We start from the raw sequence: 56337 nt of genomic DNA, 5'->3' as shown, positions 1-56337 counted from the left end.
CGTTATTGGTGGCGGTGTGTCAGCAGCAGGTGATTTCTTACTTACTCGAGTAAAGAAGAATTTCAATGATTTTGCTTTCAAGATGACACGTCATGTGACGGAATTGAAACTAGCTGAATTAGGTAATGATGCTGGTGCTTATGGTGCTGCTTCTTTGGCATTGCAAGCACAAGCTGAAAATTAAAAAAAACTTTGGATAATTTGTAACATTTTGTTACAAATTATTTTTTTGTAAAGAAGACATATTATTCTTAATGAAGTCTTTAAAATTTGTTTGGAAACGTTGGTGTATCAACATTTTTGTGAATAAGTAAATTTGTGAATAACAGGAAAACCCTAAATTTTTATTAAAATACTGTTATATCAATGTAACTCGGATGTTAAATCAGTTTGCTATTATAAAAACATCGCTGAGAGAGCAATCACAAATCAAGGGGAATAAACAAATGACTTCAAATGTACAACGTTCAAACAAGGGTTGGCTTATTGCCGCTGCTACTGCTGCTGCCGCTGCAATTTTGCCTATGACACAAACTACGACTGTTTCTGCTGATGAAACAAATGACAGTAATGATACACATGCTTCATGGCGTGCAAAGACTGTTGATGATGTTAAATCAGTTTTGCTAACAGCTGGTAAGGAATACACTGTTCAATCAGGTGATACACTTTCAACAATTGCTTCTGCAACAGATTTATCAGTTGACGAAATTGCATCTGCCAATGGTGTGTCAGACGTTAATTCAATCCATGTTGGCGAAACTTTGAAGTTAGACGCTTCAGCAGCCACAGCAACTAACACAAATGTTGCACCTAAGGCTGATGACACTAAGGTCAATGCTGAAGCCACTGCTAAGAGTGCCGACACTCAAGCTCAAAAAGCAGATACACAAACTCAAAAAGTAGAAAAGACTGCTGCGACATCAACAGTACAACCAACTACTGTGTTAACGGCAACACACGCTGCACCAACTTACAGTACAGCTGGTAATTCATACCCAGCCGGACAATGCACATGGTTTGTTAAAAATGCGCTATCATGGGTTGGTAACAACTGGGGAAATGCTTCTGGATGGGGCGCATCTGCCGCTGCTGCCGGACGTACAGTTGATGGTCAACCATCAACTGGTTCAGTAGTTGTCTTTGGTGCAGGTTCTCAAGGTGCTGGTGCTTTGGGACACGTTGCTGTCGTTGACTCAGTTAATGGTGATTCAATCACAATTTCTGAAGGTAATTATGCAGGTATGGCTTATCATACACGTACAATTTCTGCTTCAGGTTTGACATTCATCCATTAATTATTACCCTTAAATAATAAATGAGCAGTAATTTAAAGCAGAAAGGCCTGGGACAAAAGTAAATGTCTCAGGCTTTTTGTGTAAAAATGTATTAATTATATTTTTAGAAAAGATTTCTGATGGAATTTTTGATATGATGTGATAAGTATGAGTTAAGAAATGGGGAATTATAGCATGTGGATAACGCTATTTACGATTATTTTACTTTGGTTTTTGTGGTATGTTGGTAACAAGTTGTGGACAAACAGTTTGTTAAAGAAATCTGCTACTGTACTTTTATCTGAGGACTTTGAGTCACAAAGTCACGGCTATGACATCGTTGATATCCGTGAACCAGCCAAGTTTAGATCAAAACATGTTTTTGGCGCACGTAATATTCAATATGTGATGTTGAAAGAAAATCATGCGGCTCTTCGTAAAGACAAGCCAGTCTTTTTGTATGATGAAAATATGCAAGTTGCTGCTCGTATGGCAAATATCTTGAAAAAAGATGGCTACGATCAAGTGTATGTCTTGAAAAATGGCTTTGCTGATTACAAGGGTAAAGTAAAGTCTAATCAATAAAAATAAAACCAGCTCGATGATGCATTAATCTTATCAATCAAAGGTTAATACACCATTTAGCTGGTTTTTTGTTATCATGTAGTTATTAGAAACGGCTACCGTGTGATTGGGCAGCTTTGCGAGCAGACTTACGCTCAGTTTCTTCGAATTTTTCTTCTTCATCGATAACCGGTTTAACGGCAACCTTGTGGAAAGTGACAGCAGCTGTTGCTGCGGCTGCAACGGTACTTGCAACGCCGGTAAGGACGCCGACCCCAAATTTTTTCATACGATGATCCTCCAAACTTTTACTATAACTATTTTAACATATTTAACAGCATTTAATAAATAGAGGTGTTAAAATGCATTTACCAAAAAAAACTATTATTGCCCACCGTGGTGTCCATGATCGTGGCACAAAAGAAAACTCTTTGGCCGCCTTTCAACGGGCAATCGATATGGACGCCGAGGGCTTAGAACTTGATGTCCAACTGGCTAACCAGCGGTTGGTTTTAAAGCACGATATAAACGCAGAAGAAACCAAGAATTTACCAACTTTTAAGGATTTTCTGGCCTTAATCAAAGCATCGCACTACGATGGCTTTTTGTTGATTGAATTAAAGGGTCGTGACGGCGCAAAAGAGCTATACAAGCAGTTGCAAGCTGCTGGGGTATCGAATCAACTGATGTTGCAATCATTTTGGGAGCAACCATTGCGTGAATGGCGGGCATTAGATAAGCGCATACCAATTGGCTATTTGCGACATTATCCCAACCGACTTTGCTGGCGATTAGCAAAAGATAAAATTATTCAACAAGTCAACTTAGATTATCGTTATGCTCCCTTACGACTATTATCACCATGGTGGTTGCCAACCTATTGGTGGACGATCAACCGTCCAAGTGTGACGGGACTATTGATGCATCTCAATGTTTCGGCCATTATTACTGATGATATCAAACAAGCACTGAAGTATCGAAAAAGGAAATAGAATTAATTATGCAAAAAATTGTTGTTATTGTCGGTCCGACCGCTGTTGGGAAGACAGCATTGTCCATCAAATTAGCCCAAAAGTTTGATGGTGAAATCGTATCCGGTGATTCAATGCAAATTTATCGTGGCTTAAATATTGGGACAGCTAAGGCAACGTCGGTGGAACAAGCAGCAGTCCCACATCACTTAATTGACATTGCCGATGCCGATGAAAATTATTCAGCAGCAAAGTTTGTGACGGCGGCACAAGAAGCAATTGCTGATATTAGCAGTCGTGGAAAACTGCCAATATTAGTTGGGGGAACTGGGTTTTACGTACAAGCTTTATTGGGAGACCGGCCTTTAGCACAGACACCGGATATTGATGATCCTGATTTTGTGCAACATTGGACAACAGTTGCTCATACGGAGGGAGAACAGGTTCTCCGAGATGCTCTAAAAAAAGTTGATTCAGTAAGTGAAACGCGCATTTTACCAGGACAAATTCGGCGTTTAGTACGAGCGTTATTAGTTAGTACTCATACTGGACAGCCTTTTTCATCGTTACAACCTGAACCTAACCGTCAATATGATGCCCTGATTATCGGTTTAACAACAGATCGTCCATTGTTGTATGAACGCATCAATCAACGGGTCGATAACATGATGGCGTCAGGTATTTTGGATGAAGCGAAACTAGTTTACCACCTACCTGATGAGAGCACGGCTAAACGTGCCATTGGTTATAAAGAATTATTTGGATATCTTAATGGCACTGCCACTTATGACGAGGCAGTGGTAAAATTAAAACGGGCCTCACGTCGTTATGCGAAACGCCAAATGACTTGGTTTAACAACCAGTTCCATGATATTCACTGGTATGACTTAGTACAACAACCAGCGCAGTTAGACCAAATCATAGACCAATTAACTGACTTCATGTTAGAATAGGTGACATTGATGATCACCAACGCGCACGAGCGTGGTAATATGCTAGTCATAGGGAGGTCAGTGATATGAGTGAACGAGAATTACGACGTGATTTAGCTGTCTTACCAATGAGCGTTGTGCGGGAATTAACAGGTTTGTCAGATCGTCAAGTACGTTATTATGACCAGCAAGGGTTGATTGAGCCTCAAAGAGGGGCAGGTAAACAGCGTCGTTTTTCATTGGACGATGTCGATCGTTTGCTCCAAATTGCTGAATATTTGGATGCTGGGTATACCGTTGCTGAGATTCATGAAGTTGACCAAAAGCAACAAAGAAAGCATACGAAAGAACCTTCGGAGGAAAGTTTACGTCATATGTTAGCTGATGAGTTGTTAAATATCGGACGGCTTAACGGAAAACAAAAATTTTAAGAGTGTTTTTATAGTATAAAGGAGAATTGAACGATGGCACGTAGAGCATACACAAAAGATGATATTCGACAGAAAATTGCTGATGAAAAAGTTGAGTTTTTACGTTTACAATTTTCAGACGTATTTGGCAACATTAAGAACGTTGAGGTGCCAGTATCTCAATTAGAGAAGGTTTTAGCTAACAAACTAATGTTTGATGGCTCATCCATCGAAGGGTTTGTGCGTATTGAAGAATCAGATATGTACCTTTATCCGGATTTAGACACATTTATGATTTTCCCATGGGCAACTGACGAACATGGTGGTAAAGTTGCTCGTCTAATTGCCGATATTTATACAGCGGATCGTGAGCCATTTGAAGGAGATCCACGTAATAACTTAAAGCGTGTTTTGAAGCAAATGGAAGCTGATGGTTATACAAAGTTTAACCTGGGTACTGAGCCTGAGTTTTTCTTGTTGAAGATGGATCAAAATGGTAAGCCAACGATGAACCTAAATGATAAGGGTGGCTATTTTGATTTAGCACCATTAGACATGGGAGAAAACACTCGTCGTGAAATCGTGCTTGAAATGGAAAAGATGGGCTTTGAAGTAGAAGCTGCGCACCACGAAGTTGCACCAGGTCAGCATGAGGTTGACTTTAAATATGCTGATGCATTAGATGCTGCTGATAATATTCAAACATTTAAGATGATTGTTAAGACCATTGCACGTAAGCATGGTTTGTATGCAACCTTCTTACCAAAGCCAATTTCAGGTATCAATGGTAATGGTATGCACGTTAACATGTCTTTGTTCACTGATGATGGTAATGTTTTCTATGATGAAAACGGTGAGTTGCAATTATCTGATACGGCATACCACTTCTTGGGTGGTATCTTAGCACATGCGGCTAACTATACGGCTATTACTAATCCAACAGTTAATTCATATAAGCGTCTAACACCTGGTTATGAAGCACCTGTTTATATTGCTTGGTCAGGTTCAAATCGTTCACCTATGGTTCGTGTGCCATCATCACGTGGTAACTCTACCCGTCTCGAATTACGTTCTGTTGATCCTACAGCAAATCCATATTTGGCATTCGCTGCTATCTTGGGAGCAGGGTTAGATGGTATTGAGCATAAGTTAGAACCAAAACATGCAGTGGATCGTAACATCTATTTGATGGATGAAGCGGAGCGCCGTCGTGCTGGTATTACCGACCTACCTGATACGCTATTCGAAGCAGTTAATAAGCTAGAAGAAGACGAAATTGTTATGGCAGCCCTTGGTAAGCATATGGGACGTACATTTATCGATGCTAAACGTCTTGAGTATCAAGCCTACCGTCGTGAAGTTTCGCAGTGGGAAATTGATACTTATCTAGAACAGTACTAAAATTGTTAAAAACTTATAAAAACAGCGCTAACTTGTACACAAGTTACGCTGTTTTTTAAGTTTAGGTTGTATGATAGTAGTAGGCTATTATTTTAATAGCTAAATTTAATCAATTTATCAATTATTATAAAAATAGGAGGGGTTGAGATGGAAAGTACGCCATACATTCAGACAGATTTACCGTCGAATCAATCCGTGTTACAACAAAAGTTGCAGACGAAACTAGATTATTTAACTAGTATTCAATCAGCGGTTGTTGCGGGGGACGACCGACAGATATATGAGTTATTAGATAGCCAAAAGTATGATTTAAAAGTACGTCAAAAGTCTGAAACAGAAACAAATCGCCCATTGGCAGTTTTGGTAGACGATATGAAAGATGAATTAAGTCATCATCTAGGACAAAAGTTAATCAACTATTTGTCTGAAAAATTTCCTTTCTTTTATTATGAAGAAACCCAACTAGGTGTTTTCCAGCTGTACTTTGGAAACTGGTGGGATCGTCGCCATTTTGGTATTCTAGATCCCTTGGCGGTTAAATTTATTTTTAATGATGATGAGTATGAAAAATTAGAGAAAGCAGTTGAACTATCAGCACATGGTCAACGTTATAATTCACAAGTAATTGAAGATACGACGCGTGCGAATGAAACCTTGCAAAAAGTCGTGGATGAACAAAACCAACGTGATGCTGAACGTACGCAACTTTTGGCGCAATTGTCATCATCTGAAGAACGTGGTGGCTTATTTGGTAATCGTGGTCAGTCTGAGCAACGTGAAGTTTTGAAGGAACGTTTAAAGCAGCTCGATTCAGCTGATGCGAAGGCGCAAACAGTGCCAGCCTTGATTGCTGAAAATAATACGCAGATTTTGAATTATTCTAAAGAAGATACGATTTTAATTTATGAGCAACGGGCAATTACCGATACATTTGGTACATTTGATGAATTCCAACAAGCAGTTGGTAGTTTATACGAAAATTATGTTGGTAGTTTAGCTGCAGCAGCTGAAGAAGGAGGTGTTTAAGATGACTGAGCACCTACAAAAGCGTGTTGATTCATATGTCAAAATTTTGGCAGATGATATTGGCCGAATTCAACAATTGCTGGCACAAGTCAATGAATTAGCAAATGCGACTGATCCAAACAAAGTTCATTTATTAGCACAACAATTAACCACAGCAACTTTAGATACAGAATGGGTCGTTGTGCCACGTCAATACTCACAGGCAGATTGGTATATGTTAGCTCTTGATCGTTTCTTGAGTTTTGCTACCGTTACTGATTATGATATCTTGACGCCAGCCGAACGTGAAGAATTAACATTGGTATTTCCAGAGTTAGATATACCAGCAACTTTCCAATTTGAAGTAAACCATGATCAAAATGGTGGAGCCTACTTTAAAGAATTAGGAACTAATAAGCGGTTATTCTATTGGTCACTAACTCGTAAGCAAATCTTTTTCAATGCTGAATCAATTACAGATTTGTTAGTTGAGAATTTTCGAAAGAAAACGACCGTTGCCCGTATTCGACCATTGGTTACGTTGTTAACTAATTTTGGTCGTTATATGGCAGCTACGTTTGGTTATCAAGTTGATTACAATATTTTGGAAACGACAGATGACTTTCTATATCCGCTACGCCAAAAGGAGATGCCTGCAGGCATATTGGATCGTTTATTCGTCTTATCCGCCGATTCAGATTACTTCTTACAAGCAATTCCTAATGGTGCTGGATTAGTTTTGGAAAATAATGTTGAAGTTCGTGTCTTTTATGTTAATGATGCAACGGCAAATGATGCGCAACGGTGGCATTTCCAAGTCATTGATGGTAAAGACAGCGTGTCGTGGTTAGATGTATTGTTGGATTATGATTTTATTGGTGCTTGGTATCTTGTTGAGCGACAATTCATTGAAGTTGAAAGTGAACCATTGGTTTTCGATCAGAACTTACAAGAGGTTGAAGCCCGTGAGGCTGAAGCTAAAGCAGCGGCTGTGCAACCAGAAGTTTTGTCGCCACAATCAGTAGCGCCTGCAGAGGAGCCTTAGTCGTATGACGGAGTTAGATATTGCAAAATATTTGCGACAAACTAGGGACATGATGCACGGAGTTAGTGCACAATGGGAAACACCAATTGGTCCGAAACAAATTTTATTGAATGACTATCTTAACTTAGATGTCAGTTTAAGTGAGTTGACATTCAAAACGCAATCGGTATTATTAAATGTCCCTGGTAAGCAACCACGGCAAGATGAACAAGAAGTGTTAGCTTTGTATAGTCAAGCATTTGTTCAGTTTTTGACGATTAGTTTGCGACAACAGTGGACGCATTTAATGGTTATGACTGATGAAGATATTGCACAATTTGGTCGTTTTCCACAACGGCATTTAGCTCATCAATTTATGGGCATTAAGACGATGTTGTTAAACAGTTATCATCAAAAACGTCAAGCAGACTTTTCGCATGCTTGGCGGTCATTCTTGAAATTAGGTTTAGTGGAGTTAGGTATTTCGCAAGCTGATCTCCATAAAGCAATCCAGAATAATTTTAATGACAACTATGCTTGATTCATTATGCAAATAAACGTACAATAGATGAGGCGGATGCATATTCGTTCCATCTATTTGATATGCAACTGTAGCACAACTGGATAGTGCACTCGGTTTCTACCCGAGCGGTTGTGGGTTCGAGTCCCACCAGTTGCATTTAGGTACATTTTAATAAATCATTGATAACCCTTGATATACCAGCTTAAACGTTGATGTATCAAGGGTTTTCTTTAGCTTTAAGGATCCTTTTGAGTGTCATCAAATATCATTAAATATCAACGGAAATCATGAAATTTACTGCCGATTTACTGCGCATTTACTGCAAGTTTTCTAGCAGAGAAACCGAGTGTTCATCCTCGATTGAGCGTGTTCTATCAAGCATGTGAGTGTAAACTTTTAGCGTCATTGAAACAGATTGATGTCCTAAACGAGCAGAAACATATTGAATGTCAACTCCATGAGATAACAACCAGCTGGCGTGGGTATGTCGCAATCCGTGGAATGAAATAATTTTAGGTGAGTGAGTAAGCTCTAATAACCGTTTTAAGCGTTTGTTTGCGCTGGCACTTGTAATCGGTCGTTTATCGCCAAAAACGAAGTCAGCGGAGCTATGAGACGGTTTCCAACTAAATAAATCATTTAGTAAATTTTGCGGTACACTAACAGTTCGCCGTGAAGCTCTGGTTTTAGGTTCCTTGATGTTCCTTTCAAACTGATCCCATGCTTTGTTAATGTCAATTGCGCCAGCTTTAATATCCGACCAAGTAAGACCTGCTAACTCTTCATAGCGTGCACCAGTATTTAGTGCTAGTAAAATCATCTCGTCAGAGTCAACACGTTCAGATAGGGGAATTTCTTGAATGTAGTTTACTAAGGCTTTCATTTGTGGCTCCTCAAGAAATTTTAATTCTGCTGATTTTCCATCTTTACCAATCGCATTCAAACCATTCATTGGATCCTTGAAAATCAACTCATCATAGATAGCTGATTTAATCGCCTCATGGAGTAGTGAACGTGTTTTTCTGACTGTAGCCGTGGCATACTTTTCGCCTAATGTATTAAGAAACTTTTGTGCAATAGGACGTGTGAGACCCTGCAATGTGACTGCTGGCAGATATTGTCGCAGGTATGTCTCAATGTGTGCATACCACTTGTAGGTGGCAGGGGCTTTATCTTTCTTATACACCGTGTACCAGCTATGAAAATAATCAGCTAACGGTTGATCTTTTGCCATGCTAACACCATGGGTTTGTTTTTCAGCTTCCATTTTGGTTGCCCACGCTTTGGCATTTGACTTCGTTTTAAAACCAGATTTGGTTTTTGTCTTGAACCCTGTATCAGTTTTTACAGATATACTGGCAGCCCAACCTTTGTTGCGTCTATAAATACTTGCCATATTAGTTTAAACCTAACCTTTCATGTAAAAAATATAGATAGTTTACCGACATATCCAGGTCTGGTATACTAGATACGTTAAATAAAAGCGCAGGAAACTGAGTTTTGTTAATATTGGAATGCACGTACACTACTGTTTGTCGATGGGAGTGTACGTGTTTTTTTATTTTATTGGACCTTATACGTTTTTGTTCCAATTACCTTAAAGTTAGGATTTGAAAATTCAACTTCAACATCATTAGTGTTTTTTAAATCAAATGACACAGCGACTTGAGCAGTTTTGCTAGGCAATAAATCGTTGTTCAAAGCGTCTTCTTCAGATTGAATAGGACTATTACCGTTTTCATCAAGAGCGACTATACCAGGATCTAATTCAACTCGTGATGTGTCGTTCTTTTGGAATGCGCGTAATACCATGTAGACATTTGATGGATCCATGTTCTTTTTTGCGTTGTTTGTTACGTCCATGTGAAGAACCAATGTTTTTGAACCGTCTTCTGCAACGCTATCCATTAATTCGGATTTGGTAATTTTGTAAGTCATATTGCCAGCGTCAAAAACGTTGTTTTTAAAAGTCCACTTTCTATCTGAAGGGTCATCAGACTTCTTAGTAGAAACTTTTTCAGTATTTTCTGATTTTTTAGATGAATTTTCGCTTGAACTTGTAGTATCAAAGGTATCATCAAATGATTTTTCGAATGCCGATTGTGTCATTAACACAATACCAAAGGCAACAGCAGAAAAAATGACACCTAACCAAGCCATAAGCTTTTTATGTTTTCGATTTATAATTAGGGCAATAACCCCCAATATTAGACCAATGATAGCTATTACTGCTGCCATATTGTTAATAAATGGCATCCAAGAAAACACCAATGCTACCACACCCAAAACGATAGAAATAATACCTAAAACCCGATTTTCTTGTGGCTTATCCATAAGAAACATACTCCTTAAACAGCTTTTAACGTGGATCAGGTTTGCACGTATGTTTATATTTCCTTAATTATATCCTCAACCATCGGTTCAAATGAAGACGGTAGCCCAAACTCATTCATGAAATTTACATAATTGCGATATTCAACTGGCGTATCTGCATATACAAATTTGCCCAAAATTTTTACAGCGTTCTCATTTGCTTCATGTTCACTCCGCTTACGAGTACCAATAGAGAACTGATACACACAATTCTCTTCATAATTGCCAAGCATAACATGAGAAATCTCATGTGCTAATCTAAACGCTACTTCAACATTCGTATCATAGTTAGCGTTGATGATTATTTTTCTTTGAGAAGGTACGCTGATGTCGGGAATGGAGCTATCTAATTCATCTGATATTTTATAATTAATACCCAGACTTCTACATAGGTAGAGCAGGTAATCTAAAATATCAATCATCCATATCCTCCAATATACGCTTAATAATTTTCATCTCTGCGTCTGGTATTTCCTTACCATCAAATTTTAAAACAGGGTGCTCATCAAAATATTCTTTCAAGTCATCGCTAGAAGTGGCGGCTTTTTTATTAGCGTTCATATCATCAGTGTTACCTAATAGGTAGTCAACTGATACGCCTAGGACGTCAGCAACGGCTTGCACATTGTTGTGGCTAGGTTCTTTATTTTTCCATGAATATATTGTATTTTTGCCAAGATTAGCTAAATCATTAACCTTAGTAAGATTATATCCACGCATTTTAGAAACTTTTTTAATTCTATCTAATACAGTCATATCAAGGGTTTCTCCATAATATGATGAATTAAAATTAGACTTAGACTAAAAAACACTTGTTTTATTTTAGGCTTAGACTTATACTTAATTCATCGAGTTAAGTAGCAAGCAAAAAGAACTTAAATATCAAATGCTTTTGGACGAGCGAACGTTGATATATAGGTTTTTACAATGCTTATTTTTCTATGTACTTATTTTAGACCTAGTCTAATTTTAAGTCAAGATAACTTGATATTAACTTTATAAAAAAGGAGGAAATGCACATGAGTGTTAAAGAAGCACGGCGAACTTTGAAGCGAGCATACGGTGACTTTCAAATTCATTTAGATGAGAACGAAATTTCACGAAAAGAACTTGCAGATGTTATTGGTACGTCAGAACAATATGTATCACGACTTCTAAACGGGCGTGAGGATAGCAAGTCAGCTAAAGAAAAGTTACGAACATTATTTCAATACACTGGTTACCACGGCGATAACTGGTTGGCATAAGGAGGCTTAGATGTGGAAAAAATAGAAGAAATTTCAATTGATTTAGCAAAGCACGATGTAGAAATTATTTCTAAGGCTGGAAGTTATGTGAAATTAAAAATTGATGGAATTAATTTTCCAACACCAAATGTTTCAGTCGATGGCATAAAAATTAAATCTCTTAAGAGAATTGATTTTACAGCTCCATACTTCAATGGTCTTGAAGACGAACACAAAAAAATGCTTCAAGTAATTGTTGGTTACTAAAAGCATGAGGAGGCTTAAACATGGAAAAAATAGAAGAAATTTCAATTGATTTAACAAAACATGATATTGAAATAAAGTCATATGCTGGCAGCTATGCGACTTTAAAAATAGATGATATTGATTTTAATGATCTTGTTGGAAAAGAAATTGATGGTCATAATATGGCTCATTTAAAAAGAATTGCGTTTGTAGCACCTTATATCAACAACGATGATGATGCCTTCAAAAACAAAACGCTTAAACTGATTATCCATCAATAAAAGCGTTTTTAAAAATTATAAAATTTTAACGGTATAGCTGGTCCAATTTTGATAAACATCAACTGAAATATTGTATTTTCTGAAAGTTTTTCTTATTTCAGTTTCTGATTGACAGATATCCATCGGAATATCAAACGAAGTGGCACCTTCATTTATGGCATTCCGATATAACGATAATATTTGAGATTCCATAGTCAAGTTCCTTTCAGTGAACTAGGCAAATAAGCCAGTAAAACAATTATAACAACAAAGAAAGTAGGTATAACCATGAGTAATGATATTCAAGTTTTTAACAACTTAAAAGTCAAGGAAGTAAACGGACAAGTAATGTTCGATGCAGAAAGTGCAGCAATTGGAATTGGAATTTCTGAAACAAAGAAAAATGGTGCAGTGTATCCAATTTGGAACAGAGTTAATAAGTATTTGGGACTTTCGACAGAAGTGTCGAAAATTAGCAAGGGTGATTTTATTACCGAGCCACAATTTTACAAGTTAGTAATTAAAGCAAATAGTCCAGTTGCTGATAAATTCCAAGAATGGGTGACAGAAGAAGTCTTGCCAAGCATTCGCAAGCATGGCGCATATCTAACAAATGACAAGATTGAAGAAATCTTATTAAGTCCCGATACCTTAATCAAGGTAGCAACGGAATTGAAGAATGAGCGTGAGAAGAATGTACTGCTCACACAACAGGTTTCGGAATCACGTCCTAAGGCTGATTACTATGACAAAATCATGCAATCAAAATCACTAGTAACAATCACACAAATTGCAAAAGATTATGGTTGGTCAGCAAAGCAGACGAACGACAAGCTGCATAGCTTAGGTGTGCAATACAAAATCGGTGGTCAATGGGTTCTTTATTCAAAGTATCAAGACAAAGGATACACATTTAGTACAACAGTTGACATCACCAAAAAAGATGGAAGTAGTGACGTAAGGATGAATACTAAATGGACACAAAAGGGTCGCGTATTTATCTACAGCTTGCTGAAAGAAAATGACATCTTACCAACAATTGAAAGAGAGAATTAATTATGACTCAATACAAAACACACCCAGAACTACAAACTGACAACTATGTGCGAGCAACAACACTTGTACCTGATAAATACAGCATTATCCAATTATCTAATGATTTGCTAGTCGCTATGCATGAAGCAGATATGAGTAGTTTGAGACATGACACAACGGAAGATGTAAGTCTAAACGTAAGTGTCATAGATAACTTCACTCAACTAACTGACGCAATGGAAGATTTAGCTAAGGATATGGGTATTGAAGCTAAATTTAAATTTTAGAAAGCAGGCAGTTTTATGGAACCAGATAGAAATCGCAAGGTCACGCAAAAAGAGGCATGCAAGATTTTAGGGGTATGCGTGAACACTTTCAGATTTAAGATTAAACCCACTGAATTGTTCCAACGCAATGTCCCTGACAAAACACCTGATATTCGTACTATCACGTACTCATATCATGATGTGGTGCGTTTCAGTAAATTCAGCAATTGGTATTAGGGAGGAGGTAAGACATGTTAGCAGAAATGGTAATGTTCATTCAGTTACTAGGTATGGCAACGTTAGCAGCGATTTTGCCAACTATCGCAGTAATGTGTGTGATCTACCTAGCTTACACATACAGGGTTCAAATTTGGTGGTTTATCAAAGGCATCATGCGTGGTATTTGCTGGGTAATTATTTGCCTAGTTGATGGTAAGGCAAAAGCTGACGGTATCAAGGTAAAGAAGGTAGTGAATGGCAAATAGACATCAAGAGCTAACTGATGAATATGAGAAGCGTTATCAACAGTTTGCTGATATGCGCAACAAATATCCAAATATCAAAAACAGCAACCGCAGTCATTACTTAGAAGTGATTGCTAAAAAGTTGCACCTATCACACGACAGAATGTATTCAAGATATTACGAAGGAAGGTGGCAAGATGAACAGATTAAAAGAATTACGCAAAGCTAAGGGGTTGACACAACATCAATTAGCAAATGAGTTAGGTATTTCTCAACAATCTTATGCCAGATATGAAAAAGGTGATCGCGAGCCAAATATAGCAACACTAATCAAATTAGCTGATTACTTTGATGTATCAGTTGATTACTTAATCGGACACGAAAAAACACCTAATCATATGGAGTGACTAGGTGTTCGGGTAATTAGCTTGGAGACAAATTACCCTTCAAGATTAACACAAGGAGGCACTATATGCCAAATGACTTGATAGATCCACCAGATGATGAAGCACCTTGGGGCTATGACTTCGAGGGTGACGAAATCTATTTAGGAGACAAAATTGTGGAAATAGATGGTGAGTACATTCCACTAGAAAAGTCTGAAACATGGATAAAAAAGAACGGTTACAAAGTTAATACGGAGGAAAGACAATGACAGAGACATTCAATATTTCAAAAACTGCATCACAACAATTAGTTGCCAACTCAGTAACTAAAAATTTTCAGGACCTAGTTGAATCACAAGGTTTTAAGGTACCTGATGGGTACCATGTTGCAAATGCACTACAAGAGGCGGTGGCAACGTTGCCAACGGTAAAGGGTATTACCAACGTATCGGCAGATTCAATCAAAAAGACATTATTTGACATGGTTGTACAAGGGCTAAGCCCAGCAAAGACTCAAGTCTATTTCATTGCATACGGTAACCAACTACAAATGCAACGATCATATTTTGGAACACAACAAGTTCTAAAACGTTTGAAAGATATCAAGGATATTCAAGCATATGTTGTACGCAAAGATGAAGAATTTGATGTTGATTACGATGAGAATGGCGGCTTGATTGTCAAAGCACATCACACTGATTTCATGAAGCTAGACAACGAAATTGTCGGAGCCTATGCAGTAATTACTAAGGCTGATGGGGAAAAGCAATATGAGGTCATGACTAAGAAACAAATTGATACATCATGGGGACAAGCAAGATCTACCAATGTTCATAAAAAGTTCCCTGAAGAAATGGCAAAACGTACGGTTATCAACCGAGCAGCTAAGAATATTATCAACACTTCAGGAGATGACGATAACTTGATTGCAGCAATTAATAGCACCACGGCCAATGAGAATAATTATGATGACGATCCTAAAGATGTGGCGCCAGCACCAAAGCAAAATGCCTTATCTCGCATGGCTAAGGTTGCTACAAAGGAACCAGAGAATGTTGAACCAGAACCTGTTAAAGAAGTCAGTGAACTTGAGCCAGAACCAGCACCAAAGAAAGACGTCATAAGCGACGCAGAATTGCCGTTTAACGACGAAACAGCCCAAGTTGAAGAATTACCCGATGAACCAGTTAAAAGCGCACCTGACCAAGTAAATAGCGAAAATACGGTAGCAGAAATAAAACACTGGTTAGATCAACATCACACGCTATATCAACAGAGTGCAACTAAAGTCCAATTGTTAGAACGAGTAGCAGATTACTTGAATGAGCAAAATACGGAACCTGATGAAGAGATTGACATGGGTGACACGCCTTATCAACCAGATGAGTTTTGGGGGTAAATCATGGCAGAAGAATTAGATTATTATGACCCAAGAGAAGCGTATATTCACATGCACGCATCTACTTTCAAGAACTTCTTGTTCAACGGGGAAGCAGAAGCATTAGCAAATATGGCAGGCACTTATAACATCTTTGATGACAATAAAGCCTTGCTAGTAGGTAATTTCTTACATTCGTATTTTGAAAGCCCACAAGCTCACCAAGCGTTTATTGATGAACATCCTGAAATCATTTCACAACGTGGCAAGACAAAGGGTGATTTAAAAACGGAATTCAAAGTTGCTCAAAAAATGATTAAACGCATTGAAGCAGACCCGGTCATTATGGCATTAGTAAACGGTGCGCCTGATAAAGAGTATGTCATTGATGGTTCAATAAACGGTGTTGATTGGCGTGGCAAGTTAGATGCGGTGAACTTAGAAGAACAATACTTTGTCGATTTCAAAACAGTTAGATCACTAAAGGAATCGCATGGCTTAGTAGGTGGTGAATGGTCTGACTACTACAACGAATACGAGAATTTTTTCATCAGTAGGGGCTACCACATTCAAATGGCAGCTTATCAAGAAATGTTACGCCAAATGACTGGCAAAGAATTTGAAGTATACATTGTGGCAGTCAGTAAAGAAGATGAGCCATTAGCCGATATTTACAAGATTGAACAGGAAACGTTGGATCGTGGCATGCGTGAAATCTTAGCAAACCAAGACCATATCGTCAGGCTAATCAATGGTGAAGAGAAACCAGTTCAAGCAAAAACATATAGTCGATTGTATCGGTCAACTTATCGTGTTGATCCAGAAAATGTAGGAGTTTTGTAATGGATTTATGGGGAAAAATTACAGCGATAAATGGTAATCAAGTAGTTATTACGCTTGAAAATCGTGAAGAGTTGGCTAATTTATCCCTATTCACAACTGCAGAGCAACCACAAGTAATTGTGGACGTGCAAGATGAACGGCATATAAGTAAACTGCAACGTAAAAAGGCGTATGCAATCATTGCAGAAATCGCCAAATGGTCAGGATATTTACCAGAAGAGTGTAAAGAGTGGATGAAGTATTACTTCACTGCTGAAACAGGTAATCCATATTTCAGTTTTTCCGACACGGATATGACCACGGCCAGACGATTTATCACATTCCTATTGGACTTTGCGATTAGAAACAAAGTGCCGATGAAGCATAGCGGTATGACCTATCAAGACGATTTAGATATGTACATGTATATGTCACTGAAACATCGGTCATGCGTTATTTGTGGCAAACATGCAGACGTTCATCACGTAGATGGTGTAGGAATGGGTAACGACCGCAATTTAGTCGACCATAGACACAAGCATTTAATCGCTTTATGTCGTGAACATCATCAAGAGGCCCACAAACTAGGTTGGCCAACATTCAAAGAAAAATACCACGTTAAGGGAATTTTATTAGATCCACAAACATTAAATCAGCTAGGCATTATGACCTACAAACGAATGGAGGAAATCGATGATAAACAACGTCACACTAACTGGCAGACTAACTAAAGATATGGAGTTGAAATACACCACGTCAGGTACAGCCGTAGCCAGTGCAACAGTAGCAGTTGAACGCTCATTTACTGACGGTAATGGTGAACGAGGTAGCGACTTTATTAACTTTGTTATTTGGCGTAAGAGCGCTGAAAACATGGCAAATATGACAGCTAAAGGTTCATTGATTGGACTGGAAGGACGACTACAAACACGTAGCTATGATAACCAGCAAGGACAAAAAGTATTCGTTACTGAAGTTGTCGTTAATAACTTCTCGCTATTAGAAAGCAAGGAACAAACAGAGCAACGCAAGCAAGGTACACCGAATAATTTCAACAATAATCAAGGAAATAATAATCAGGGAAATTTCAACCAAGGTAACAATTTTAATCAAGGCAACCAAGGCGTTTTCCAACAGCCACAACAACGACCACAACCTAAGCAACAACAAACTGGTTTCTCGTCTGAACAAATGAATGGCAACAATCAGAACTTTGAGGATAAATTACCGTTTTAGGAGGCAACATGGCTAATAAAAAATTCTTTTGGATAAAACTTAAGCAAGACTTCTTTAATGACCCATACATTAAGTTGCTACGCAGAATGGCTGGTGGAGACACATACACAATCATTTATCTTGAGATGTTAGTTAAAAGTGCTTCAACTAACGGCATGATTTATTTTCAAGGTGCAGGACGAGATATTGCTGAAGAATTGTCTTTAATATTAGATGAAAATGTCGAAGACGTTCGTGCCTTGCTTGCCTATCTTGAAGCCAAAAAGCTTATTACACACCCAGAAATTAAAGAAGATATGTTTCTTGTAGCAAGCGCTGATTTAACAGGTTCTGAAACCGACTCGGCAATGAGAATGAGAAAGTTTAGAGAGCGGCAAACGTTACATAGTAACGGCAAAACGTCACTTAGTTACGCAGGTGTGACAGACCGTTACGATAAGGAAGAGGAAGAGTTAGATAAAGAGTTAGATATAGAGCAAGAGGTAGATAGAGAGTTAGAGAAAGAGAAAGAACCTGTAAAACACCTCCCTGCTATCTCTGAACGTAACCAATTAGCTCAAACAATCGATAAAACAGGTTTTTCATTAGTGCTGTCTCCAAATCAAATAGAAAACTTATACGCTTATTTTGAAGATGATGGTTTAGAAATCGGTGTTGTAATCATGGCATTGGAAGAGGCGTCCGATCTAGGGAAACGCAACTATAAGTATGTACGAGCCATTTTAGAGAACAAGCTAAAAAATGGCATTGATACAGTTGGTAAATGGCAAGCTGAAAAACGTGATTACAACGAGCGTAAGTCTAACAACCAAGTGCCTAAAAATAGTGAAGCTGAAGAGTGGGCTAAAGAAATGGAAGCACACTGGAGGGGCGAACTATGACAGATACAATGCAAGGCTGGGTTCAACAGTTACGAGCCAAGGGCTTAGAACCAAAGACACTCACACCAGAGCAACGTGCTGCCAAAGAACAAAAAGATGCACAAGCTATCACAGCTAAGTGGCAAGCACAGGAACGCAATAAATATTTAGCGGCTAGTCTGTGGGGTAATGAAGAGCAACGATCATTTACCTTTACGGATTGGCAACCAACTAAACAGGGTGACAACGAGCAAATCGCCAGAAATGTTGCTAATCAAGCATATAAGGTCATGAAAGAGTTAGAAAGCAAATTATTCAACGTTATGTTTTATGGCAAAGCAGGGACAGGTAAAACGTCCTTAGCATTGGCGATATTGGATGGACTATCTGATAAATATTCTAAAATGTTCGTTTCCCTAGTTGAGTGGCGAGATATGACCTATAAATCGTTTCACGACGAGAAACTACAACAACAATTGGCGGTAGTTGAAAAATATATGAGAGAAGCAGATGTGTTGATCCTTGATGACTTTGGTAAGGAAACGCAAAAGGAAGCTAAAGAAAAAGTGGCAGGTATGTTGTTCAGATTGGCGGATGCCAGAAAAGGTAAGGCAACGATTATTACTTCAAATGATAATGCGGTATCCCTTGCAAACAAGTATGACGGCGCAACGCTATCACGACTTATTCCTAAGAACCCTGCACATGTTATCGCTATGGATAAGTTACGAGATATAAGGGAGGCATAGCAATGGACGAAGAACCAAGATATGAATTGCACGCCCATGTACTGAATGAAGATAGGTATTGGGGTGCATATCCGTTGAAACAGGTGGCATACCAACAAGAATATTTAGCCAGTGTTTACGGTATGAAGCCCAGTGATTTTAAGATTGTGCGGGTAGCTTAATGGCAAAGTTAATCATTCCACTAACTGCATTTATTTTGCCAATGAAAAAGCAGGGGAAAATGCGGTTAGTCAAAATGACCTTAAACAATTGGATTATGATCCATGGTATGCGTGCTGGGCGAATGATTGCCAACAAACGCAAGCATCAAATTCAAGCGAAAATCATGCCACTTGTTGACCAAGCCATGGTCGATGGATTAGCTCCGATTGGAGCAAAGACTAAATTTAAGTTTGATTGGTACTTGCCAGACAGACGCACGGACTTAGATAACTGGACGTTTACGCATAAGTTCATTTTTGACGCTTTTCAGGCTAGTTCAGTTCGGGGTAGGGTATTTATGCCTAACGACAATTTAAAGTACGTGGTGGCGACGTATGACGATTTTAAAGGCATTGATAAAGATAACCCCAGAGTTGAAATAGATTGGAGCCGATCACATGATTAAAAACAACCATGAATATAAGTACCAACTATTCGTTGAAATGTGGGAAGACGACTACACAGTAGCAGAAATTGCTAAGCGGTTGCATCTAAGAGAGTTCACGGTAGCTGGTAAAAATTTTGTGGGTAGATATTACGAAGAACACCCACGTGTGAAGCCTGGCAGAATTAATGTCAACAGAATGATGAAATTAGTTCATGAGCTAGAAAACCGATACGGTAAGCTTACTGATGAGATACCAGAAGATGACAGGCAACTGATGAAGCTACGCAAAGTGGTACACGCTAACAACTAGAACAAACAGCCGAGGGTATTTAAAAATGGTAAACAAAGTGTTATTTAGTTCAAAAAATATGAGTTGGGAAACTCCAGACGATTTATTTATAGAATTAAACAAAAAGTTTAAATTCGATTTAGATGCATGTGCAAGTGTTGAAAACCACAAATTAGAGAAATACTTCACAGAAATGGACGATGCTTTAACTCAAAAGTGGGATGGAAATGTGTTCATGAATCCGCCTTATGGTAGGTCTATCAATAAATTTATTGAAAAAGCCTATAAAGAACATTTGCGTGATCCGAATAGATTCATTGTAATGCTAATACCTTCAAGAACTGATACGACTTATTGGCATGAGTTTATTCAAAACAAAAGTATTGTAAAATTTTTGAAAGGTCGACTTAAGTTTGAGCTTAATGGAAAAGCAATGGACGCAGCACCATTTCCGAGTGCAATTGTTGTTTATGGATTTTAAATAAGAACAAACAGCCAAGGGTGGAAAGACTGCGAGCCCGTATGAAGATGAAAAAATGGGTAGGACTTAGCGACTTAAATGAGTTTGCTGAAAGTCGTGGGTATCAAGATTGGGCAGAGTTTGAACATGAACATGAAAATGATAAATTCACAGTGCGAGAGGCACTCAAGATGATTGAGAGGGGCTACTAATGACTTATGAAGAAATATTAAAAGTGGCAACCAAGCCAGATTTACAGCCGTTTGATACATTCACAAAACAAGGTCCATTTTCATTAAATGGTTATGTGGTTATTCCTGATGATTTGCCGGTTGATTACACTGATGAGTTTTATGAGCGAATTGATGATAGTCCTATAGGCGGTCTTACGTACGGTGCATATTTTACATTAATCAATAATGAGTTAAAACCAATGCAATTAGATCAACATCCATATTTTAACGAGACAAATCATAATCAAAAAGAGTTAAATCAAATTGAGCAACTTAAAAATGTATCTATTCGTGTAATAGGATTTGATAATGCTCACTTTGTACCAAATGAATTGAGTGCAGATGAGGGAACAAAATATCTAGCAAATCAATTGATGAATATTTACAAGGAAGATACGAGGACAGTCAAATGACAAATAAAGCATATATCGTAGCAAATGAGCAACAAGAGCGTGAAGTGTTGGGCATATTAGGCGCCAATGGACTTAAATATGTTATTGGTACTTATTCACAGTTTAGACCGTTAACAGGATTTCCTTATGTAATCTATGAGTCTAATAATAGTAATGTTTTAAAATCAGGTAGAGTTCCTAAACTTAATATATATTTAACTGATGTTATGTATGACGGACGAAAGGAAGATAAGATGAGCAAGAAATATGTGGTGTCACAGGAGTTTATGGATAAATTGGAAGAGTGGCGTTGTGTTGAGGGATTTTTCGTTGTCACAATTGAAATATCAACATTACCAGATGTTGTTAAGCATTGGTGGTGTAATGGTAATAACAAAGAAAATAACAACCGCCTAATCGCAATCCTTCGTTGGGTGAATGGTGAAGATGTGTTTGAAGTTGAGAAACCTAAGAAATGGGTTGTGAGAAGTAAAGAATGTGATGAAGATGGTGACTATCACTATGTTAATTTAGACAACTTCAAGAATCTTAAGTCGGTATCAACAATTTACGCGTTTGATTGTGCCACTAAATTCGACGCCAAAGAAGAAGCCGAGAGTTGGGCTAATGCTCATCAGGAAGTGGTTCAAGTAGAGATGTAAGTATATCCACCATTACATGGTTAATAATGATACAATAACAAAAGTGATTTATTCATGATACATGTTTAGTAGGAGTTGATAATTATGACTAATGAAAAAACCAATGCCGATCAATGGGTCAGAAGAGAAATAGAGAGCCTAGGCATTGAATATACTGAGCAAACTTCTTCCATCAAAGAAGTGAAAACAGCTCTAAAAAATGCCAGTAAACAAGGTGGTAAGGGAGCAGGTAAGCCCGAATTTGTTTTTTTGATTAACGATACATTAGTTGTGGTCGAAGATAAATATTCAAAGTCAAACCTAATTATGCTAGACGATAAAGGTGAAGTTGATTTATCTATTCCTAAAGCAACGGCTAACTATGCCGTTAATGGGGCAGTTCATTATGCTAAAAATATTGTAGAGAAAACTACCAATTTTAAAGACGTTATTGCCATAGGTGCTGTAGGATCGAGTGACGTTAGAGAAACGTTGGCATATTCTGTAACAAATGATGGGGAAAGTACTACTATCAAAAATGTAGGTAAGGTTGATGATTGGCAGGTATTTTCATCTGCTAATTTTGATGAATGGTACGGTGTCAATGTTTTAGGAGATATTTCTAAAGAACAGAAAGATGAGTTAGAATTTAAGAAAATAGCAGCACGTTTACATGAAGAACTAAGAAAGTATGCGAGTTTAGAGGGGGAGAATAAAGCAACTGTAGTCAGCGCTATTTTATTAGCTTTAGATAGTAACATTTTAAATTTAGAGGATTTAAAGGGGAGAGCCCGTCCTACTGATGGGTCACTAATTTATAGAAGTGTTAAGGATTATATGGAAGATCGGGCAATCTTGCCAGAAGAAAAAAGAAGCATTGTACTAAATAAATTTTCTTTTATTAAGACCAACGTTGCTTTAAACCAAAAGCGTCAAGATTTAGGAATGACACCAATTCGCTATTTTGCATCAATTTTAAAATCAAATGTTTTAGAACATTTTAAAAATAATACTGAATTTGATATTCTTGGGAATTTTTACGGAGAATTTGTTAAGTATGGTGACAGTGATGGAAATGGTTTGGGAATCGTTTTAACGCCAAAACATATTACGAGCCTCATGACTGAATTAATTCAAGTTGGTAGAAATGACTATGTTCTTGATCCTACGGCAGGCAGCGGATCGTTTTTAATTAGTGCTATGAACAGTATGATGAAAGAACCATTTGATGCAAAAACTAAGTATTCAAATAGTCACATTAAGCAGCATCAACTTTTTGGAATAGAAATGCAAGAAAAAATGTACACTGTTGCAACAACTAATATGATATTACGTGGTGATGGTAAATCTAATTTAATGCTAGATGATATGTTTTCTAAAACGGCCGAAGACTTCATAAGTGAAGATGGAACTACTCCAGTACCTATTACAAAAGTACTAATGAATCCTCCCTATAGTCAAGGTTCAAAGTCAAATCCTAGTTTATACGAAATTAATTTCATAAAACACGCACTGGATATTAGTGCAAAAGGCGGAAAACTGGCAGTAATTGTTCCTCCGTCTACAATGACAGGGAAAAGTAAAATTGAGAAAGAAATCAAGCAAGCTATTCTAGAAAAACATTCACTAGATGCTGTCATTACGCTTAATCCAAATACTTTTCATGGCCAACGTGCCGGTGTAGAACCCGTTATTGCTTTATTCACAGCAAAGGAGCCGCATCCTGATCAAAAACAAGTTAAATTCATTAATTTTAAAGATGACGGATGGATTGTTAAAAAGCATTTAGGTCTACAGGATAATGGATATGCTGCTACTAAAAGGAAAAAACTAGTAGACACGGTACTTTATGATTTGCCATCGGAAACATCTTTTATGGTAAAATCGGCCATTACACCAGAGGATGAATGGCTACATAGCTATTTCTATTTTAACGATTCAATCCCAAAACCTGATGCGTTTGAAAAAACTGTACAAGATTATTTAGCTTTTAAATTTGACCAAACTGTCCATGGCAGGGGTTATTTGTTTGATGAAGAGGTAAACTCCACAAAAAAATAGAACCCACTCTACCAAATCTGAACGAAGTAGAGTGGGGAGACTTTAAATTAGATGAGTTATTTAAATTTAAAAAAGGGAAAGTAAGTAACGCTTCTGAACTACCATCAGGAATCGATATAGGCTACGTGGGAGCCAAATACACAAATGGCGGAATTGTTAAATTTACAAAAAGAAACACACAAATTGAAACAAAAGGAAACACAGTAGTTTTTATAAATGACGGTGATGGTTCTGTGGGATATGCTTTATACAAATTGGATAGTTTCATCGGCACTGTGAACATTGCAGCGGCCTATTCTGAAAAAATTAATCCTTATACAGGCATATTTGTCGCGACATCAGCTAATATGCTTCGTTCAAAATATAGTTTTGGTTATAAACGCACTTTGCCTCATCTAAAACAAGATAGAATAATGTTACCAAAGTCCCCCAATAATCAACCTAACTGGGATTATATGGAACAATATATTATAAATATAATGAAAACTATTAAAGTCCCTATATTAGAACCTAGCAACCCAAGTAGGATAGGCTTAGATACTATTTCCTGGGCTCTATTACCTATTTCAAAAATTTTCGACTCTATCCAACGAGGGAAACGGCTTATAAAAGCTGGACAACAACAAGGAGATATTCCATATATATCTTCTACCGCTCTTAATAACGGAGTGGATAACTATATTTCTACTCCAAACAAACGGTATAGATCTTTCGCAAATTTTATCGGAATAAACAATAGTGGTTCAGTTGGACGAGCTTTCTATCATGAATACACTACTATAGTTTCTGACCATGTTACTGCATTATCACATAGGAGACTGAACAAATATAATGCAGCGTTTCTAATAGCATGTATTGAACAATCCTTGCATGGAAACTTTTCTTTTAATAGAGAAATTTCTGATAATCGTTTGGTAAGACAAAAAATAATGATTCCTCTCTCTGATGATGGAAACATTAATTGGCAATTTATGGAAGATTACATTAAATCAATTTCTAACTCACATCTCATATAAAGATTAGTAATAAAGTCGTTGCAGAAATGTAGCGGCTTTTTTATTTTATCATAATTATTCCATTTAAGAATACATAAGTTACATGGTATAATAATGGAATAGTAAAACGCTTGGGAGGTGTGCCAATGGCGGATAGGTTAGATAAGTTATTGAGTGATTATTTTACAGGTAGATTAGCAACTAATATCCGTTTGCGCAAAATGGAATTGCGATTTAATAGTGATCGCACACCTGACGAGAACATTGGTGGTGGACGTAAGCAAAACGATTACAACAATCCAGTAGAACTGCGCATGATACGTGAGCAAAGAGACACGCAACTACAACAATGGATATTGCAAAAAGACATCATAGACTCGTTTTACGTCATTACCATTGCAAAACAACAGCGAGTGTTGAAAGCCTACTACGGCAAAAATCAAAGTTGGGTTGAAATATCATTGAATGAGCACATTGGGGAACGGACATGTTTAAGATGGCGAGATGATTTCAAAAGCGGTATTGCAGGTCATTTATATTCAACAGTCGAAAACGGTGTCAGTATTGTGGCGGATAAACGGCGGTTACAAGCCTGAAAACAGCGCATAATAGGTATTGTGGAACAGTTGGTTAGATGATTCTATCCCTCTATTATTTGTACGTGTGACTACTGCCAATCACTGTTCTACATAGCAAGCGTGGCGGAATAGGTAGACGCAGTAAATACCAGTGTTGAATAGGCACAGACCAGTGATTTATTCGTTGTTAGGTGCAAATCCTAACCGCTTGCATAGATTGACTTTTAAATATTATTATTGTATCGTTCAAGTAATATTACAGGGGGGATTTAAAAATGAAAAAAGTAGAGTTAAAGGTACGTGAAGATAATAACAAATTACCTTTTGGCAATGGTGCAAAAAATGGTGGTAATGTTTGGTATTTCAGTAATGATGGTGGTAAAACGGCATTACTTCCTAAGGACATCGAAAATATATTAGGAAGTAATAGATATAAAGATGACATAGACCAGGAAGGTAATATTAGAAGCGATATAAAAGCAATGGAGATACAAAAAGAAATACAGAATAAATTAGATTAGCTAAATAAAAAATTAAATTTTTTAATAATAATTGAGTCAATCAGAAATGATTGGCTTTTTATTTTGCACTGAAAAGGAGTACAGCATGTAGATGAGTAGCCAATGGTATCGCCGATTAGAAGATCAGATTATCGGCACAATTGATAAGAAGGAAAAGAAAGCTGATGAAGCACAAAATAAAAAGCGAGGTGGGTGATATGTAATGACCGAGAAGTGGGAAAACGCAGAACAAGATTATAACGCTGGTATGAAGTACAAAGACATAGCCGATAAGTATGGTGTAACAATCAATACGGTTAAGAGTTGGAAAAGGCGTTATGAGTGGGTGCGAAATAAGAGTGCACCGCCTCAAAAAAGTGTGCACACAAAAAGCAAAAAGGGTGCACCCGAAAATGAAGTGGAACAGGTCATTGATGAACTAGCTGATAGTGAATTGACTGATAAGCAAAAAGCTTTTGTTATCGAATATGTGAGACTATTCAATGCTACGCAAGCATATATCAATGTGTATGATGCGGACTATGACACGGCAATGGTTAACGGTTCTAAGATGCTAAGAAACGCTAAGGTTAAATCTCTGGTTCAAGAGATGAGACAAGCACGTTTACATGACCTAGGCGCTAATAAGGAAGATATTTTAGCAAACCTTATGAAGCAGGCGTTTTCAGACATTGGGGACTATTTGGACTTTGGTAAAAATAATGTCTCTATTAAGGATGACTACGGTAAAGATGTGATGGACAAGGACGGTAAGCCGTTAATATCTCATCGTTCGTGGGTGCAACTCAAAGACAAGTCAAAGGTTGATACAAGCTTAATTAAAAAGGTGTCAATTGGTCGTGATGGTGTTGTGCTTGATCTATACGATAAGCAGGCAGCACAAAAGAAGTTGCTTGAAGAGTTGAATAAGCTAACACCAGACGATATGCAACATGCACAGGTACGAAAAGCAAAAGCTGAAGCTGATATGGCAGAAGCTAAGGCTAAGGAGTATATAGAAGATTCTAGTGCCTATGATGAGATTCACTTAGTATTTGAAGAAAGGCAAAAGAAAGGACAGGATAATGAAGATTAATGTTGCTGATTTAAGTAATCCACATTTTGATTATTTGTTCTTTCGTCCTGAGTATTCAAATTTTGTGTTGAAAGGTGGTCGAGCTTCAACTAAATCATCTGCTATCTCAATTAAAATCGTGACTGATTTTTTAGCAGATAAAATGGCAAATGTTGCTGTGTTTCGTAAAGTTGGTAATACATTAGCTGGTTCAGTGTATGAGCAAATTAAATGGGCCATCTTTATGCTGGGGTTTGAAAACCGGTTTCGATATATGCGTTCACCATTAAAGATTATCGATAGGGTAACAGGCAGTGGTTTTTATTTCTTTGGGGTTGATGATCCTATGAAACAGAAATCACAGAAAATAGCTAAGGGATATGTTAGCTCATTGTGGTTTGAAGAGTTAGCTGAATTCGACAGCTGGGAAGAGGTGGATACAGTCCGTCTAACCTATACTCGTGCTAAACTACCCAACAACAAGCAGGTTGTCACCTTTTATTCGTATAATCCACCTAGAAACCCGTATGATTGGGTGAATCAATGGGTTGAGGAACGCAAGACGATAGATGGTTGGCTGGTTGACCATTCGACATACCTAGATGATGAGATGGAGTTTCTATCAGACCAGTATGTAAAAGAAATTGAACAATCAAAAGCTAGTGATCCAGACTATTATCGTTGGCAATTTTTAGGTGAAGCTGTTGGATTAGGAACCAATGTTTACAATATGGATATGTTTCATCCATTACAAGAAATACCAAATGATGATCCAATAACACAAGTTGCCTATGCGTTAGATGCTGGACATGCTAACTCAGCGACAACAGTATTGTTATTTGGTGTGACGGCTAAGAAAAAAGTTATCTTATTAGATACGTATTATTATTCACCAGCTGGTCAGTCAATTAAGCTGGCACCCAGTGATTTATCACTTAAAATACATGATTTTATTAAAAATCAGTCTTCTAAATCATGGGGACACTTGCCAATCGTTAAACGCACCATTGATAGTGCTGAAGCAGCATTACGTAATCAGTATTTCAAAGATTATCGCATTGGCTGGCATCCAGTGGCTAAAAAGAAAAATACAACAATGATTGATAGCGTCTACTCATTATTAGCGAGTGGTCGTTTTTATTATCTAGACAATCAATCGAATAAGGTATTTATTGAACAACACCGTAATTATCGTTGGGATGAGAAGACAGTTGAAACAGACGATCCAAAGGTAATTAAAGTAGACGACCACACAGTTGATGCGTTTAAGTATTTCGTACTAGATAATGCACGACTATTAGAACTGAAAATATAAGGAGTGAACCATGAAGTTAGTTGATTCCGTTTTAAATTTTTTTCGCAGAGGAGGCGCTAAGATGGGCGTTACGAATACATTAACCAACATCACTGACCACCCAAGAATAGGCGTGCCAGAGGCGGAATATGACCGCATTCGTGAGAATTTAAAATACTTCGAGGGTAAATTTAAAGACGTAGCTTACCGCAACACGTATGGGGAGATTAGACATCGTCCATATACGTCCTTAAACATGGCTCAAGTATTGGTTAGGCGAATGGCTTCGTTGTTGGTTAATGAGCAGATGACATTTACGATTGCTGATAATAAGTCAGCTGATGAATATGTTCATGATGTGTTTTCCAAGAATGATTTCATTAAGAACTTTGAACGCTACTTGGAGTCTGGACTAGCTTTGGGCGGTTTAGCAATGCGCCCTTATGTAGATGGTGATGAAATTAAGATTGCCTATGTACAAGCACCCGTGTTCTTTCCGCTACAATCAAATGCTAATGATATTTCAGAAGCAGCGATTGCAACAAAAACAACCACAGTTGAAGGACAAGATACGGTTTACTGGACGTTGCTAGAGTTTCATTCATGGAACGGCGATAAATACGTAATTGATAATGAGTTGTATCGTTCAAAGGATAAGAATGAAGTAGGTGTACGCCAAACGTTATCGGCTAATGAAATCTATGCCGACTTAGCAGAGCATGCAGAGCTAGATAACTTTACTCGCCCATTATTCGTCTATCTAAAGCCATTTGGTTTCAACAACCGCAATATTACATCTCCGTTAGGATTATCAATCTTTGATAATGCCCGTTCAACATTGAAACAAATCAATGATGCATATGATCAATTCCACTGGGAGGTGAAGATGGGACAAAGGCGAGTCATGGTTCCTGAAAGCTTAACTAAGATGGTTGATGAACGTGGTGAATTTGTGCAATTCTTTGATACTGATCAGAATGTTTATGTTGGTTTGAATGGTGACATGGATGATAGTACAATTACCGATTTGTCAACGGATATTCGAGCAGACCAATTCATTCAGTCAATTAATCAGTTTATCAGTACGTTAGAAATGCAGACTGGTTTATCAGCAGGCACATTCTCATTTGATGCCGCTAATGGGTTAAAGACAGCGACTGAAGTAGTATCTGAGAACTCTATGACCTATCAAACACGTAACTCACACTTGAATAACGTTGAACGTGCGTTACAGGAGTTAGTAGTCACTATCTTAGAGTTAGCAACCGCCGAGGGACTATACCACGGTGACATCCCAAAGATTGGCGATATCCAGTTTAACTTTGATGATGGAGTATTCACTGATAAGAATGTGCAACTGACTTACTACACGCAAGCAGTATCAGCAGGTTTGATTTCAAAGAAACGTGCCATTATGAAAATACTTGATGTGCCAGAGAATGAAGCGTTGGATATACTACAGGAGATTGCTGATGAGTCTGAACCTGTACCTAGCGCTTTAGACCAAGATATTTATAACGACTCATCTGGTGATGAATAATGGCTAAAGTAAATGATGACCAAATGCTTTTAGGTGCTTCAGTAGTTGGTGACATTTACAGCAATATGGCGCAAGAGTTATTTATTCGTATGATTAAACGAATTAAGCAGCGTGGTGTTGCTGATTTAAAAGATAACCCTTACTTGTGGCAACTAGAAAAGCTAAACGATATGCACATGCTCAATGAAGAGAACATTGCGTATGTTGCTAAGCAGACAGGCGTTGCTCGTGAGTTGATTGATGAGATTATCCAAAACGAAGGCTTGAAGGTCTATCAGGATACTGCTGAGCAAATTGTGGCAGATACTGATGCAACCACACCAAGTTACAACAGCGTACAAGAAACGTTATCTAACTATGCGAAACAGACGTTCCTAGATATTGACAATCTAGTCAACCAAACGCTATTGACCACTAATTTGGGCAAAAACCCAGTTATGCAGGTCTATCAAAAGATAGTTGAACAATCAGTCGCAGAAGTAACAACAGGGCTTAAATCGCCTGATAAGGCGGTCTCTGATACGGTCATGAAATGGATAGACAAAGGTATTCCATCTGGTTTTATTGATAAAGGTGGGCATACATGGTCCATTGAACGATATGCAGATACTGTGATGACATCTACAACTTATCGTGTATACAATGAAATGCGCACAAGTGCTGCTGAAGAGCTTGGCGTTGATACTTTCATAATGAGTGCGCACGAAGCTTCACGACCAGCCTGTGCGCCCATACAGGGGCATGTTGTTACCAAGCGAAGAAGTGGTTTTGAAAGTCACGAAGCAGATGTTGGTTATGTAGCGTCATTATACGATCATGATTATGGCGAACCTGGTGGGACGATGGGAATTAATTGTCGGCATACCTTAACCCCTTTTATTATCGGCGTTAATAAGGTGCCTGACACGAAAATACCCAACCCGAAACAAGCAATTGCTAACGGTAAGAAACAGGCTAGTCAGCGCTCATATGAACGTGGTATCCGTGAAGCCAAGTATAAGTTAGAAGCCGCTAAACAATTGGGTGACGATAAACTAACCCAGCATTACCAATCGCTATTAGGCAAGCGACGCTTAGGAATACGCAAGCTATTAGATAACAACGAGTTCTTACACCGTGACTATTCTAGGGAGCGGATATATAAGAACCAAAAATTATTAGATGTTTACAAACTAAAAATGCAACGCAAAACAAAGAATTGACCTGAATACGTCATTAAACTGTTCTTTTTTCATGCAATAAATCTGTGCGAGAGCTGGCTCGCTCATCAACAGCTTAGGAGGATGTATGAATACCGAAACGCTACAAGGTATTGGTTTAAACGATGAACAAATTCGCTCAGTTATGGCCGAATATGGGAAAGAAATTAACCCATTGAAGCAGGCACAAGCTAACGCAGAGCAGGAACGTGACTCATTAAAGTCTCAACTTGAAGATGTTAATGGGCAACTTTCTGAAGCGCAAAAGAACAGCAAGAAAGGGAGTGAATTACAAGGCCAGCTCAAGGACTTACAAAAGCAATTTGACGATTCTAAAGCCAAAGCCGAAGAGCAATTACAAGCAACTAAGAAAGATTACGAGATTGCGGCTGCGTTAAGTAAGGCTGGAGCCAAGAACGATAAGGCTGTTAAGGCGTTGTTAGATACCGAAAAGGTAAACTTTGACGACAACGGCAAGCTTATTGGCTTATCAGAGCAACTTGAAGCAGTTAAAAAGGATAACGACTTCTTATTTGCTGATGAAAACGAGAGTAATCCAAAGCCAACGATTACATCTAAGGGAAATCCAAACCCTGATGGTGGTAATGGTAACAAGGCATTAGCTGATTACTCATATCAAGAGTTGGTGGCATTAAAGACCGATAACCCAGCTCAATATCAAACATTAGTTGAAGGAGATAAATAATGGCAGTTACAAAATTAGAGAATATGATTGACCCCGAAGTAATGGGGGCTATGATCCAGGCAGAATTACCACAAGCATTGAAGTTCACTAGTATCGCACAACTGGATACGACACTACAAGGTCGCCCAGGAGACGAGATTACCGTACCTTCATACAAGTACATCGGTGATGCCGTTGATGTGGCTGAAGGTACCGCAATTGATTACGACTTGCTAGAAACGACAACTCGTAAGATTGGTATTAAGAAAGCCGCAAAGGGTGTTGAATTAACTGATGAGTCTGTTCTATCAGGTTATGGAGATCCAGTAGGTGAAGCACAACGACAAGTCCGCATGGCACTTGCTTCAAAGATTGACAATGATGTATTAGCAGCTGCATTAGAAGCACCATTGACACTTGCTAACGCAGACATTGATATGGACTTGATTGATAAGATTGAAGCTACTTTCGTGGATGCTCCTGATGCCATTGAGGGACAGACAACTGACCAAATGGGTACTTTGTTCTTATCTTATAAGGATGCAGCTAAGCTACGTAAAGCAGCAGCTGATAACTGGACTCGTGCCTCACAATTGGGTGACAACATTCTAGTGTCTGGTGCCTTTGGTGAGTTGTTAGGCTGGGAAATCGTTCGTTCTAAGAAGGTAGAAGATGGACAATTCGTTGCTGTTAAGCCAGGCGCTCTAAAGATTTACTTAAAGCGTGAGCTATTGGCTGAGTCTGCACGTGATATTGACCACAAGCAAACGAAGTTTAATGCTGACCAACATTATGGTGTCGCAATTGATAATGACGCATTGATTGTACGTTCTGCAGATGCACCGAGTAAGTCCGAAGGCGAGTAAAATAACGACCACGCCTACGACTGCAACGATTGAAGTGGAATAGGAGGTTACTTGATGGCCTATTTAACGTATGAGGAATATCAGCAGCTTCATTTCCAAGATATGAACGAAGAGTCATTCAACAAAGTTCTGATGCGTGCAACAATGGCCATTAATTCAGTAACTAACTTTCGTCTACTAAAGAATGACAAACTTATGAATGATTGGCCAGATTGGATGAAAGAACAGTTTAAACAGGCTGTTGGTTTACAAATGGAATACGTGGCTAAAACAGGTATTGAGACAGCATCTGATGCCAGGGATATGGGTAATATTTCTAGTTCGTCTATTGGAGATACAACTGTTTCGACAGGTAAGAGTGATACAGGTTCATCTGATACGAGCTTATATTTATCGCCTGATGTGGTATCGATTTTGGGTGCGCTAGGTTTGCTATATAAAGGAGTGGCTTATGTTCGTTGATAAACGGTTATTAGTTCACACAGTAAATGTGGCCAAACCAACACCAGCCAAAGATAGAACACTATATGGCGAACATGTAGAACCAACCTGGCAGGTATTAAACAATGTTCGTTTCCAAGATGTTATTAGTACGCAAGGAACTGATAATAATAAGGACCGCAGTAAACCTGCTAAGCTGTTTGTTTACCCACAATACACACCTGAAGCTACCTTTGATGATAGTTGGATAGGTGGCAAGGTTATGTTCAATAGCACTGTACACAAGATAACGAACATTAAATATTTTGGTTATCCGTTTTCCGATGGTGTGTTCAGTTATGAAATCGAGGTGGTTTAATGGCAGATTTAGCAATACATCTTGATGTTGGTAGTGTGGAACAGCTGCTCAGTCATACTAATAAGCAAAAGGCTAAGTTAGCTTTGACCAGCCAAATGGGCAAGGACATGGAAAAGTATGTACCATTAAGAAAGGGACCTTTGAGAGCTAATTTAACAATTACTCCAGACCGTCTTTCTTATGGTGAGGTCTATGCTCGTGCCCAGTTCTATGGCACAAATGGTATTGTTTCATTCCATAACTACACCACACCAGGAACAGGTCCTAGATGGGACAGAAAGGCTTCTAAAGATTATATGGATAGTTGGGTAGATACTTTTAAAAGGGGGTTGCGTGAATGAATGACAACGACTTTATGGAGCAATTAGCGACATATCTAAATACTCATTTGAATTTGCCATTGCCCGTACAACTATCCTTTTTAACTGATGAACCCAGCATTGCTTTGTTCCCTGTTCCTGGTGGACGTACGACCACTTCTTATTGGGATACCACTAAGGAAATGGATTTCAAATGGGAACTGATGGTACAAGAGAAGTCGGCGGAAGATACTGCGGCGATTATGTGGGCCATTTATGGCGAATTATCTAAAGAAGAGTTGATGGTCACTAGCTCAAACGGTTCGTATGAATTTAACCAAATGAATTTAGATCAGCCCGAACTCGAGGGCGAAAAAGATGAAATGACAGTGTGGTCCCTATCAGGGGCTGCAAACTTGACGATTTAAGAAAGGAAACAACATGGCTAATACAGAATTTAACCTAAATTACAAAAACAAATTAGAGATTGATACAACTGGAAATAAATCATTAGATGACATCGACAGTGCTAATTGGGCACCTGTTGCAGTTGGTATTCAAACAATTACACCCTCTGCATCAGAAACAGCCGACACTACACCATACTGGACTGGAGAAGGTTTCTCTGACCATGACGTTACTGGTAAGGCGGTACAATTTGCTATTGCTGGACATCGTGTTGATGGTGACGAAGCACAAGATTACGTTGCTGAGCGCTTTACTGACGTGGGTGACTCATTGCGTACTTTGGCACGTTGGACTGACCCAGCAGGCAATCAATTAGTCTTTGTGGCTACTTTGGTATCAGTTGTGCCATTTGGTGGTGCTGCCAACGTTAAGCAAACATTCAGCTTCACACTAGCTGCTAATGGAAAGCCTAAGAAGATTGAGGATGTAACGCCGAGTAACCCCGACGAAACCGGAGGTGAGTAGAGTAACGACTACAGCCGACACCGCAACTATTGAGGCTGAGTAGAAAGGAGCATCATGGCAAAGTTTGATTTATATTTAGATGGCAAGATTGTTCAATCAAATATTGATTCCCCAGTCGTTATTAAAAAATTAAAGCCTAACACAGAATATGATAAACATGTCCTAACTTATGCAGGTGAGGATGCGGCAACAGGTGTGTCATTCAAGACTAAGACACAACCTGTTACAAGCGTGTCTCTTGATAAGACAGAACTATCTGTTGAAGAAGCTGCTACGGCACAACTTAAGGCAACAGTCGCTCCAAGTAATGCTACTAACAAAGAGGTAACTTGGAAGTCAGGAAGCCCTGAAACATTTACTATCGATGCCAATGGAAAGATTACTGGTGTGAAAGCTGGTCAAGCTACCGCAGTAGCAACTACTGATGATGGTGCTAAAACTGCTGAAGCAACGGTTACTGTTACCGCAAAGCCTGCGGAGTCAGAAGCTCCAGCAGAGTAAACAATATAAACGCCAGTAAGCATATAAAACTACCGAATGGGTGTAAGGCCCATTTTTTTGATGCTCAAATTATAGGAGAGAATACACATGGCAATTAATATTACAAGTTTAGTTATCAAGTCGGAAGATTTTGTTATCGGTAAAAAGACCTATACGGCTCGTTATACCAAGGAACTAGACGACAAGTATTCAGATATGATGCTTAAAGCTGGTAACTTGCTACACGACATTGAAAAGGCTGATTATGATGAAGATTTGACTTTAGATGAGCAACGAAAGATTGTTCAGGACGGCTATGCTGAAATGTTGTCCATTTCTAAGGAATACTTGGTTGCTGCGTTGGGCCAAAAAGAAGCTGACGAAATTGTACGTTATGCAGATAACCGAACGGCAACTATCACAAAGGTCGCCCAAGCTATCTTTGAAGCTGGCCAAAGCAACGAACTACGTGAAAAGTATGGTACTAATCGCAAGCAACGTCGTGGAAAGGATAATGACTAATGTTTTCATTCACTAAACGACCTGAACAAACTATTGATTTAGCTGGGCATATTTATCATGTCAATTTGGCTTTTAATCGAGTGATCAAGGCGTTTGGTGTGTTAGATGATGAAACACTAAGTGATATTGAAAAGATTGACCAGTGTTTTCATATATTTTCCGTTGATTTACAAATAGACGACTTAGCAACTAAAGGAAGTATTGTTTCTAATTTATTTACTTATATCAACGCAACGCCTTATGGCAATTTTGATGATGGTGCCGAGCAAGCCGAAGAGTCCGAAACAGCTGAAAGTATCGCTGACTATGATTTCGAACAGGACGCTGCAGCCATATATGCGTCATTCATGAGTGATTATCATATTGATTTGAATAATGAAATAGATCGCATGCATTGGGACGTTTTTAAGGCGTTGTTTGATAATTTGGGAGAGAAAACACCAATAAATCGCATTAGACAAATCCGTAATGATGACTTATCTAATTACAAGGACAATGCGCAACAAGCAGGTGTGATAGCTGAAGCGCAAATGTATTATCAATTAGATAAAAATAAGGCAGACGATACCTTTAGTGGTAATGCGTCTGCTATATTTGACGGTCTATTTGCGGATAGTGAGTAGTTTTGAGGAAAGGAGGACGATAAATGGCAGATGGTGCAATTAATATTGACCTGATCCTTGATGATCAAACAGATAAGACCTGGACGGACTTTAAATCAAAGGCTGAACAGCAAGGAAAAGAAGGTTACGAGACCTTTAAAAAGGCGTTTGGTAATGAACCATTAATCGCTAAGTTAGAAGCCAAAGCCGAAACAGAAGGTGTTGATAATTTTCAAGAATTATTGGCTGAAATACCTGAGGAAGAGCAAACTGAACTGCTGGCCAAAGCTGAAAAAGGCGAGATTGAAACATTTGATGACCTATTGGACGCGTTACCTGAAGAGACGCGTACCGAACTACTAGCTAAGGCTCACACAGCTGAGATTAGGACGTTTGACGACTTACTGGATGAAGTACCCGAAGATATCCGTACCGAGCTACAAGCCAAGGCTGAGAAGGGTGAAATCCTATCGTTTGATGATTTACTCGCTGAACTGCCAGAGGAAACATGGACAGAATTAAAAGCTAAAGCCGAACGTGGAGAAGTTGCAAGCTTCAATCAAATTCTAAAAACTGTGCCTATGTCTACCAAGACAAAGTTGCAAGTAGATGCGCAACGTCATGGTATCGATAACTTTGATAAGTTATTAAAGAAGTTACCTAAAAAGACTCGTACTGAATTGTTGGCTAAGGCTGAAAAAGGCGAAGTAATCGACTATGAAAGATTACTTAATGAAGTGCCTAAAAAGTATGTGACCAATTTACAACTGAACGATAATGCCAGCAATGGGCTACGTAATATCCAACATGAAGCGCAAGAAGCCAAATCTAAATTTGGTAGCTTAAAGGACATTATCAGTGGATCATTCGTTGGTAATGTTGCCGCCCAGGGTATTGGTAAAGTAACAGGCTATCTAACTGGTTTGATTGGAGAGGCTGGTAAAGCTTCCGATGCTATGCAGGGGTTTGATGCCACTATGCAACTAGCTGGCTTTGGTAAAGATAAAATTAAGTCCGTCGGTAAAGATGTTAAAAAGTATGCTGATGATACTGTGTATGATTTGGAAGATGTTTCTAATACGACTGCACAATTAGCTGCCAACGGTGTTGATAACTTTGAGAAGTTGACTGAATCAGCTGGAAATCTAACAGCGGTTGCTGGTGGAACCAAAGATGATTTTAAGTCAGTTGCTATGGTTATGACTCAGACTGCTAGTACAGGAAAGCTAACTACTGAAAATTGGAATCAATTAACTGACGCTATTCCTGGTGCTTCAGGTAAATTGCAGGAAGCCATGAAAAAGAATGGTGCGTTTACTGGTGACTTTCGTGAAGCCATGGAAAAAGGACAAATCAGTGCTGATGACTTCAATAAAGCCATTGATCAGCTCGGTTCTACGGATAAAGCCAAGAAGTTTGCTAGAGGAACTGCAGAGTTCCAGGGTGCTTTTGGTAATTTAGAAGCCGAAGTTGTGAATGGTTGGCAAAAAATTATCGATGCAATTGGTAAGAAAAATCTTACTGACATTATTAATAATTTAGCTGGAGTAGCCACTAAAGCTTTTGATGGTATCGCTAATGGCGTTAAGACCATGAGCAAGTGGTTGGAAAAGTTAAAGGAACATCCAGCTATTTTAGCGGCACTGGCGACAGCATTTAAAGCTATCGGAACGGCCCTTGCTGTTTTTGTAGGTTTGAAATCGGTTGTTGGCATTATAACTGGTATTAAGACGGCTTTTGCCTTGCTAAATGCAGTGTTGAAAGCAAATATATTTGTAGCCGTTGCGTCGGCAGTTATAGGGCTTGGAGTTGCATTAGTTAGTCTATACAAACACAACAAAAAGTTCCGTGATTTCGTTAATGGCATAGTTGATGCTACAGTCGATTTCGCTAAAAGTATCGGAAAATGGTTTGGAAATGCATTCGATACAATCGGAGACTTTTTCAAGAGTATTGGTAAGTCATTTAGTAATGGCGGTAAGAACATCCATAAATTTGTTAAAAATATTGGTAAGTGGTTTAAAGGTATTGGCAAATCAATTGGTAAGGGTGCCGATGCTATCGGTGATTGGTTTAGTGGCCTTGTTAAAGGTTTCAAAAAAGGTTGGAATAAATTTATTAAAGCTGTCAAGAAAATTGCTATTGGGTTTGGTAAAGCAATGCTTTACGCTCTAGCACTGCCAATTGGTATTGGTATAGCAATTACCAAGCCATTAGTTAAGCCTTTAAAGAAATTCTTTAATAACTTTGTTAAAGGCGTTAAAAAAATTTGGAATGGTTTAACAGATTTTCTAATAAACATATGGCGACCGATTCAAAAAACGTGGAGTAAAGTTTGGAATGCTATTTCTGATTTCTTTGATGAACTTTGGAATGGAAAGCATGGTGTCAAGCGGACATTCAGTGACGCTATCAATGCGATTTCAGATGTGTTAGGTGATGTTCTAAATGGTATCTCAACAACATGGAACAAAGTTTGGGGAGCCATTGCAGACTTCTTTGATAATATTTGGAATGGTAAACATGGTATTAAGCGATTGTTCAACGATGCTATTAATGCAATTAGTAGTGTTATGCATAAAGTGTTAGGAGGTATCTCAAAAACATGGAGTAAAGTTTGGGGGGCTATTGCAGACTTCTTTGGCAATATTTGGAATGGCAAACATGGTATCAAGCGCTTGTTTGCCAATGCAATTAATGCCGTCAGTTCATACCTATCGAAGATGATGGCTCATATTTCTAGGGTTTGGCGTAAGAGTTGGCATGCTATTTCTAACTTCTTCGAAGGCATTTGGAACGGTATTAAAAAATTCTTTGGAAAAATCTATGATTGGTTTACCAGTATAATTTCTAGTTTATTGAAGTCTATCCAAAAGACATGGAATAAAGTCTGGAGTAGTATTTCTAGTTTCTTTACGGATATCTGGAATGGTATTAAAAAGACCGCTTCTAATGCTTGGAATTGGATGAGCGATAAACTAAGTGGCTTTGGAACTAATGTCTCTAAAACCTGGACGAATATGTGGACGGGTATTAAAGACTTTTTCAGTGATATATGGGACGACATTAAAGGTTTGGCTAAAGATGGTATGAACGGTATTATTGGCTTCATCAATACTGGCGTTAGTGGCATTAATGGGGTTATCCATAACTTTGGTGGTAAAAAGCAAACAATCAAACCCTTAAAGAAGTTGGCGACTGGTACTGCTGGTGCGCCAAGTGGACTAGCTATGGTTAATGATGGTTTCGATAGTCCTACTGGACAAGAGTTGATCATTGATAACAAAGGGCAGGGAACTATCTTGCCTGGTCGTAATCGATTGGTTAACTTCGAAGGTGGTGAGACTGTCGTGCCTGCCAGCGTTACCCAGTCAATGCTAGGCGGTCGTCAATTCGCTAAAGGTACTAATGGCTGGTTTGGTAGTGTTAAGAGTTTCTTTGGAGACGTGGCAGACGATATTAGTGACGCTATTTCATCTGCAACTGGTAAAGCCAAGGACTTCTTAAACATAGCCATGCACCCCGTGAAGTATATCGAAGATAAGGTATTCAACCCAATGACCAAAGGGTTTGGTGGCTTATCTGGTAAGGCTTTTAGCTCTTTGGGTTCTGCCGTTGGTGGAAGCAAGGGTGTTAAAGGTCAACAGAGTAATTGGTGGCATGAGCTATGGAAAATGCTCAAAGACACTATGTCTGGTAGTGGTAGCGGTGGTTTAGGTGATGACTATCGTTTTAAGAATAAAAGCAAGGATGAAGGTGCGCCAAGTGGTGATCCGTGGGGTTACTTCTTTAGAGAGTGTGTATCATTCGTTGCCAGTCGTTTGGCAAATGTTGGTGTTAAACCGAGGTTGTTCACAGGCTTAGGTAATGGTTCTAATTGGACAAGCGCTCGTGCAAAGCATAAAAGCACACCTAGCGTTGGTGATGTGGCTGTATATTCTAAAGGTTCTAAATACGGTAACCACGTTTCAGTTGTTACTGGCGTTAATAATGGTCGGTACAGTGAAGAAGGTTATAACTATGGTGGTAATGGAAAGTATTATAAGTCTAGTGGTTTAAAGTTTGGAGATGCAACGACATTCCTAGACTTCGGTAAAAGTGCCGCTAAGGGTAAGAAAAGCGCCAATAAGTCAGACTCGCCATTACAGAAACTGATTAGATCACAAGTTGGTGGTATATTTGATTGGGTTTCAGATATGATGAGCGGCTTATTAGGTTCATTTAATGGTGGTGGCGAGCAAGCATCCGGACCAGGAGCCAAGCCTAGTGGGTCACATAAGAATTGGTTAAAGCAAGCAGGTGTCAAGAGTAACTTCGACAAATGGAATTACATTATTAACCATGAGTCTGGTTGGAACCCTAAGGCGCAAAACCCTAGTTCTAGTGCTTATGGTATCGGGCAAGCATTGCCACCTTCAAAGATGGCTTCGTTTGGATCTGATTACATGACTAACCCAATCACGCAATTGAAGTGGATGAAGTCATACGTTAATGGACGTTATGGCGGTATTAAAAATGCTTATGCTTTCTGGAAAAACCATCATTGGTACGCTAATGGCGGCCGAACTAATGGTGTTGGCTTAGTCGGCGAAGTAGATGGCGAAGATGAATGGGTGATTAATCCAAATCGTCGCAGTGCTGATGAGACCATTCTAGGTTCAATTAAGGAGACTGCTGATAAGCAGCCTAATAGTTTTGCAGCTAAGTTAGCACAAGTCGTTAATACGGCTAAGAGTGGCTCACAATCTAACATGATTGCGCAAGTACCACATGGATCACACGCAAAAAGTGTCAACCAATCAAACGGTGGTGTTGACCTAAGTGGGGATGTTCATATGGTCGTGCAATTAGACAGTGGCGAAGTCGCTCGTGCTACGTATCCAAAGATTAGGGTACTGCAAAATCAAGATATTCAACTGAAAGGACAAACAACAGGTAATATGTATGGCTACTAAATTTCAAAGTGACATTTTAATTCAAAAGTTAGATGGAACTGTCTATGATTTAGGGGCAGAAGGTATTCGTGTTGTTAAGTTTGACCCACCATCACCAGCCTATGCGCATACTTACGCACAGACGAGTGATTATGGGGCGTCTTTAACAGGCACACAGGTCACACAGACCACGATTCCTATAACGTTTGATGTATTTGCACACGATAATTTTGATTACGAATTACAAAGGCTCAAGGTACTAAAAATATTTAGTAGTGTGGAGCCTTTTTACGTGATTAGTTTACGAACGCCGTTTATGCGTTGGAAAGTAGTTGCTGATGCGTTCACTTACCCCCGATTAGGTAATTACTGGAAAGCTAAAAATGTGGCAATTAGCCTGGTTTGTTATGAGGGCTTTGCAGAAAGTATCGCCACAACACTACAAAAAGCCAAAGTGAATGGCGTTGACTATGATGCGAGCCTCGGTGTGCCATTTAATGATTATCAGTACGAATTTACAACGGCAAGTTTTAAAGTCTACAATCCGTCAGTCATTCCATTATTGGCTGATGAACGACCAGTCACCATCACGTTTAAAGGTAGCGCACCAAACGGACTGACAATTACGAATAAGACCACTAACCAAGCCTTTACGTATAAAAAGGCGCTGACGGATAACGATAGTTTTAAATTAGTTGGGCTAGTTCCAATCGTTAATGGTATTCAACGGCTGGGTAATGATTACTCGAGTCGCAGTTTCCTAGACTTCGCACAGGGGTACAACGATATGGAAATTACTGGTGCGAGTGGTTTCACGATTTCATTTGAAACGAGGTTTTACTATTAATGGCAAATATAGTTTATGCATATACAGCTCATCTTGATGAAGTCCCAGCAGTTGTCAATAACTTATCAATTACAGAGACATTGAATGAGTTTAGCACTTTGTCATTTAGTTTTGTGGCTAACGATCGCAATAAGATAGCTGCAGAAGCTATGTTGCCACAAACAAGAGTGCTTGTGCCTGAAACTGGCCAATGGTTCCGCCTGAGCAACGTGAGCCCCACATCTACTGGTGACGTACGCACGTATCAAGTATCAGCTGTCCATGTTGGGACGGACTTACACGATAGGTACGTGGAAAATAAATTGACTGGTTCGCAAAGTTTGGATAAGTGTATGAAGCTGATTACCAACGGTACATCATTTAAATATGTCATACACGATAAGTTCAATAACTATTCGTTTAGTGATGGTTTTGGTGCTGACTATGCCGATTCGCTATTGATGAACACGTTGAAAGATGATTTCAAACTTGAATTTTATCTTAACAACTGGACCATTCATATTTATAAAAAATTAGGACAAGCTAATCAGTTTGTTTTTATTGACGGCTATAATGCCAGCAAAATTCAATGGACTGAAGATTACAGTAATATTCGTACCAAAATTAAAGGGTTGGGTAAGCAAAAGGATGATGGAACGTATGAAGCTACGGCCGAATACAACAGTCCTGCTCAGACTATTTGGGGCATTAAACAAGCAGCAACCGTTCAGGATGATCGCTTCACAGATAATAATTCATTATTAGCTTATATCAAATCAAAATTGCAAGATTATCCAATCGTCCAGTACACAATGGAACAAGCTGAGTTTGAGCATCATGCGAAACTATCAGAAATTAACAACGTTGCCATTGGTAATTCTGGTCTTATTAAGGATCGTCTGGGAGTGGATGTGGATGTACGCATTATTGGTATGACCATACATCCACAGGATGCGAAACAATCTGATACTGTGACGTTTGGTAATAAACTGTTTGATTATGCTCGTAACTACACTAATTTACAAAAAGCTCGTAAAAGCAATGAAACGTTGGGTAAAACTATTTCAAACTTACAAACCAATATAGGAAACATTATAAATACTGATGCTAATCGAAAACTATGGAACATAGGAGAGGTGGAAGAATGACACTGAACGGAATAGATGTTTCAAATTGGCAACCAGATATTGATTTATCTAAAGTATCTGCTGATTTTATCATTGTTAAAATGACACAGGGTGTAGATTATTTATCGCCTGTCAGAACAAGTCAGTATATTAGTGCTAAAAAAACTAAAAAGCTGTTAGGCGTTTATCACTATGCCGATGGTTCCGGAGCAGAGGCGGAGGCTAAATATTTTTTAAATAATGTTAAAGATTATGTTGGTGAAGCGGTATTAACTTTAGATTGGGAAGGTGAAGTTGTTACCAAAGGAGTTAGTTATGCTAAAACATGGCTAGATTATGTGTATAAGCAGACAAAAGTTAAGCCTCTAATCTACATGAGTAAATCAGTCACTAACGCTTACGATTGGTCTATTGTTTCTAAAGATTATGGATTGTGGTGTGCTCAGTATGCTTCTGAAGAATCAACTGGCTATCAAGAAGAGCCTTGGACAGATAACACGGTATTTGGTAGTTGGACGACACCAACAATTTATCAATATAGTTCACACGGTAATTTACCTGGCTACAACGGCAGCCTTGATTTAAATAAATTTTATGGGGGCAAAGATGATTGGGCAAAGTTAGCCAAAACTGGTGATATTGTGCCAACCACCATTACCCCTATTATTCAATACAGTGATGACAACGGTAACCGTGCGTATGCTTATACACATTGGCAGGCTGTTGCAGGGAAACCGGAATTAAATATTTTGGAAAGCCCTAACGGTACGAAATTTGAGTTGAGAGTAGATAACACGGGTAAATTAACCGCTGTTAAAAAGGAGTAGCTTATGTTCGACACAGAAAAATTGAATGATGTGGATGGTGCATTATACAAACTTCATAAAAGGTTGTATGAGCTATATATGATAAATTATCCACCAACTTCCGGTGGCCCTTTTGGAATTACTGTGGTTAATGAAAAAACCTATATTTATTTAATTGATACATTAGATCAATTAATAAGATGGCATAACTTGTTAGTGGATACTTTAACGTCATATCACATGAATCCATTTGGAAATATTAATGTTAAAAAAATTTACTATACAAATAAAGGTAGTGATTTGAACCTTTTGGTTGACGACTACAAAAAAACATTAATCGAATTGAATAGATCACTAGATACTTTTAATCAAATTATGGAATTAAACAAACTAATGAAGGAGTAAAATTATGGCAGAAAAACAAGGCCGATATACAGTAGTTGATACAACGTTAAATAAAACGGATTCAACAGTGGTGGAAGATTTGAGTGGTCGACAAGGTGATAACGGCCGCATTGTATACTTTGCAATGAAAGACAATGGATTGCCACATGACTTAACTAACCAAGATGTGACATTAAAAGCTCGCGATTCAGCTGATAAAATTAAGGTGATCAATGGTATTAATGAGATGATTTCAGCGACTGCTGGCTTATTTTCAATGTATATTCCAAATGAAATGTATGAAGCAGTGGGTGATATTAAAGAAGCCTTTTTAACAGTTACTGATAATAAAAATACAGTTGTTTCTACCATTCCGATTATGTTCACTGTGTTTGAAAATGGTATCGTCATTTCTACGCGTGCATCACAAGATTATATCGATTCAATTCAAAAAATTATTAATGAAGTCAAAGGTAAGTTAGATGGCTTTCAGTCAGCTTATGACAAGCTGAAGGCAACGATTAATGATTATGTGAATACAATCAATAGTAATGAAGTGGCGGTTAAGAATAAGACTAATGAATTCAAAGAAAATAATACGTTTGATAAAGACGTTATTGTAAAAGGAACTGTTGAAGGAAAGGTGACTGGTGATGTAACCGGTGATCTCCATGGTAAAGCAGATGATGCCAATAAATTTGGCGGCCACACGTACGCGGAAGCACTATCACATCCAGCCTTTAAAGTTGGAACGAAATTCTTTGCACATCGTGGGGCGCAAAAGATTGCACCAGAAAATTCTTTGGTAGCCATGCGTAAAATTGCTAATCATTCTGGTATGGAAATTGACATTCATGTAACCAAAGACGGCCATTGGGTGGTTATGCATGATGGCAACATTGACCGTATGACCACTAAGTCTGGTGCCATTAGTTCATATAATTTTGCCGATTTGCGTAAGATACCAATTAGCAATGGAAGTAAGGCAGGACAATATGAAACTTCTGAGTTGGTTATTCCAACATTAGAAGAAGCTTTGACCATTGCAAAAGACAAGCGAATTATTCCAGTTATTGAAATTAAGAAAGATTCTACTGACAATTACACCGCTGCCAATTGGGATTCCCTGATTAAAATCATTAAGAAGTTCAATGTACAAAATGAAATGATGTTTATCTCATTTGATTATGGCTCACTACAAGAGGTAAAGAAACGTCTACCAGTAGTGGAAGTATCTTATCTGGTTAATAAGGTAACAAAACAGATTCTTGATGATGCCGTTGCTTTGGGTGTTAATTCAGGTGTCGATGTAAACATCGCAGGTCTAACTGCACAAAATGTTATTGACGCTCATAATCGCAATTTGAATGTTGGAGCATGGACGCCAAATGATGATTCGAAGCGAGAAAAATTGTTGTCATGGGGTGTCGATTCTATTACCACTAATAGTTTATCTGGGGAATTACGATACGAAGAATTACAGTTGGTTAATGGTTGGAAGAACCATCCTGCAGGAAATTTTAATGCTTATGTTACTGAAATTGCTCCTCAAAAAATTCAACTACATTTTCTAGTCTATGGTGGAACACGTACTAAGAATAAGGTCATTGCAAAATTGCCAAAGTGGGCAATGCCTCATTCAGCGGTTTGGGGTATTTCAGCTACTCGTATGACTAAAGGAACTGAATCAATCACTATCTCAACTTTTGATATTGATGGTAAAGGTGATTATCCAAATACAACAGTTAAGACTGGTCTTAATTGGGATAAAGGTGACAGCAATAATGATGGTGATTGGGTAAACGGTAGCCTGACCTATTACATTTAATCGGAGGGATACATGAAGACAGTTAAAATTTTAGGCGATATATCTAATAAAGTTTCTGATACAGCTACGATATTTAGATTTCGCTTATGGAACGATAACTCAGTCCAGGATGTTTCTGGTAAAAAATTAACCTTAACCGTTGCCAACGACAGCGGTTTTTTATTTGATACGACACCAGTAAATGCTGGAACGGAAGTATGGGTTGACTTTAAAGATGAAAAATTAACGACACTAACCCCTGATGACTATCAATTAGAAATTCGTGTAACCAATGATGATGGTGATGTAGAAATTTACCCATCAGAAGGTACAATTTCATTTACTGTGGTTAAAAATTTACGCAGTTTAAAAGGAAATACAGTCCCGTACGTAACATTTGATACTGTTTTAGCAGATGTCAAAACAGCAATGGACAAAACAGTTGCTAATTATGTGAAGACGATTGCCAAAGGTGATAAGGGAGACACTGGTCCACAAGGTCCGCAAGGAATACAGGGAAAACAAGGTATCCAAGGACCAAAAGGTGATAAAGGGGATACTGGTCCGCAAGGTCCTGCTGGTAAAGATGGTGTTGTGGACTACAGCAAGACTGTTAATACCACAGGGGACCAATCGGCAACAGGAACAAAAAGTTTTACTGACGTAAAAGTCAGTCATATCATGGAGGCAGATTGGTTATACAAACACGTCCCTTCAGCAGGTGCTACCCCATTCCTTGAGATGAACGATACAAATCTTAATATTAAACAAGCCATTGGACACTACTACTCTGGGTTTAGTCATGGAAGTGGTGTCGCTTTGGGCGCAGGGGGGCTTACGATTGTTGGTGGTGGAGAGTCTGCAAAAGGACTTGGTGATGCCATCAATGATGGGTTAGCTGATACATCAGCCTCTGGTTTACCTATTTCCGACCACGGTAATGAGCATACAATTATCGCTTCAGATGGTTATATCTACTTCATGCCAGGTCAGCAAGCAGGTTACCCAACACTTGCCCCAGCGTTCCGCTTATCAAGTAGTGGATACCTTGATAAGTATACAGGTTCTGGTTGGACACCTTTAATTACTCCAACTTCTACCCTACTGGCACAAGATAGTCAAGTAGTTCACAATACTAATAATGAAACCGTTGCAGGTAACAAGACGTTTTCTGGTAACACCACGATTGGTGGTACCTTGATGACTGATTCAGGGTGGAAGAATATGACACTTACAAATGGCGCAAAAGCCGATATTGCACGTTACCGATTACTAAATGGCATTGTGTATATTGAGATACTAAACGTGGTGGCAGATGTGGGAAGCGTCTTCTTTACCTTGCCGTCTGAGTACATGCCGTCTCATGATATTTGGCAATCTTGGTTTGCTGCTGGCAAGTCTGGAAACTTTATGGTGGATGATAAAGGTCAAGTTTCACGGGCATCATCTACTACATCAGGAAAAGATTCTGGGACAAAAGCGTCATTCGAGGTTTGTTACCCAATTAATTAATCATCTAGTGATTTACTAGGTGTTTTTTAATGCACAAATTTAAGGAGGGTAATTTGTGGTTATTAACAAGTACATTTGACCAACGTCTCACGGAGATTTCAGTAATCGTTGGAATAATCGGCGCTATTTCAGCACTACCAATATTCAAGTCAATTGGTAATTGGTCTCGGCAGAGACGAAAAAGAAAAGATGAACATTTGATCAAAGCGATTGAACAGGCAACGCAACCTTTAATTGATGTCTACAAACGAGAACATCAGGTTTTAGTGGATAAGGTGAAGCAGCAAGATGAAGCTTCATTATCTGTTTTACATGACCGTGTGTATCAGGAAGGTAGGCATTTGTTACATCAAGTTTGGGCGACAGTTGACGATATTGATAACTACATTCATCTATATGATCCATATCACAACTTAGGTGGTAATGGAACTGGTGAAGCAATGTATCGACGTGTCATGGATTTACCAATCAAACAACAGCAGGGAACATTGGTTGATGAAGCTGTTCAAATGCACAAGGAGAGGGATGAAAACAATTGAATTTACAACAAATCGGGAACATCATATTGTTCCTTTGGAATACAGGTTTATTAACGGCACTGGCTTACTCTGGTAGCCGTTTTTTAGTTGCCCACACAAAGAATAAGAACTTGCTACTACTCAACGAGTGGGCAATGCAGGCGGTGCAATATGCAGAAACTCATCTGCACAGTTCAACGGATAAGAAAAAGTCAGCAATGTCATTTTTAGCTGAACGATTAAGCGCCAACAAGTTAGGCGTGAAGTTTGATGACAAGCAATTGGATACTGTCATTGAATTGGCAGTCACAAAACTGAAAGGAATGACAGATGAATAAAATTAAGACACTTGTCTTAGCCGCTGGGGCAATCTTAGCGTTAGGTGGCGTTAGTGAAACTACTGCCCATGCTGATACACCTCGTGTGGATATGGTCGACACATCTAACCACAATGGTCAAATGACATCACCAGAGTTCGTCTATATGCGTAACAACTATGGATTGAAAGCTGTCACTACTAAAATCAGTGAAGGTGTTGGCTTTCATGATTACACGGCACGAGGTAACATTGCTGCTGCTAAGCAAGCTGGTGTGTACATTAACGGGTATCACTATCTACATGCAACAACAACCACTGCTGCTATCCAAGAGGCTGACTATGCAGCACGAATGGCTAAGGCGGACGGTTTGCCAGTTGGTGCCGTACTAGCAGTTGATATTGAGCAACCTTATCAATTGCGCATGGGCTCAGCAATGCAATCAGTAGCGAATGCTTTTGAGAACCGTGTTCGTGCCTATGGTTATCGTTCAACGACTTATACCGGTGGTTCAGCATTAGCAGTAAGCCCTGCAGGTGAAAAAGCGTGGATCGCACAATATCCATACGTGCCAACATCAGCCATGAAGCATTACTCAACTGAACACGCATGGCAATGGACGTCTAATCAACGTTTCGCTAGTTCATTAGGGCGTTTTGATGCTTCAATTCTGTACGACAATTTCTTCACGGCAGGTACTGATAAGGATGTTGTTGTGCCAAACGTGACACCATCTAAGCCAGTAGTGAATAAGGACACATCAGCTATCAAAAAATTTAAGAACGCTGGTAATCGCTTCACGGCTTACAAGTCATTCCGTGTTGACAAGATCGCTTATGCAAATGGCATGTGGCAAGCTATCAACTATGACCTGGCAGGTGGCAAGGATGCTAACTGGACGGCTAATGGTATTCCGCTAGCAATGTTGGATAATGTGACTCGTGGTAACTATGCAGCAACTCGCGTAGGTGATCAGGTTAAGTTCATGCGTGGTTACAACTACGGAACGATTGATCAATACGATAACAACTCAAATGGTGCTGGTATTGTTGAAGGACGATATGGCAACGTTTGGTACAATGCCAATTCATTATTAGCTAAATAAAATTAAAGCCCACTAGGTTATTCGATTGAATAGCTTAGTGGGCTTTTTGTGTTTACTGTGGTATTGATTTAGATATTTCTTTATCAGATCTTACCAACGTGTTCATAAATATAAAATAACCAATTAAAATTAACCAACTCAAATCAGACACGATGACCATAAGATTAAATATGTGACTAGTTTTATATTGTAGTGTAAGTGAATTTTTACCTTTAACACCATTAAGATTTATTGTTCCAATTGGTGTCTTAGAAATAGTTGTAGCATTTAATTTTTTGCCGTTAAGATATGCACTTGTATTTTTATATATAAAGGCAGGTACCTCAATTTGGTGTGCTTTATTTTGGGACCAAGAAATATGCAAAATTCCATGTGATCGTACATTTTTATTAAATAAACTGTGTTTTTCTAAAACATGTTTAGTATATAGTCCATAGTAATCTTCATTATTGTTGACTTTAGTAATAGGTAAGTAATCTGGCGTTGTTCGATCTACTGTATTTATGAGTTGACTTAAGTCTCGATTACTCCAAGCTGCTCTTAGATCAGTTGTTGTATTCACTGGATGACCATCCATTGGATTAAGCCTCAAATCTTTTGGATTGATTGCGGCACTTTGTGCGACAGTAGTAGTTTTTCTGTAATTTGAAATAACATTATCTGATACACTTACTGCTAGATTTATAACGCTAGTAATGGATAACATTACAAGAAGTAATTCTGTTGTTCTTTTAAATGTATCAGGAAGATTTTTAATCAATTCATTTACTGCTAATGGAGCACCAATCAATACAAAAGCATCTCCCAGAACAGTGAATCTGAAGGAGAACTGTAAGAAATTCAAGATAACTGGAACGTGATGTTGAATAGTAGGCCATGGCATTAAGTTGCTACCTAGAAAAAAATAGGTAAACCCAGAGAGAGTAAGCACTTTGCTGAGGTTAGATACATTTTTCCAGTATAAGATGACAATTGTAATACCTAGAATAACTAGTATAGCCAAAATATTATCTGTAAAAGAAACACGATTACCAAAAAAAGGAATATCGTTATTTGTGAACACATTAAATGGATTGAAAATAGCATTAGTAACGTCTATTTTAGTAGGTGGTACTAAGATATTATTTTTTGATAGTTGTAGAAAAGGCAAAATTGAATTTAAACATAATAAAATGGTTGAAGCAATAGAGATGAATAAATAGCGTATCATCAACCACTTATTATGTGTTTGAATGAATCCAATAACAAAAGGAGCAATTAAGACAGGAACTGCAAATGCAGCGCTTAGCAAATGTCCCTGAACTTGTATGCTTACGGCTAATGCCAATATAAGTGAATTTTTTAATTTAAAATTACCTTGTAGCATGTCAAATATAGGTAAGATCATTAATGGCAAGAAAGCTAACCCTATTGAACGCCAACCGGTAACAATTAGAAAAGAGGCAACAGCGTTAGAAGTTAAATAAATAATTCCTAAAGCGATGCTAAATTTCTCGTTTAAATGAAGTCTTATAGAAACATAGTATGCAGAAATGCCAGCAATAAAAAGTACTAAAATATTTATGATGACTTGAAATTTTAACCAAGAACCAGACAACAATAGTATGATACCGAGTACATAAGTCAAAAAAGGACTATAAACTTCATTTACTATACGCCCTGACTGCTGAAACGAGTACAGATTAAGCACTGAAAAATTAAAGTGTTTAATTTGCATTGCAGCTTCATATATCCTTCCGTAGTGAAAATATCCATCAACTCCTAAAACTGGAGTTTTATTTAAAATAATTGGACTGACTACAAATATAGAAGCAAGAAAAATGATAATTATTGGCTGAATATGCTTTTTCATGTTACACCTCCGAAAATTTATCAAATTTAATATACCATATATAGACAACAATATTTTCTTTATCCTTAATTAAAGTTTCCCAGTCTTGCGGTTTTTTGTATAGGTAGAAAAAATTACCGCATAGTTACTGCAATAGGTGTACAATCGTTGAAGTAATAACATTCGCTAGTCCCACCAGTTGCATCAATATGGCCTTGGGAATGTTGATAAATCAACGCTCCCAAGGCTATTTTTGTATTTGTAATACTTATTTACTTGAACTAACGCATTATCATTGAATTTGTGTGTTGACTAGGTTATAATAGTTTACGTTGTGTTTGTGGAATCTCACAAACTGCAACCACTCATGGCCTGTATTAAGCAATTCTTTGAGTTCGCGGGCTTTGGTGAGTCTAAGTTTTTACAAAAATTTTTTATGGAGGTCTACAGACTCATGGCAGCATATGCAATCATTGAGAACGGTGGAAAGCAATACAAAGTTTCTGCCGGCGACGTAATTTACGTCGAGAAGTTGGATGCCGCAGAAGGTGACAAGGTTGTCTTTGACAAAGTTGTCTTCGCTGATGGCAAAGTAGGTGCACCTTACGTTGAAGGTGTTACTGTTTCAGGAACTGTTGAGAAGCAAGGTAAGGAAAAGAAGGTTGTTACTTTCAAGTACAAGCCAAAGAAGCACTCACATGCTAAGCAAGGTCACCGCCAACCTTATTCTAAGGTTGTCATTGACTCAATTGCCTAAGCCATCGGATAGGAGGATTTAAATCATGCAATTAAATTTGAATAACTTGACGATGCTTGCTCACCACAAAGGTGGTGGTTCATCAGCCAACGGTCGTGACTCAGCTGGTCGTCGTCTAGGTACAAAGCGTGCCGACGGACAAGAAATCAAAGCTGGATCAATCATTTACCGCCAACGTGGTACTCACATCTACCCAGGTGTTAACGTTGGTCGCGGTAACGATGATACATTGTTTGCACTGACTGATGGTGTTGTAAAGTTCGGTCGTATGGGCCGTGACAAGCGCCAAGTATCAGTTGTATCTCGTGAAGAATACAAAGAAATCATTGCTAAGTAATTAGCGATTAAAAGAACCTTACTAATTTCGGTTAGTAGGGTTCTTTTTTTGATGTCTTTTAAAACAATCTACTAACTAATAAAACTAATATAAAAGAGAGCGGGACAAAAGTCGCTTTGAAGCCGGTGTGTAACACAATTTGCGTCATTTTTGGCCGAAGCAAAGCGAAGGACAAGAATGGCGTAAATTGTGTTACATTGAGGCTTCAGACTTTTGGAACGCGTTTATGCTATAAAATTTATAGCCTTATAATTAATGCATTTTTAGCACAAAGAGGTTGGGACCGTTGTTTTGTCCCAACCTCTTCTTCTTAGACCAACATTAATCGGTCATTCAATTTTATTTAGATGGCTGTATAACCACCATCAACTAGTAAGGTCGTACCATTAACGAATGATGCATCATCACTTGCCAAGAACGAAACTGCTTTACCAATTTCTTCTGGCTTTCCTAGACGACCTGCTGGATGCAAGTTCACTAGGGATGCCTTATCATGACCATCGAGTAATGGTGTGTCAATGTATCCTGGTGCAACAGCGTTAACACGGATACCTTCTGAAGCATAGGTTGCTCCCAAAGTTTGTGTTAGCAACTTAACACCACCCTTGGCAGATGCATAGGCTGTCACACCAACTTTTCCAACGAAGCTATGAATTGACCCCATGTTAACAATGGCTCCACCGTTTTTTTGTGTGCGCATTTGCTCGATGGCATACTTATCAGACAAGAAAACACCACTCAAATTGATGTCGATCGTCGAACGCCATTGGTCATAAGACATGTCTGTAATATTACCATCACGTGCAATACCTGCGTTGGCAACCATAATGTCTAATGAGCCGAAATGAGCAACTGTTTCTGAAATAACGTGTTTAATGTCGTCTTCATCAGTGACATTAGTTTTTATAAAAATAACTTGATCTTCATTCCCCAATGAAGCCGCAACGTCTGATCCTTTATCAGATAGATCCGAAATGACGACTTTAGCACCTTCTGCCATTAATTCTTTGGCAGTTGCTAAATCAATTCCTGATGCACCACCAGTGACAATTGCTACCTTATCTGTAAATTTTCCCATTATATTATCCCCCTTTCAAATAAATGAGTTTAGAATTACTTACAAGAATATTATACATGAAACATCCCGAATAATGTAAGCGTTTTTATATACAATCCTGTATTTGGTACAAAAATATAAGCGGGTGGGATAAGAAAAGTTGGTTTGCGATAATATGGACACTTATTAAGTTTCAGTTGAGCCTAGTTTAACATTTATGAAAGTTCGTCCACATAGAATAAAATTATTCAAACCTCATAAATTATTCGGAAGTGGAGTCAAAAACATGAATTTTATTAAACGAGCAGGGATTACCCTGTGGTCCCGCAAAGGACGGACCGTTTTGCTGATAATTACTGCTAGTGTTGTTTTGATGTTTGTGATGGCAGGATTAATCATTCAAAATGCCGCATTAATGTCGGCCAAGACAGCGACTAATTCAGTTGGATCGACTGTTACCTTGTCACAAAATCGAGAAAAGATGATGCAAAAGATGCAGAAAAAAATGTCATCATCTTCATCGAAAAGTAATCAGCAGCCATCGTTCACTCAGGCGACAACAACAATTGCAAAAGTTAAAAAGATTGCTGCACTGTCAAATGTAGCATCATACAATATATCAACTAGTGCTTCTGTTAACGCCAGTGGTTTTAATGCAGTTTCGACTTCGTCTGCTTCAAGTATGGGTGGGCCTTTCGGTAACTCATCAAGTAATGGGAGCATCCAAATTAATGGTGTTAGTACGTCAGCTGGTTCATCTAATTTTGCGGATGGTACAGCTAAGATGATCAGTGGACGAGGTATCAAGGCCAGCGATGAAAATAAAAATAATGTTGTCATCGAATCTGAACTAGCCAGTGCTAATAATTTAAAGGTAGGCGATCGCATTAAATTTGCCAATACTTCGGATGCATCAAAGAAAACATCAGTGAAGATTGTCGGTATTTATAACGCTAAAACGACCACGAATGGTTTTTCACACCAAGATCCTTCAAATACAATCTATGCCTCGTATACTTTGTCGAATGAATTGGCTGGTACTGAAGGAAAAGTTTCAAATGTAACCTACACGATGACCGATTCATCAAAGACAAAGGCCTTCACTAAAGCAGCTAAGCAGATTTTGAATGATTCAAACATGACGCTAACAAGCGATGCGGCGGCATACAAGTCAGCAGCCAAACAAATGAAAGGCGTTGCGAACTTTGCTGCAAAGATTGTTTGGGTAGTTGCGATTGCTGGTGCTTTGATACTTGGTTTGATTATTCTCTTAATGACACGTGAACGTCGGCATGAAATTGGTATTTTAGTCGCGTTGGGGGAGACTAAGGTTAAGGTAGTTGCTCAGTTATTTACGGAATTGTTAATTGTTTTGGTTGTGGCGTTAGGTATTGCGACAGCTGCCGGGACAGCAGCTTCTGGACCAATTTCAGAACGTTTGGTTTCACAACAGCAAAGTTCGCAACAGTCTGCGATGAAACAAGGTGCCCCTGGTGGCGATATAAACAAATCAGACCACCAAGGCAATGGGGCACCAGCTACTGGCAAAATAACCGATGGTGCAATGGGTCAATCAGCGACAAAACCAATGACTATCAATACTGTCTTAACGCCAATGGCAGTTGCTGAGTTAGGTGGTATTGCAATCTTGATTGCTTTGTTGTCAGTTAGTGGTGCTGGCATGACGATTTTACGACTAAAACCGAAGAAAATTTTACAAGCGGATTAACCAGAGAGTTAAGGAAGATGAAATGATATTAACTACTAAAAAATTAGCGCATTGGTATACTGATGAGTCCAACAAACTCTACAGTAATGTCAATTTAACATTTGAATCTAACAAGTTTTATGCGATCATTGGTGAGTCTGGCTCAGGAAAGACGACGATTTTATCCTTTCTAGCTGGTCTGGATGTACCGCGTGCAGGTGAAATAGCGATTGATGGCGTATCAATTAACAAAATTGGCTTAACCAAATACCGGCAACGTTATGTGGCAACGATTTTTCAATCGTATAATTTATTAACGTCAATGACAGCCTACCAAAACATTGAAACAGCTTTGGCAATAACGCGTTCGTCACATAAAGGTGACCGTCAATATATTTTAGAGCAGTTAGCGCGAGTCGGTATTAATCAAGTGCAGGCTTTTAAAAATGTTCAGAAACTTTCTGGCGGGGAACAGCAACGTGTTGCTATCGTTCGGGCGCTACTGGTTGATGCACCAATTGTTGCTGCCGATGAAGCGACAGGAAACTTAGACCATGAGAATTCAATAATCATTGTTAACTTGTTTAAAGAGTTAGCTCATGATTACGGTAAAACGGTCATTTTAATTACACATGATCGCGAGATTGCCAAAGAGGCAGATGTTCAAATAGCACTGAAAGACCATCAATTTACAGTCTTGTAATGAATATATCTTTAGTACAAAAAGGTTGAAACAATTTGCTTGTTTTGAACTGAACCCCGTAAGTTGGAGTAATTTCCAAAACTTACGGGGTTTTACTATGTTTTCAAAAGAAGTACAAATTGAAGCTGTCACAATGTATCTACAAGGTATTCCGCCTTATAAAATACG

71 protein-coding genes, 1 tRNA gene and 1 other annotated feature (1 of these 73 only partly in view) are annotated in these 56337 nt (G+C 38.5%); of the genes, 65 read left to right on the top strand and 7 right to left on the bottom strand.

Annotation, left to right across the window (positions count from 1 at the left end):
- The 3 genes from NGR58_RS02820 to NGR58_RS02810 all read left to right on the top strand — a co-directional run.
- A protein-coding gene (locus tag NGR58_RS02820) for an ROK family glucokinase (protein ID WP_258088167.1) crosses the window boundary here: on the top strand, positions 1–184 show its 3' end. 791 nt of this gene lie to the left of the window's left edge; only the last 184 of its 975 coding nucleotides appear in the window; its start codon lies beyond the left edge, outside the window; the stop codon is at positions 182–184.
- Between the two features lie 262 nt (positions 185–446).
- Complete coding sequence (locus tag NGR58_RS02815; protein ID WP_258088166.1) at positions 447–1298, top strand: CHAP domain-containing protein; 852 nt, start codon at positions 447–449, stop codon at positions 1296–1298.
- A gap of 174 nt (positions 1299–1472) precedes the next feature.
- Positions 1473–1862, top strand: coding sequence for a rhodanese-like domain-containing protein (locus NGR58_RS02810; protein WP_258088165.1), 390 nt, complete (start codon positions 1473–1475; stop codon positions 1860–1862).
- 85 nt (positions 1863–1947) lie between these two features.
- Here the strand turns inward: NGR58_RS02810 and NGR58_RS02805 are convergent, their stop codons facing one another.
- On the bottom strand, positions 1948–2130 hold the full coding sequence (locus NGR58_RS02805; protein WP_075270173.1) for a DUF3042 family protein: 183 nt from the start codon (positions 2128–2130) through the stop codon (positions 1948–1950).
- Between the two features lie 73 nt (positions 2131–2203).
- Here NGR58_RS02805 and NGR58_RS02800 point away from each other — a divergent pair, with 73 nt between their 5' ends.
- The 8 genes from NGR58_RS02800 (at position 2204) to NGR58_RS02765 (ending at position 8263) form a co-directional block, all read left to right on the top strand.
- Positions 2204–2833 carry a glycerophosphodiester phosphodiesterase gene (locus NGR58_RS02800; protein WP_258088164.1) on the top strand — a complete coding sequence of 210 codons (630 nt, stop codon included), beginning with the start codon at positions 2204–2206 and terminating at the stop codon, positions 2831–2833.
- Positions 2834–2841: 8 nt separating this feature from the next.
- Positions 2842–3765 (top strand): tRNA (adenosine(37)-N6)-dimethylallyltransferase MiaA, encoded by a 924-nt coding sequence (miaA, locus tag NGR58_RS02795; protein WP_258088163.1) that lies wholly within the window; start codon positions 2842–2844, stop codon positions 3763–3765.
- Between the two features lie 65 nt (positions 3766–3830).
- Positions 3831–4175 carry a MerR family transcriptional regulator gene (locus NGR58_RS02790; RefSeq protein ID WP_075270170.1) on the top strand — a complete coding sequence of 115 codons (345 nt, stop codon included), beginning with the start codon at positions 3831–3833 and terminating at the stop codon, positions 4173–4175.
- Positions 4176–4208: 33 nt separating this feature from the next.
- Positions 4209–5555, top strand: coding sequence for a type I glutamate--ammonia ligase (gene glnA / locus NGR58_RS02785; protein ID WP_258088162.1), 1347 nt, complete (start codon positions 4209–4211; stop codon positions 5553–5555).
- A gap of 147 nt (positions 5556–5702) precedes the next feature.
- Complete coding sequence (locus tag NGR58_RS02780) at positions 5703–6581, top strand: hypothetical protein (RefSeq protein ID WP_258088161.1); 879 nt, start codon at positions 5703–5705, stop codon at positions 6579–6581.
- Position 6582: 1 nt separating this feature from the next.
- Positions 6583–7605, top strand: a complete 1023-nt coding sequence (locus NGR58_RS02775) for a hypothetical protein (RefSeq protein ID WP_258088160.1) — start codon at positions 6583–6585, stop codon at positions 7603–7605.
- Positions 7606–7609: 4 nt separating this feature from the next.
- Positions 7610–8125, top strand: coding sequence for a dUTPase (locus NGR58_RS02770; RefSeq protein WP_258088159.1), 516 nt, complete (start codon positions 7610–7612; stop codon positions 8123–8125).
- Positions 8126–8189: 64 nt separating this feature from the next.
- Positions 8190–8263, top strand: a tRNA-Arg gene (locus NGR58_RS02765).
- Positions 8264–8423: 160 nt separating this feature from the next.
- Here the strand turns inward: NGR58_RS02765 and NGR58_RS02760 are convergent.
- The 4 genes from NGR58_RS02760 to NGR58_RS02745 form a co-directional block, all read right to left on the bottom strand.
- Entirely contained in the window at positions 8424–9503 is a 1080-nt protein-coding gene (locus NGR58_RS02760; protein ID WP_258088158.1) for a site-specific integrase, read from the bottom strand.
- A gap of 167 nt (positions 9504–9670) precedes the next feature.
- Positions 9671–10441 carry a DUF5067 domain-containing protein gene (locus NGR58_RS02755; protein WP_258088157.1) on the bottom strand — a complete coding sequence of 257 codons (771 nt, stop codon included), beginning with the start codon at positions 10439–10441 and terminating at the stop codon, positions 9671–9673.
- A gap of 53 nt (positions 10442–10494) precedes the next feature.
- The gene (locus NGR58_RS02750; protein WP_258088156.1) at positions 10495–10902 is read right to left on the bottom strand and encodes an ImmA/IrrE family metallo-endopeptidase; all 408 of its coding nucleotides are present in this window, start codon (positions 10900–10902) and stop codon (positions 10495–10497) included.
- Positions 10895–11236 (bottom strand): helix-turn-helix domain-containing protein, encoded by a 342-nt coding sequence (locus NGR58_RS02745; RefSeq protein ID WP_258088155.1) that lies wholly within the window; start codon positions 11234–11236, stop codon positions 10895–10897. Before NGR58_RS02745 ends, NGR58_RS02750 begins: the two co-directional genes overlap by 8 nt.
- A gap of 263 nt (positions 11237–11499) precedes the next feature.
- Between NGR58_RS02745 and NGR58_RS02740 the strand changes: the two genes are divergently transcribed.
- The 50 genes from NGR58_RS02740 (at position 11500) to NGR58_RS02495 (ending at position 49776) form a co-directional block, all read left to right on the top strand.
- On the top strand, positions 11500–11727 hold the full coding sequence (locus NGR58_RS02740) for a helix-turn-helix domain-containing protein (RefSeq protein WP_040760834.1): 228 nt from the start codon (positions 11500–11502) through the stop codon (positions 11725–11727).
- 12 nt (positions 11728–11739) lie between these two features.
- On the top strand, positions 11740–11973 hold the full coding sequence (locus NGR58_RS02735) for a hypothetical protein (protein ID WP_258088154.1): 234 nt from the start codon (positions 11740–11742) through the stop codon (positions 11971–11973).
- Positions 11974–11993: 20 nt separating this feature from the next.
- Positions 11994–12233 (top strand): hypothetical protein, encoded by a 240-nt coding sequence (locus NGR58_RS02730; RefSeq protein ID WP_115470964.1) that lies wholly within the window; start codon positions 11994–11996, stop codon positions 12231–12233.
- Positions 12234–12500: 267 nt separating this feature from the next.
- Positions 12501–13268, top strand: coding sequence for a phage antirepressor KilAC domain-containing protein (locus NGR58_RS02725; protein ID WP_258088153.1), 768 nt, complete (start codon positions 12501–12503; stop codon positions 13266–13268).
- A gap of 2 nt (positions 13269–13270) precedes the next feature.
- Entirely contained in the window at positions 13271–13534 is a 264-nt protein-coding gene (locus NGR58_RS02720; protein ID WP_258088152.1) for a hypothetical protein, read from the top strand.
- 230 nt (positions 13535–13764) lie between these two features.
- Complete coding sequence (locus NGR58_RS02715) at positions 13765–13998, top strand: hypothetical protein (RefSeq protein WP_258088151.1); 234 nt, start codon at positions 13765–13767, stop codon at positions 13996–13998.
- Entirely contained in the window at positions 13988–14206 is a 219-nt protein-coding gene (locus tag NGR58_RS02710) for a hypothetical protein (RefSeq protein ID WP_258088150.1), read from the top strand. The genes NGR58_RS02715 and NGR58_RS02710 overlap by 11 nt, the downstream gene beginning before the upstream one ends.
- Complete coding sequence (locus tag NGR58_RS02705; RefSeq protein WP_258088149.1) at positions 14175–14384, top strand: helix-turn-helix domain-containing protein; 210 nt, start codon at positions 14175–14177, stop codon at positions 14382–14384. The genes NGR58_RS02710 and NGR58_RS02705 overlap by 32 nt, the downstream gene beginning before the upstream one ends.
- A 65-nt stretch (positions 14385–14449) precedes the next feature.
- A complete protein-coding gene (locus NGR58_RS02700; RefSeq protein WP_115470958.1) occupies positions 14450–14632 on the top strand; it encodes a hypothetical protein in 183 nt (60 codons plus the stop codon).
- Complete coding sequence (locus NGR58_RS02695) at positions 14629–15762, top strand: RecT family recombinase (RefSeq protein WP_258088148.1); 1134 nt, start codon at positions 14629–14631, stop codon at positions 15760–15762. Before NGR58_RS02700 ends, NGR58_RS02695 begins: the two co-directional genes overlap by 4 nt.
- Before the next feature lie 3 nt (positions 15763–15765).
- Complete coding sequence (locus tag NGR58_RS02690) at positions 15766–16584, top strand: PD-(D/E)XK nuclease-like domain-containing protein (protein ID WP_258088147.1); 819 nt, start codon at positions 15766–15768, stop codon at positions 16582–16584.
- A complete protein-coding gene (locus tag NGR58_RS02685; RefSeq protein WP_258088146.1) occupies positions 16584–17294 on the top strand; it encodes a putative HNHc nuclease in 711 nt (236 codons plus the stop codon). The genes NGR58_RS02690 and NGR58_RS02685 overlap by 1 nt, the downstream gene beginning before the upstream one ends.
- Positions 17257–17799 (top strand): single-stranded DNA-binding protein, encoded by a 543-nt coding sequence (ssb, locus tag NGR58_RS02680; protein ID WP_258088145.1) that lies wholly within the window; start codon positions 17257–17259, stop codon positions 17797–17799. The genes NGR58_RS02685 and ssb overlap by 38 nt, the downstream gene beginning before the upstream one ends.
- An 8-nt stretch (positions 17800–17807) precedes the next feature.
- Entirely contained in the window at positions 17808–18680 is an 873-nt protein-coding gene (locus NGR58_RS02675) for a phage replisome organizer N-terminal domain-containing protein (RefSeq protein WP_115470268.1), read from the top strand.
- Entirely contained in the window at positions 18677–19408 is a 732-nt protein-coding gene (locus NGR58_RS02670; RefSeq protein WP_258088144.1) for an ATP-binding protein, read from the top strand. Before NGR58_RS02675 ends, NGR58_RS02670 begins: the two co-directional genes overlap by 4 nt.
- 2 nt (positions 19409–19410) lie before the next feature.
- Positions 19411–19569 (top strand): hypothetical protein, encoded by a 159-nt coding sequence (locus NGR58_RS02665; protein ID WP_258088143.1) that lies wholly within the window; start codon positions 19411–19413, stop codon positions 19567–19569.
- Entirely contained in the window at positions 19569–20015 is a 447-nt protein-coding gene (locus NGR58_RS02660; protein ID WP_258088142.1) for a dTDP-glucose pyrophosphorylase, read from the top strand. Before NGR58_RS02665 ends, NGR58_RS02660 begins: the two co-directional genes overlap by 1 nt.
- Positions 20008–20307 (top strand): hypothetical protein, encoded by a 300-nt coding sequence (locus NGR58_RS02655; RefSeq protein WP_258088141.1) that lies wholly within the window; start codon positions 20008–20010, stop codon positions 20305–20307. The genes NGR58_RS02660 and NGR58_RS02655 overlap by 8 nt, the downstream gene beginning before the upstream one ends.
- A gap of 25 nt (positions 20308–20332) precedes the next feature.
- Complete coding sequence (locus tag NGR58_RS02650; protein ID WP_258088140.1) at positions 20333–20767, top strand: phage N-6-adenine-methyltransferase; 435 nt, start codon at positions 20333–20335, stop codon at positions 20765–20767.
- A gap of 47 nt (positions 20768–20814) precedes the next feature.
- On the top strand, positions 20815–20958 hold the full coding sequence (locus NGR58_RS02645; RefSeq protein WP_258088139.1) for a hypothetical protein: 144 nt from the start codon (positions 20815–20817) through the stop codon (positions 20956–20958).
- On the top strand, positions 20958–21392 hold the full coding sequence (locus tag NGR58_RS02640; RefSeq protein WP_258088138.1) for a hypothetical protein: 435 nt from the start codon (positions 20958–20960) through the stop codon (positions 21390–21392). The genes NGR58_RS02645 and NGR58_RS02640 overlap by 1 nt, the downstream gene beginning before the upstream one ends.
- A complete protein-coding gene (locus tag NGR58_RS02635) occupies positions 21389–22033 on the top strand; it encodes a hypothetical protein (protein WP_258088137.1) in 645 nt (214 codons plus the stop codon). The genes NGR58_RS02640 and NGR58_RS02635 overlap by 4 nt, the downstream gene beginning before the upstream one ends.
- An 84-nt stretch (positions 22034–22117) precedes the next feature.
- Positions 22118–24073, top strand: coding sequence for an HsdM family class I SAM-dependent methyltransferase (locus NGR58_RS02630; RefSeq protein WP_258088136.1), 1956 nt, complete (start codon positions 22118–22120; stop codon positions 24071–24073).
- Positions 24070–25089, top strand: a complete 1020-nt coding sequence (locus NGR58_RS02625; RefSeq protein WP_345791591.1) for a restriction endonuclease subunit S — start codon at positions 24070–24072, stop codon at positions 25087–25089. Before NGR58_RS02630 ends, NGR58_RS02625 begins: the two co-directional genes overlap by 4 nt.
- 125 nt (positions 25090–25214) lie before the next feature.
- Complete coding sequence (locus NGR58_RS02620) at positions 25215–25664, top strand: RinA family protein (protein ID WP_258088135.1); 450 nt, start codon at positions 25215–25217, stop codon at positions 25662–25664.
- A 257-nt stretch (positions 25665–25921) separates the two neighbouring features.
- Positions 25922–26167, top strand: coding sequence for a hypothetical protein (locus tag NGR58_RS02615; RefSeq protein ID WP_258088134.1), 246 nt, complete (start codon positions 25922–25924; stop codon positions 26165–26167).
- A 202-nt stretch (positions 26168–26369) separates the two neighbouring features.
- Entirely contained in the window at positions 26370–27242 is an 873-nt protein-coding gene (locus tag NGR58_RS02610) for a terminase small subunit (RefSeq protein WP_258088133.1), read from the top strand.
- Positions 27232–28536 carry a PBSX family phage terminase large subunit gene (locus NGR58_RS02605; RefSeq protein WP_282556338.1) on the top strand — a complete coding sequence of 435 codons (1305 nt, stop codon included), beginning with the start codon at positions 27232–27234 and terminating at the stop codon, positions 28534–28536. The genes NGR58_RS02610 and NGR58_RS02605 overlap by 11 nt, the downstream gene beginning before the upstream one ends.
- Positions 28537–28597: 61 nt before the next feature.
- On the top strand, positions 28598–30055 hold the full coding sequence (locus tag NGR58_RS02600; RefSeq protein ID WP_258088132.1) for a phage portal protein: 1458 nt from the start codon (positions 28598–28600) through the stop codon (positions 30053–30055).
- The gene (locus tag NGR58_RS02595; protein WP_258088131.1) at positions 30055–31257 is read left to right on the top strand and encodes a phage minor capsid protein; all 1203 of its coding nucleotides are present in this window, start codon (positions 30055–30057) and stop codon (positions 31255–31257) included. Before NGR58_RS02600 ends, NGR58_RS02595 begins: the two co-directional genes overlap by 1 nt.
- Positions 31258–31342: 85 nt before the next feature.
- The gene (locus NGR58_RS02590; RefSeq protein WP_115470936.1) at positions 31343–31960 is read left to right on the top strand and encodes a phage scaffolding protein; all 618 of its coding nucleotides are present in this window, start codon (positions 31343–31345) and stop codon (positions 31958–31960) included.
- A complete protein-coding gene (locus tag NGR58_RS02585) occupies positions 31960–32805 on the top strand; it encodes a N4-gp56 family major capsid protein (RefSeq protein WP_258088130.1) in 846 nt (281 codons plus the stop codon). Before NGR58_RS02590 ends, NGR58_RS02585 begins: the two co-directional genes overlap by 1 nt.
- A 54-nt stretch (positions 32806–32859) precedes the next feature.
- Positions 32860–33267, top strand: a complete 408-nt coding sequence (locus NGR58_RS02580) for a head-tail connector protein (protein WP_258088129.1) — start codon at positions 32860–32862, stop codon at positions 33265–33267.
- Positions 33257–33604 carry a putative minor capsid protein gene (locus NGR58_RS02575; protein ID WP_115470933.1) on the top strand — a complete coding sequence of 116 codons (348 nt, stop codon included), beginning with the start codon at positions 33257–33259 and terminating at the stop codon, positions 33602–33604. Before NGR58_RS02580 ends, NGR58_RS02575 begins: the two co-directional genes overlap by 11 nt.
- Positions 33604–33945 carry a minor capsid protein gene (locus NGR58_RS02570; protein WP_115470932.1) on the top strand — a complete coding sequence of 114 codons (342 nt, stop codon included), beginning with the start codon at positions 33604–33606 and terminating at the stop codon, positions 33943–33945. Before NGR58_RS02575 ends, NGR58_RS02570 begins: the two co-directional genes overlap by 1 nt.
- Positions 33942–34331: a hypothetical protein gene (locus NGR58_RS02565; RefSeq protein WP_075269155.1), complete on the top strand. Its 390-nt coding sequence runs from the start codon at positions 33942–33944 to the stop codon at positions 34329–34331. Before NGR58_RS02570 ends, NGR58_RS02565 begins: the two co-directional genes overlap by 4 nt.
- 13 nt (positions 34332–34344) lie before the next feature.
- Positions 34345–34836, top strand: a complete 492-nt coding sequence (locus tag NGR58_RS02560) for a phage tail tube protein (RefSeq protein ID WP_115470931.1) — start codon at positions 34345–34347, stop codon at positions 34834–34836.
- 54 nt (positions 34837–34890) lie between these two features.
- On the top strand, positions 34891–35337 hold the full coding sequence (locus NGR58_RS02555) for an Ig-like domain-containing protein (RefSeq protein WP_115470930.1): 447 nt from the start codon (positions 34891–34893) through the stop codon (positions 35335–35337).
- 87 nt (positions 35338–35424) lie between these two features.
- Entirely contained in the window at positions 35425–35838 is a 414-nt protein-coding gene (locus NGR58_RS02550; protein WP_075269158.1) for a hypothetical protein, read from the top strand.
- The gene (locus tag NGR58_RS02545; protein ID WP_258088128.1) at positions 35838–36461 is read left to right on the top strand and encodes a bacteriophage Gp15 family protein; all 624 of its coding nucleotides are present in this window, start codon (positions 35838–35840) and stop codon (positions 36459–36461) included. Before NGR58_RS02550 ends, NGR58_RS02545 begins: the two co-directional genes overlap by 1 nt.
- A 23-nt stretch (positions 36462–36484) precedes the next feature.
- Entirely contained in the window at positions 36485–41395 is a 4911-nt protein-coding gene (locus NGR58_RS02540; RefSeq protein WP_258088127.1) for an aggregation-promoting factor C-terminal-like domain-containing protein, read from the top strand.
- Positions 41385–42221 carry a phage tail family protein gene (locus NGR58_RS02535; protein ID WP_258088126.1) on the top strand — a complete coding sequence of 279 codons (837 nt, stop codon included), beginning with the start codon at positions 41385–41387 and terminating at the stop codon, positions 42219–42221. The genes NGR58_RS02540 and NGR58_RS02535 overlap by 11 nt, the downstream gene beginning before the upstream one ends.
- A complete protein-coding gene (locus NGR58_RS02530; RefSeq protein WP_258088125.1) occupies positions 42221–43348 on the top strand; it encodes a phage tail protein in 1128 nt (375 codons plus the stop codon). The genes NGR58_RS02535 and NGR58_RS02530 overlap by 1 nt, the downstream gene beginning before the upstream one ends.
- Positions 43345–44154 (top strand): GH25 family lysozyme, encoded by an 810-nt coding sequence (locus tag NGR58_RS02525; protein ID WP_258088124.1) that lies wholly within the window; start codon positions 43345–43347, stop codon positions 44152–44154. The genes NGR58_RS02530 and NGR58_RS02525 overlap by 4 nt, the downstream gene beginning before the upstream one ends.
- Before the next feature lie 3 nt (positions 44155–44157).
- On the top strand, positions 44158–44538 hold the full coding sequence (locus tag NGR58_RS02520) for a hypothetical protein (protein WP_258088123.1): 381 nt from the start codon (positions 44158–44160) through the stop codon (positions 44536–44538).
- 4 nt (positions 44539–44542) lie between these two features.
- Positions 44543–46345, top strand: a complete 1803-nt coding sequence (locus tag NGR58_RS02515; RefSeq protein ID WP_115470283.1) for a glycerophosphodiester phosphodiesterase family protein — start codon at positions 44543–44545, stop codon at positions 46343–46345.
- Between the two features lie 12 nt (positions 46346–46357).
- Entirely contained in the window at positions 46358–47836 is a 1479-nt protein-coding gene (locus NGR58_RS10205) for a collagen-like protein (protein WP_262092840.1), read from the top strand.
- A 29-nt stretch (positions 47837–47865) separates the two neighbouring features.
- The gene (locus tag NGR58_RS02505; protein ID WP_258088122.1) at positions 47866–48375 is read left to right on the top strand and encodes a hypothetical protein; all 510 of its coding nucleotides are present in this window, start codon (positions 47866–47868) and stop codon (positions 48373–48375) included.
- Positions 48372–48692: a phage holin, LLH family gene (locus tag NGR58_RS02500; RefSeq protein WP_258088121.1), complete on the top strand. Its 321-nt coding sequence runs from the start codon at positions 48372–48374 to the stop codon at positions 48690–48692. Before NGR58_RS02505 ends, NGR58_RS02500 begins: the two co-directional genes overlap by 4 nt.
- Entirely contained in the window at positions 48685–49776 is a 1092-nt protein-coding gene (locus NGR58_RS02495) for a GH25 family lysozyme (protein WP_258088120.1), read from the top strand. The genes NGR58_RS02500 and NGR58_RS02495 overlap by 8 nt, the downstream gene beginning before the upstream one ends.
- A gap of 52 nt (positions 49777–49828) precedes the next feature.
- Here NGR58_RS02495 and NGR58_RS02490 read toward each other — a convergent pair whose 3' ends face one another.
- A complete protein-coding gene (locus tag NGR58_RS02490) occupies positions 49829–51628 on the bottom strand; it encodes a hypothetical protein (protein WP_258088119.1) in 1800 nt (599 codons plus the stop codon).
- A gap of 328 nt (positions 51629–51956) precedes the next feature.
- Positions 51957–52032, top strand: a sequence feature (ribosomal protein L21 leader region).
- A gap of 29 nt (positions 52033–52061) precedes the next feature.
- On the opposite strand from NGR58_RS02490, the gene rplU reads away from it, so the two are divergent.
- Together rplU and rpmA are read left to right on the top strand one after the other, a co-directional pair.
- Complete coding sequence (rplU, locus tag NGR58_RS02485) at positions 52062–52364, top strand: 50S ribosomal protein L21 (RefSeq protein WP_075270165.1); 303 nt, start codon at positions 52062–52064, stop codon at positions 52362–52364.
- A gap of 25 nt (positions 52365–52389) precedes the next feature.
- Entirely contained in the window at positions 52390–52701 is a 312-nt protein-coding gene (gene rpmA / locus NGR58_RS02480; protein ID WP_115470288.1) for a 50S ribosomal protein L27, read from the top strand.
- 343 nt (positions 52702–53044) lie between these two features.
- Here the strand turns inward: rpmA and NGR58_RS02475 are convergent, their stop codons facing one another.
- Complete coding sequence (locus NGR58_RS02475; RefSeq protein WP_258088118.1) at positions 53045–53779, bottom strand: SDR family NAD(P)-dependent oxidoreductase; 735 nt, start codon at positions 53777–53779, stop codon at positions 53045–53047.
- Positions 53780–54044: 265 nt separating this feature from the next.
- On the opposite strand from NGR58_RS02475, the gene NGR58_RS02470 reads away from it, so the two are divergent.
- Positions 54045–55487 (top strand): ABC transporter permease, encoded by a 1443-nt coding sequence (locus NGR58_RS02470; RefSeq protein WP_258088117.1) that lies wholly within the window; start codon positions 54045–54047, stop codon positions 55485–55487.
- A gap of 22 nt (positions 55488–55509) precedes the next feature.
- A complete protein-coding gene (locus tag NGR58_RS02465; protein ID WP_258088116.1) occupies positions 55510–56169 on the top strand; it encodes an ABC transporter ATP-binding protein in 660 nt (219 codons plus the stop codon).
- The last annotated feature ends 168 nt before the right edge of the window (positions 56170–56337 follow it).

This window comes from Weissella fangxianensis, from assembly GCF_024718545.1.
Lineage (GTDB): Bacteria > Bacillota > Bacilli > Lactobacillales > Lactobacillaceae > Weissella > Weissella fangxianensis.
This window is presented reverse-complemented; position numbering and strand designations above follow the sequence as displayed.

Coding starts and splice junctions, on each gene's coding strand:
- NGR58_RS02815 (WP_258088166.1), top strand. CDS start 447: ATGACTTCAAATGTACAACGTTCAAACAAGGGTTGGCTTATTGCCGCT.
- NGR58_RS02810 (WP_258088165.1), top strand. CDS start 1,473: ATGTGGATAACGCTATTTACGATTATTTTACTTTGGTTTTTGTGGTAT.
- NGR58_RS02805 (WP_075270173.1), bottom strand. CDS start 2,130: ATGAAAAAATTTGGGGTCGGCGTCCTTACCGGCGTTGCAAGTACCGTT.
- NGR58_RS02800 (WP_258088164.1), top strand. CDS start 2,204: ATGCATTTACCAAAAAAAACTATTATTGCCCACCGTGGTGTCCATGAT.
- miaA (WP_258088163.1), top strand. CDS start 2,842: ATGCAAAAAATTGTTGTTATTGTCGGTCCGACCGCTGTTGGGAAGACA.
- NGR58_RS02790 (WP_075270170.1), top strand. CDS start 3,831: ATGAGTGAACGAGAATTACGACGTGATTTAGCTGTCTTACCAATGAGC.
- glnA (WP_258088162.1), top strand. CDS start 4,209: ATGGCACGTAGAGCATACACAAAAGATGATATTCGACAGAAAATTGCT.
- NGR58_RS02780 (WP_258088161.1), top strand. CDS start 5,703: ATGGAAAGTACGCCATACATTCAGACAGATTTACCGTCGAATCAATCC.
- NGR58_RS02775 (WP_258088160.1), top strand. CDS start 6,583: ATGACTGAGCACCTACAAAAGCGTGTTGATTCATATGTCAAAATTTTG.
- NGR58_RS02770 (WP_258088159.1), top strand. CDS start 7,610: ATGACGGAGTTAGATATTGCAAAATATTTGCGACAAACTAGGGACATG.
- NGR58_RS02760 (WP_258088158.1), bottom strand. CDS start 9,503: ATGGCAAGTATTTATAGACGCAACAAAGGTTGGGCTGCCAGTATATCT.
- NGR58_RS02755 (WP_258088157.1), bottom strand. CDS start 10,441: ATGGATAAGCCACAAGAAAATCGGGTTTTAGGTATTATTTCTATCGTT.
- NGR58_RS02750 (WP_258088156.1), bottom strand. CDS start 10,902: ATGATTGATATTTTAGATTACCTGCTCTACCTATGTAGAAGTCTGGGT.
- NGR58_RS02745 (WP_258088155.1), bottom strand. CDS start 11,236: ATGACTGTATTAGATAGAATTAAAAAAGTTTCTAAAATGCGTGGATAT.
- NGR58_RS02740 (WP_040760834.1), top strand. CDS start 11,500: ATGAGTGTTAAAGAAGCACGGCGAACTTTGAAGCGAGCATACGGTGAC.
- NGR58_RS02730 (WP_115470964.1), top strand. CDS start 11,994: ATGGAAAAAATAGAAGAAATTTCAATTGATTTAACAAAACATGATATT.
- NGR58_RS02725 (WP_258088153.1), top strand. CDS start 12,501: ATGAGTAATGATATTCAAGTTTTTAACAACTTAAAAGTCAAGGAAGTA.
- NGR58_RS02720 (WP_258088152.1), top strand. CDS start 13,271: ATGACTCAATACAAAACACACCCAGAACTACAAACTGACAACTATGTG.
- NGR58_RS02715 (WP_258088151.1), top strand. CDS start 13,765: ATGTTAGCAGAAATGGTAATGTTCATTCAGTTACTAGGTATGGCAACG.
- NGR58_RS02710 (WP_258088150.1), top strand. CDS start 13,988: ATGGCAAATAGACATCAAGAGCTAACTGATGAATATGAGAAGCGTTAT.
- NGR58_RS02705 (WP_258088149.1), top strand. CDS start 14,175: ATGAACAGATTAAAAGAATTACGCAAAGCTAAGGGGTTGACACAACAT.
- NGR58_RS02700 (WP_115470958.1), top strand. CDS start 14,450: ATGCCAAATGACTTGATAGATCCACCAGATGATGAAGCACCTTGGGGC.
- NGR58_RS02695 (WP_258088148.1), top strand. CDS start 14,629: ATGACAGAGACATTCAATATTTCAAAAACTGCATCACAACAATTAGTT.
- NGR58_RS02690 (WP_258088147.1), top strand. CDS start 15,766: ATGGCAGAAGAATTAGATTATTATGACCCAAGAGAAGCGTATATTCAC.
- NGR58_RS02685 (WP_258088146.1), top strand. CDS start 16,584: ATGGATTTATGGGGAAAAATTACAGCGATAAATGGTAATCAAGTAGTT.
- ssb (WP_258088145.1), top strand. CDS start 17,257: ATGATAAACAACGTCACACTAACTGGCAGACTAACTAAAGATATGGAG.
- NGR58_RS02675 (WP_115470268.1), top strand. CDS start 17,808: ATGGCTAATAAAAAATTCTTTTGGATAAAACTTAAGCAAGACTTCTTT.
- NGR58_RS02670 (WP_258088144.1), top strand. CDS start 18,677: ATGACAGATACAATGCAAGGCTGGGTTCAACAGTTACGAGCCAAGGGC.
- NGR58_RS02665 (WP_258088143.1), top strand. CDS start 19,411: ATGGACGAAGAACCAAGATATGAATTGCACGCCCATGTACTGAATGAA.
- NGR58_RS02660 (WP_258088142.1), top strand. CDS start 19,569: ATGGCAAAGTTAATCATTCCACTAACTGCATTTATTTTGCCAATGAAA.
- NGR58_RS02655 (WP_258088141.1), top strand. CDS start 20,008: ATGATTAAAAACAACCATGAATATAAGTACCAACTATTCGTTGAAATG.
- NGR58_RS02650 (WP_258088140.1), top strand. CDS start 20,333: ATGGTAAACAAAGTGTTATTTAGTTCAAAAAATATGAGTTGGGAAACT.
- NGR58_RS02645 (WP_258088139.1), top strand. CDS start 20,815: ATGAAAAAATGGGTAGGACTTAGCGACTTAAATGAGTTTGCTGAAAGT.
- NGR58_RS02640 (WP_258088138.1), top strand. CDS start 20,958: ATGACTTATGAAGAAATATTAAAAGTGGCAACCAAGCCAGATTTACAG.
- NGR58_RS02635 (WP_258088137.1), top strand. CDS start 21,389: ATGACAAATAAAGCATATATCGTAGCAAATGAGCAACAAGAGCGTGAA.
- NGR58_RS02630 (WP_258088136.1), top strand. CDS start 22,118: ATGACTAATGAAAAAACCAATGCCGATCAATGGGTCAGAAGAGAAATA.
- NGR58_RS02620 (WP_258088135.1), top strand. CDS start 25,215: ATGGCGGATAGGTTAGATAAGTTATTGAGTGATTATTTTACAGGTAGA.
- NGR58_RS02615 (WP_258088134.1), top strand. CDS start 25,922: ATGAAAAAAGTAGAGTTAAAGGTACGTGAAGATAATAACAAATTACCT.
- NGR58_RS02610 (WP_258088133.1), top strand. CDS start 26,370: ATGACCGAGAAGTGGGAAAACGCAGAACAAGATTATAACGCTGGTATG.
- NGR58_RS02605 (WP_282556338.1), top strand. CDS start 27,232: ATGAAGATTAATGTTGCTGATTTAAGTAATCCACATTTTGATTATTTG.
- NGR58_RS02600 (WP_258088132.1), top strand. CDS start 28,598: ATGGGCGTTACGAATACATTAACCAACATCACTGACCACCCAAGAATA.
- NGR58_RS02595 (WP_258088131.1), top strand. CDS start 30,055: ATGGCTAAAGTAAATGATGACCAAATGCTTTTAGGTGCTTCAGTAGTT.
- NGR58_RS02590 (WP_115470936.1), top strand. CDS start 31,343: ATGAATACCGAAACGCTACAAGGTATTGGTTTAAACGATGAACAAATT.
- NGR58_RS02585 (WP_258088130.1), top strand. CDS start 31,960: ATGGCAGTTACAAAATTAGAGAATATGATTGACCCCGAAGTAATGGGG.
- NGR58_RS02580 (WP_258088129.1), top strand. CDS start 32,860: ATGGCCTATTTAACGTATGAGGAATATCAGCAGCTTCATTTCCAAGAT.
- NGR58_RS02575 (WP_115470933.1), top strand. CDS start 33,257: ATGTTCGTTGATAAACGGTTATTAGTTCACACAGTAAATGTGGCCAAA.
- NGR58_RS02570 (WP_115470932.1), top strand. CDS start 33,604: ATGGCAGATTTAGCAATACATCTTGATGTTGGTAGTGTGGAACAGCTG.
- NGR58_RS02565 (WP_075269155.1), top strand. CDS start 33,942: ATGAATGACAACGACTTTATGGAGCAATTAGCGACATATCTAAATACT.
- NGR58_RS02560 (WP_115470931.1), top strand. CDS start 34,345: ATGGCTAATACAGAATTTAACCTAAATTACAAAAACAAATTAGAGATT.
- NGR58_RS02555 (WP_115470930.1), top strand. CDS start 34,891: ATGGCAAAGTTTGATTTATATTTAGATGGCAAGATTGTTCAATCAAAT.
- NGR58_RS02550 (WP_075269158.1), top strand. CDS start 35,425: ATGGCAATTAATATTACAAGTTTAGTTATCAAGTCGGAAGATTTTGTT.
- NGR58_RS02545 (WP_258088128.1), top strand. CDS start 35,838: ATGTTTTCATTCACTAAACGACCTGAACAAACTATTGATTTAGCTGGG.
- NGR58_RS02540 (WP_258088127.1), top strand. CDS start 36,485: ATGGCAGATGGTGCAATTAATATTGACCTGATCCTTGATGATCAAACA.
- NGR58_RS02535 (WP_258088126.1), top strand. CDS start 41,385: ATGGCTACTAAATTTCAAAGTGACATTTTAATTCAAAAGTTAGATGGA.
- NGR58_RS02530 (WP_258088125.1), top strand. CDS start 42,221: ATGGCAAATATAGTTTATGCATATACAGCTCATCTTGATGAAGTCCCA.
- NGR58_RS02525 (WP_258088124.1), top strand. CDS start 43,345: ATGACACTGAACGGAATAGATGTTTCAAATTGGCAACCAGATATTGAT.
- NGR58_RS02520 (WP_258088123.1), top strand. CDS start 44,158: ATGTTCGACACAGAAAAATTGAATGATGTGGATGGTGCATTATACAAA.
- NGR58_RS02515 (WP_115470283.1), top strand. CDS start 44,543: ATGGCAGAAAAACAAGGCCGATATACAGTAGTTGATACAACGTTAAAT.
- NGR58_RS10205 (WP_262092840.1), top strand. CDS start 46,358: ATGAAGACAGTTAAAATTTTAGGCGATATATCTAATAAAGTTTCTGAT.
- NGR58_RS02505 (WP_258088122.1), top strand. CDS start 47,866: ATGCACAAATTTAAGGAGGGTAATTTGTGGTTATTAACAAGTACATTT.
- NGR58_RS02495 (WP_258088120.1), top strand. CDS start 48,685: ATGAATAAAATTAAGACACTTGTCTTAGCCGCTGGGGCAATCTTAGCG.
- NGR58_RS02490 (WP_258088119.1), bottom strand. CDS start 51,628: ATGAAAAAGCATATTCAGCCAATAATTATCATTTTTCTTGCTTCTATA.
- rplU (WP_075270165.1), top strand. CDS start 52,062: ATGGCAGCATATGCAATCATTGAGAACGGTGGAAAGCAATACAAAGTT.
- rpmA (WP_115470288.1), top strand. CDS start 52,390: ATGCAATTAAATTTGAATAACTTGACGATGCTTGCTCACCACAAAGGT.
- NGR58_RS02475 (WP_258088118.1), bottom strand. CDS start 53,779: ATGGGAAAATTTACAGATAAGGTAGCAATTGTCACTGGTGGTGCATCA.
- NGR58_RS02470 (WP_258088117.1), top strand. CDS start 54,045: ATGAATTTTATTAAACGAGCAGGGATTACCCTGTGGTCCCGCAAAGGA.
- NGR58_RS02465 (WP_258088116.1), top strand. CDS start 55,510: ATGATATTAACTACTAAAAAATTAGCGCATTGGTATACTGATGAGTCC.